This is a genomic window from Bradyrhizobium sp. WSM471 (genome assembly GCF_000244915.1).
In the GTDB taxonomy this organism is placed as follows: Bacteria; Pseudomonadota; Alphaproteobacteria; order Rhizobiales; family Xanthobacteraceae; genus Bradyrhizobium.
Genome location: NZ_CM001442.1, coordinates 4,188,040 through 4,242,377, shown reverse-complemented (window position 1 = coordinate 4,242,377; position 54,338 = coordinate 4,188,040). Strand labels below are relative to the sequence as shown.

Genomic DNA, 54,338 nt, shown 5'->3' with positions numbered 1-54,338 from the left:
GGTGTTCAGCGGCACCGCGCCGTACATCGAATACTCGGTCATGGGGAACGCTTCGACATAGATTGGCTGGGCGCCGGCCAGCACCATGCCGTAGTGGTGCGACTTGTGACAGTTACGATCGACGATCGCGATGTCGCCCGGCCCGAGCAGCGCCTGCACCGCCATCTTGTTCGAGGTCGAGGTGCCGTTGGTTACGAAGAACACGCGATCCGCGCCGAGCGCTCGCGCCGCCTTGTCCTGTGCTTTCTTGATGGTGCCGGTCGGCTCCAACAAGCTGTCGAGGCCGCCGGTGGTCGCGCTGCTCTCGGCCAGGAACAGGTTCAAACCGTAGAATTCGCCCATGTCACGGATCCAATCCGACTTGAACACAGACTTGCCCCGAGCGATCGGCAGCGCATGGAACGTTCCGATTGGGCGTTGTGCGTATTTCTTGAGATTGTCGAAGAACGGCGTGTCGAAGCGGTCCTGGATGCCTTCGAGGATCGAGAGATGGAGTTCGAGGAGCTCTTCGATGGAGTAGAATATCCGCCGAACCACGTTGGCTTCGGGGTCTCCGGCCATTTTCTCGACGTCACGGTTCGACATCAGATAGATATCAAGCTCGGGACGTACCCGCTTGATGATGTGCGCGAGCCGGAGCGCGGATGCATCGGCCTCGTCATTGAGGCCCGCGCCGGCTGTCATGGTCCGCAGGATCGGCGCGTCGTGACGCGAACGCAGCCCGAACCCTTCGTTGATGACGACGGCCGCGATGTCGGGATTGAGCATCGTCGCGCAGAAGGCATCCTCTAGGCTGCCGACGATCACCGGCTCATAAACGAACGAATCCACCGGCCGTCGCAGCTTGCGCCATTCGGCGCCGAGCGCAGACCACTTGTCGGAGGAGAGGCCGGTGACGATCAGCGTTTCGAAATAGGGCCGGCGGGCTGCATGTGAGCCGAAAGTGGAGGACGCAAGCTCGGGTGCATCGCCACTGCCGTCGTCCTTGGGATCCCAATCGCCGGCATGCTGGCGGAAGGATCTCGTCATCAGGGCCTGCATGATGCGCGTCGCAAGGCTCAGTGAACCCGCCGCATCCCCGGCCGACGCCGCTTCCCGCAATGCTGCCATCAGTTGCAGCCCGGGATAGCCGTGAAACTCTTCAATGACGGAGAGATCGGCCAACGCCGCGTCAAACTTCGCACGGTCACCGCCGCGCACCCATGCCTTCGCTGCCTCGACCAGATCGCGCCAATCATCCGCCCGTGCGCCGGGCCCGGAGATGAACTGATCGATGCGCTTCTCTGCTGGCTTGGCGTCCTTGGACATGTCTCTCTCCGGATCTTTGTGACGTCGTGGCCGGGATCGTGATGCCCGCTCACCTCGGTCTATTGATCCAAGTCAAGGGTCGAGCACCTTGAGGAGGCCCGGACTAATTTGCGGTACGACATCGTCCAAGGCGCTGTCCAAGGCGCTGTTGCGTGACCAATTGTGGACAAGGTGAGATCGCATCAGAGCCGACCGGCCAATAAGTCGACCGGATCCTACGGTTTGGGATCAGAAGATTGGCCGATCACGCTTTCCCCAAGTACGCTGTCGAGCGAACGAAGCCACGCCGCGCTGTCGGTCTTTTCCGCCAGCCCTTCAGCCCGCAACAGATCTCGCAATTGCGCGTGCGCGCCGACGATGCAGAATGCGACGTGCCGGTCAGCAAGTTCGTCATAGAGATCGTGCAACATGCGCGCGCCAGCCAGATCGATGTAGGGCGATGCCGAGAGATCGCAGACCACCAGCCTGATATCGACTGAGGCGCGCAACGCGTCCAACACCGATTGCAGGATCGTTTCAGCATTGATGTAGAGCAGCGAGGCTTCGGGTCGAAACGCGATGATGCCGGCCAATGGCTCGACGCCTTCATGTCTCGCATTGTCGGAGTAACGGCCGGTACCTTGCAGGCGGCCAAGGAAAGCGACGTTAGGGCGAGAGGCCCTCGCCAGCAGCAGGACGATCGACGCAATGGCCGCCAGCAGGACGCCCTGCAATATCCCGAGGAGCAACACGGCCAGCAGCGCAATAGCCGCGGCATAAAGGTCGATGCGGCTGACTTGCCACATCCGCAACAGCGCGCGGATGTCCACCAGCCTGTAGACAGCGGCAAACACGATCGCCGCAAGCACTGCCTTGGGCAGGTTTGTCAACAGCCCCGTGAAGAACAGCAGGCACAGCGCAAGCGTCACCGAGCAGATCACCAGCGCCAGCGGCGTGCGTGCTCCGGCATTGTCGTTGACCGCGGATTGCGACAGCCCGCCGGCCACGGGGTAACCGTGGCCGAATGCGGTGACGAGGTTGGCCGCGCCGAGCCCCAAAAACTCCTGCCGGACATCGAGGGCATAGCCATGCTTGGCAGCAAAGCTGCGCGCGGCGGAGACGCCTTCTATGTAGGCCAGCAGCACGCACCCCGCGGCCAAGGGGAAGAGCTCGTCGGGCTCCAACAGACCAAAGCTGGGTAATCCAAACGCCGGCAATCCCTCCGGAATTTTGCCGGTGACCGGCACCCCGAATGATGGGAGCCCAAGCACTGCCGCCAGGATGATCGAGAGTACCATGATCGTGAGCCCGACCGGCTTTCCCGGCAGCCGCCGTTCTCCCACCAGCAGGAACAAGAGCGCGATGGCTCCGATCGCCAGAACCAGCCAATTAATGCCGACGAGTTGGCCGGCGAGCTTAATGGCGCGATCAAAGAAATTGTGACCGCCTCCAGCGACGCCGAACAGGCTCGGCAACTGGCTCATCATGATGGTAAGTCCCGCGCCGGCCTTGAAGCCGACTAGGATACTGTCGCTCACCAGGCGGACGAGAACGCTGAGCTTGAACAACCATGCGATCAGGCAGAGCAGCGCCACTGCGCATGCGGCCAGGCTCGCGATCTCGGCGTATTTCGCCGCGTCTCCGCCGGCCAGCGCGCCGACCGTCGCCGCAATCATCAACGAGATCGCTGAGGTCGGACCGACCGCAAGCTGGCGGGACGACCCCAGCAGCGCGTAGCCGATGCCGCCGAGCATGTAGCCGTAGATGCCGATCTGGGGCGGCAGGCCCGCCAGCGTCGCATAGGCAAGTGACACGGGGATCGCATAAGCCGCGAGGGTGATTCCGGCGATCGCGTCCGAACGCAGCCAGCCACTGTGATATTGCGCCAGCCAAGTCGCGGGCGGAAACAGGAAGGTCCAGCGCGATCTGCGGTCAGATGAGGTCATGGGCTGGCCTCGTCGCCTGGACTTTCGCAACACAACAGCACGATCAGGAGCGCGATCACGGGAACGCCGAGCGTCAGATTCGGGATCTGCTTGGTCGCGAAGGCGCCAACGGCGGCGCCGAGCCCGAACGTGATGCACAACATAGCGAAAATCCCCGGGGGTCGCAGCGAGCCATTCCGGGAGGCCACAGCGAACATGCCTTCGATCGCCTGCCGCATGTTACCCGTGATCATGACCGAGCTGTAGGGCACGCCCTCAACCCTCGTGAAAGCGGCGCTCTGTACGGCGGCGACAAACGAAATGCCAAGTGTTCCAGCGAGATCCGGCAAGCGATTGTGCAGGACGGCGATAATGACCAGCAGGAGGATTTCCATCAACGTGCTGATGGCATTGGCGCGCTCTCGCGCCGCCCGGCGCAGCCATGACGCGACGACTATACCGACCGCGAATGCAACGGTCGGCGGGACGAAGTGAAGCGCTTTCGTCCAGTCGCCGATCGAGCCATAGACCCAAAGCAGCACGAGATTTGCCGTCTGGGCATTGGCCATCACGCCGTGGATGATCCACGTATAGGCGTCGAGATAGCCGCCCGCGAAGGCCAGCAACAGCGCGACTGGCACCGTTTCGTCGCGCCGTATCGACGAAGCAACGGCGGTATCCATCGTGCTCATGTCCCCACGTCAAATCCTGCGGCTCAACAGGGAGCGGCTTAACCCCGGCAGGGGTTGATCTGAATCAAGCATCGCCGGGTTTGACGAACCAGATTTAGCGCAAATCGCTGGAGGGCACGCGCAATGAGCACGATCAGATGGACTATCTCCGCCGCTCCGGAAATCTTTCTGCTGCTGTCGGTCGCGCTCGGCACCATTCTTGGCCGCGTCCGGATTCACGGTTTTTCGATCGGTACCACCGCGTGCACGCTCATCGTTGCCGTCCTCATCGGGCAGCTCGGCACCTTCACGTTTCCGTCCTTGCTCAGGGTCGTTCTGTTCAGCCTGTTCGTGTTCACGATCGGCTACCGGTCCGGGCCCGAATTCTTTGCCTCGCTGAGCATCCGGACCCTGGCTCAGGTCGCGCTCGCGCTCGTGCTTGGTGGTACCGGCCTCGTCATCGTTCTCATATTTGCCCATGTATTCGCGCTCGGTCCCGGCACCGCTTCGGGCCTTGCTGCGGGAGCCCTGACGCAGTCGTCGGTCATCGGCACCGCATCTGGCGCTCTATCCCAGCTCGGACTGACGAAAGAGGTGCTGCAGCAGCAAGACGCCAATATTGCCGCCGGCTACGCCGTCACCTACGTGCTCGGCTACATCCTCACGCTCCTGTACGTACCGTTTGTCGCGCCGAAATTGATGGGGATCGATCTGAAAGCGGAAGCTGCAAAGCTCGAGGCGGAGCTTTCGGGTGGCAACCCGCCACAAACTGAAAATCTTCACTATCGAAAATTCCAGGCCCGCGCGTACCGGGTGTCGGCAGCGGCGGGACGGACCGTCGGCGCCGTCGAAGACCAGATCGGCAGCCGCAGCGTGATCGAGCGGATCGTGCGCCAGGGCGCTGACGTCGAACCGCATCGCGACACCGTTCTTGAAGCGAACGACGACATCGTTATCGCAGGCCGCACCGCCGCCATCGTCGCTGCAAAGCCGATTGTTGGCACTGAAATCGACGCCGACGAGATCCTGAAGGCGCTTCCCGGCAACGTGGTCGAGGTCCTCGTCGACAATCGCAAACTCCATGGCCGCTCAGTCAAGGAGGTGGCTGAACGCGTTGGCGACGCTGCGCGCGGCGTGTTCCTGCGCACCTTGACGCGGATGGGACGCGAGGTCCCCCTGAGCGCCGATACCCGCGTCTATGTCGGTGACGTCATGACGCTGGTCGGCAGCACCCGCAACATCGAGCGCGCCGCCTCGCAGGTTGGACAGATCCTGAGCTCGGAAGACCGTACCGACATCGCATTCCTTGCCGCAGGTATTGCCATAGGTCTGCTCGCCGGTCTCGCGAGCGTTAAGATCGGGTCTGTGCCCCTGACCTTGGGAGGCGGCGGAGGCGCCCTGATCGCCGGGTTATTCTGCGGCTGGCTGCGGTCGCGGCGACCGACGATGGGCGCAATGCCGCCTGCGGCGCAGCAGACGCTGAGCGACCTCGGCCTTGGCGGCTTCATCGCTGCGATCGGGCTCGGCAATGGCCACGCGGCCTGGGTCGCGATCCAGTCACACGGCATGCTGCTGGTCGGCATGGGCCTGGTCGTCACACTGGTGCCGCTGATCGTGACGACCCTGTTTGCCCATCGCGTACTCCGCATGAACCCGGTCATCATTTGCGGCGCGCTGGCCGGCGCCATGACGGTCGACGCCGCCGTGACCGGCGCCTGTGATGTCGCAGAAAGCCAGACGCCGGTGCTCGGCGTCGCGGTGCCCTACGCTGTCGGAAACGTTGTGCTCACCGTGCTGGGACCGATCATCGTGGCCAGCACTTTCGCCGGTTGAAGGAGGCGCGCGTGAATCTCCGCCATGCTTCAACCGCGACCTACCTGGCGGCGGCCTTGGGCATCCTGGCCGGCCTTCTTGCGCCTGTACGCGCCGACGACAATGTTCGGATTCAGGAAGAGGTCTGGGCTCTGCCGCTACCGCTGCCGATGCTCGCCTATGTGGTGCGGCCCGTCGGCGGCGGCCCCTTCCCGCTGGCGATCACGAACCATGGCGTCTCGCTCAAGCCCGTCGATCGCAGCTTCTTCCCGCTGGTGGAGTTCCGTGACGCCGCCAAGTGGTTTGCCAAACGCGGCTACCTCGTGGTGGCGCCCGTGGGCACCGGCTTTGGAGCAGCCGCCATCGACGTTCCCGAGCACGGTGTCTACGGGCCGTTCTTCTCCAAGGTCGGTAACAGCACCAATCCGAACTTCCACGACGCCGGCCGTGCCGTTGCGAAAGCCGATCTCTGGCCCGCCTTGTCGAAGCGCATGCACGACGCCTTCACCGCTGCCGGCGGCTCGGCCGAATATCATCTGATGCCGCCCTTTGGCAACGACGGGCGTTTCTTCATCGACTCTCCCGACACGATCCCGATGTGGTCACCGCTCCTCGAAAAATTCCTCGACGCGCAGAAATAGCCGTGGAGGCCGGCGCCCGGAGGCAGAACATGGCAGACGCAACTTCAACGCCATCGCCGGGGCGGGCGCTCGTCTGCTTGTCGATGGTGTTCGCCGCGGCTCTTGCCGAACCAGCTTCGGCGCAGAATACAGCCGCGCCAAAGCCGGCCCCAGAGGCAAACTCCGCCGAAATCGCACCTCGCGGGCACCGGGAAGCCAAAGACATCACCTATGGCGAATGGAAAAAGCTCTGCGTCAAGCCTGAAGGGAGGCCCAGGCTATGCCGGACCTCAATCGCGGGCCGGTTTGCTACCGGCCAGAGGGCAGTCCGCGTCGACCTGATCGAGCGTGACGGCGACCGCACTGCCCGGCTCCAAGTGTTTGTTCCCGTCGGCATGTATCTGCAGCGGCCTGCCAAGCTGACGGTCGATGGGGCAAACGTCCAGTCATTGCCGTACACTTGGTGCCTGACCAATGCCTGCATTGCAGCCGACGCGGCGGATCCCAAGTTCATCAACGACATGGAAGCCGGCAAGGCTCTGGTGCTTGAGGTCACCGACTCCAACCTTCTGTCTCTCACGACTTCGCTGCCGCTGGCGCAGTTCGGCTCGATTCACAACGGCGCGCCCGCACAAACCCTGGAGCAGGACATCGAGGAGTGAGCACGCGGTACAGAATCAGCCATGCTCGGTGCAGGCGCGTTCGATGGAGTCGATGAGTGCGCTTGCTGCGAAGGGCTTGGCCAGATAGGCGGCGCACCCAGACTGAATCGCGGCAACCTGATTCGCCTGGCAGTCGTTGCCGGTAATGTAGATGACGGGGACCGTGGCACCCTCGCTGGCGAGCCTGCGGCGGAGTGAGATACCCGACTCTCCGTTCAGATTGATATCCAGAACGATGCAGCACGCCTCTTCGATGCACCCATGACGAAGCAACGCACCCGCGGAATCAAAAGCAACCGCGTCAAAGCCGTGCTTTCGAAGCAGCCGCTCCAAGCTTCGGCGCATTGATAAATCATCATCCACGACGTAAATCGGCTTACGTGCAAACAATGGCCCGTCTTTCTGATTGGAAACCTGTCACTTGCGTCGCAACAACGCTACGGGGCAAAGGTTCCTGCGCTAATCCGACGGCTAACGACGCCGGTATGTAGGCGGTCCAGGCCGAATTATGTCAATAACATTTCATACTGTCCCATCGTACAGGTCTGATCACCGACCTGACGAAGCCACGAAAACCGGCCTGCATCACATCTTTGCCGAATCCAGAAGGCCGAGCCGCTCTGCAGCGGAAACCAGTTCGGCAAACGATAGTACCTGCATCTTTGTCATCACTTGGTGGCGGTGCGCCTTCACCGTGCGTTCGGTCGTTCCAAGTTCATAGGCGATCTGCTTGTTGATTTTACCGCGTACGATCAGGTCGAACACCTGTCGTTCGCGCCGCGATAGAGACCTCAAGCGAGAACGTAGCGAATCGAGCTTGCTGTGTTGACTCCGCGCCGCCTCCTGTTGCGCCATTGCCCGCTCAATCGCATCGATCAATTGTTCCGACGACACCGGCTTGGTCAGAAAATCCTCCGCGCCGGCCTTGATCGCACGGACCGTCGTCGCGGTATCCGCATGTCCGGTCAGAAAGACGATGGGCAGCTGCGAATGGCATCGGATGAGCGAGGCTTGCAACTCCGGCCCGCTCAGGCCCGGAAGCTGTACATCGAGCAAGATACATCCCGGTTCGTCGGACCCTGGCGGATCATCCAGTAGCTGCTGGGCGGACGCGTAGGTCACAACTTCATACCCGGCCAGTTTAAGCCGACGCTGGATCGCCACCCGAAAGGATGCGTCGTCGTCCACGACATAAACGAAGCCGGGCAAGTTATATCCCTCGCAGGGTACTTCAAATGCAGAATGACCGGACGCGCCGTTCAGTACCTGAGCAAAGCAGCGCAATTGGGATGCCGCAACCGTGAACGCAGCGTCCGTTTTCGGCTTATTGCCGCACCATCTGACAGACACTCTGACGGGTTCTCATCCGGCGCACCATCGCCATGCCTGTACCTTGGTACAATGCACCTACAGACAATGGTTGAAAACCCCACTTATGGCCTAAACAACCTTCGCGGGAAGCGGATTTTCGGCGGCTCCTTATTCCCAGCGATGGAAATACCGCGTCACCATCAGTTCGGGAGTTGGCCATGTTCGTTCGCACCGCTGCCGACGCCTCCTCGCGACTTCATTCGCTCCGCGAGCTAGGGTTAAACACCGATTCAAACCCAATCATCAGTTTAAACGAATTTACCTACAAGAAAGGCTCGGAAGTCTACGGCGAAAAGGAGGCTGCGGAATACGTTTATCAGGTGAAGAGGGGCGCGGTGCGAAGCTACAAGCTGCTGTCCGACGGCCGGCGCCAAATCGGCGCATTTCACCTGGCCGGCGATATTTTCGGGCTCGAGAACGGCGGCGCGCACAGATTCACGACCGAAGCGATCGTCGACACCACGGTTCGCCTGGTCAGGCGCCAAAGTCTCGAGCTGGTTGCGCAGAGCGACCCCATGGTCGCCCGCAACCTGCTGAGCATGACCACCAGCAACCTTCAGCATGCGGAAGACCATATGCTGCTACTCGGCCGCAAGACGTCGCTGGAGCGGGTCGCAGCCTTCCTGATCGAGATGGACAAGCGGCTGACGGCCGCCGGAATCATGGCGCTGCCGATGTCGCGGCGTGATATCGCCGACTATCTCGGATTAACGCTGGAAACCGTCTCCCGCGCACTATCGCGATTGCATGAGCTCGGTATCCTCGGCTTCATCGGCAACACTCAGCGCCAGATCGTGCTGCTTGACAGGCTGAAACTCGCTAGCCTCGATCTCCAGAACTAGACCTGGGTGCCGCAATCGCGGCGAGATGCTCGACCGTCTTGCGCAAAACCTCAAACAGGACCGCAGTCGACCATCCGAACATCAGGATGCCGTTCATCGCTGTCATAGGTCCCGTCAACCGCCACCCCGGCGCGGGCGTGATGTCGCCATAGCCAAGCGTGGTGTAGTTCACGAAGGTGAAATACAGCAGATCGCTGCCCGGAGGCGCCGCGCCGACTATCGCATAGGCGAGCGCCCAAATGAGAACCTCGACAGTGTGCGCGACCATCAAAATGACAGCAGTGGTGACCATCACGGCCATCAGGTGCGACCGGGGCCGCGCCGTGTGCTTCAATCCGGCAGTACGAGCGATGTCGATGGCCGCAACGGTCACCAGCGCGTGAATCATGATGTTGATCACGCTGATCAAGGTACCGAGCAGGAATTGAACTGCCATCGCGCTCCGTCCGCTCGCTTATGCTGTTGGTTGGGTTGATCAGCGCTGTCATGCAACGGTGAGAACGATGCGGCGCCTTGATGCAGATCAAGAGTGTGCGGCAGCCTAGCCCCAGCATCCTCAGCCAGGGCCTTTGTCGCCTACCCGCTGACCGGAGCTGCATCTTGCGTACCCTCTCCGTCGAAGAAGCCATTTCCATGATCCCCTCGGGCGCCAGCGTCATGGTCGGCGGATTCATGGGCGTGGGGACACCGGAGCGCCTGCTTGACGAGCTTGTGCGGCAGAAGAAGACCGACCTGTCATTGATCTGCAACGACGCAGCCATGCCTGGGAGAGGCGTCGGCAAGCTGTTCGACGGCGCGCAGGTCTCGCGGTTGACCGCAACCCACATTGGGCTCAATCCAAAAGTGCAGCAGCAGATGCTGACGAATACGATCGCCGTCGATCTCGTCCCTCAGGGAACCTTGGTCGAGCGCATCCGCGCCGGCGGTTGCGGCCTGGGCGGCGTTCTGACGCCGACCGGCGTCGGCACGCTGGTTGCGGAAGGCAAACGTGAGATCGAAATCGACGGTAAATCGTTCCTGCTGGAGACGGCGCTGCGCGCACAGTTCGCGCTGGTGCACGCCTTCCTGGCCGACTACCTCGGAAATCTCGCCTACGCACTCACCTCGCGGAACTTCAATCCCGTCATGGCAATGGCCGCCGATACGGTGATCGTCACGGCCGAGAACATCGTGCCTGTCGGCGTGATCGCGCCGGATCACGTAATAACGCCAGCACCGCTGGTCGACTACCTCATTACGAACGGGTGACGTCATGGATCCGCAGACCCTGATCGCTCGGCGCGTGGCCAAGGAGCTCCGGAGCGGCGACCTCGTCAATCTCGGCATCGGCATCCCCACGCTCGTCGCAAACTACGTTCCAGCCGACCTGAAGGTGTTCTTCCAATCAGAAAACGGCCTGATCGGCACCGGGCCGATCCCCGAGCAAGGCTTGGCACATCCGGCGCTGACGGACGCCGGCGGACGTCCGATCAGCGCACTGCCCGGCGCGTCGACCTTCGACAGCGCAATGTCATTCGGATTGATTCGCGGCGGTCATGTCGATGTGACCGTGCTTGGAGGTCTCCAGGTCGATGCACACGGCCATCTCGCTAACTGGACGATTCCGGGCAAGATGGTGCCCGGCATGGGCGGCGCAATGGACCTCGTCAGCGGCGCCAAGCGCGTCATCGTCGCCATGCAGCACGCGGCAAAGGGCAAGTCCAAGATCGTCGCGAAATGTACTTTGCCGCTGACCGCGGTGCGGCCCGTGAGCCTGGTCGTCACCGACATGGCAGTGATCGGCTTTGCCGGGGGCAAGGCAACGCTGCTCGAGACCGCGCCCGGCATTACGATCGGCGAAGTCATGGCGGTCACGGACGCCGACCTCATCGTTCCCGACCACGTCCCGGAAATGATGATCTGACCGGGTGGTGCGCATGCGGATATTCGGCGATTTCAATGAGATTAGATCCGCCGTCGGCACCGAGATCGGTGCCAGCGACTGGATCGAAGTCACGCAGGATCGGATCAACAGATTTGCGGAAGCTACCTGCGATGAGCAATGGATCCACGTCGACTAGGAGCGCGCACGCAAAGAGATGCCCGGCGGCACCACCATCGCCCACGGGCTGCTGTCGCTGGCGCTTGCGCCGATGTTCATCCGCTCGGTGATGGGGCTGAAGGGGCTGCGTAACACCCTGAACTACGGCGCGGACAGGATCAGGTACCTTTCGCCGGTCCAGGCGGGATCGAAGCTGCGCGGCCGCGTCAGCGTTGCCGAGACGGAGGACGTGCCTCCCGACGGCCTGCGTGTGAATTATCATCTCGTTATCGAGATCGAGGGCGGCAAACGACCGGCCTGCGTCGCCGAACTGATCGCCCTGCACTATCGCTGAGCAACGCGCCGGTCTCTTCTCAATCGATAATGTGATAACCACCGTCGACGTAGAGAACGCTGCCCGTGATGAGCTTGGCGCCGTCGAGCGCCAGGAACGCAGTGGCGTTCCCGACATCGTCGATGCTGACGAGGCTGCGCGATGGTGCCTTCGATTGCGCCTTGTCCATCAGCTCGTCGAACTCCGGAATGCCCGAGGCGGCGCGCGTGGCGAGCGGTCCAGGCGAGATCGCATGCACGCGGATTCCTTTGGGTCCGAGCTCGGCCGCAATGTAGCGCACCGACGCTTCGAGCGCGGCCTTCGCCACGCCCATCACGTTGTAATTTTCAACCACCATCTGACTGCCGTAATAGGTCATGGTGAACATGGTGCCGCCGTTCTTCATCAGCGGCTCGGCCAGATGAGCCATGCGCATGAAGGACCAGCAGGAGACCTCCATCGTCTTCAGAAACCCGTCGCGGCCGACGTCCACCACACGTCCGTGCAAGGCTTCCTTCGGTGAGAAGGCGATCGAATGCAGCAGGAAATCTAGCTGTCCCCACTCCTTCTCGATCCGCGCGAACACCTCTTCGGTCTGCCCCTCTACCATGACATCGAGCGGCATGAAGATGGGAGCCCCAAGCGCCTGCGCGAGCGGCTCGACGTGCTTCTTCGCACGCTCGTTGAGGTAGGTGACGGCGATATCGGCGCCGAGGGCGCGAAAGGCCTTGGCGCAGCCCCATGCAATCGACTGGTCGTTGGCGATGCCTACGACGAGGCCCTTTTTTCCCTTCAGGGCAATCTTGGTATCAGGAAACACGGGAATCATGACGCCCTCTCCTGTCTGACGTTGGTGGTCGGCCGTTTCATCAGCAGCGATAGCGTATGTTGCGCGATCATCAATTCCTCGTCCGTCGGGACGACATACACCGGAATCAGGCTGTTTGAGCCCGATATCAGTCGCGAATGACGGGAATTTTCCGCCTGATCGAGGGTAACACCAAGCCATCTCAGTTGCTCGGCTATACGTGCACGGAGGGTGGCGGAGTTCTCGCCAATGCCAGCCGTGAAGACGAACGCATCAAGACCTTGCAGTGCTGCTGCGAGCATGCCTGCGTTGAGCCCGGTTCGGTAGACGAAATAGTCGATCGCCAATTTGGCGTTGACATTGTCGCTGGCCTCGAGCTCGCGCATGTCGTTGCTGATGCCGGACAGTCCCTTCAGGCCGCAGTCGCGGTAAAGAAAATTCTGAACGTTGGATGCCGACATCCCTTTCTCCGAGATCAGGTAGAGCACGACGCCCGGATCGATCTGACCAGGGCGCGTTCCCATTGGGAGCCCGTCGAGAGCGGTGAAGCCCATCGTGCTTTCGATGCTTTGCCCGCCGCTGAGCGCGCACATCGACGCGCCGCTCCCGAGATGAGCGACGATGACCCGTCCCTTCGCAATCTTCGGCGCGATCTTCGGCAAGGTCTTCGCGATGTATTCGTACGAGAGGCCGTGAAACCCGTAGCGACGCACGCCTTCGGCATGAAGCCCATACGGGATCGCATAATGGTCGGCGACCGCGCTATGCGTGCGGTGAAAGGCGGTGTCGAAACAGGCGACTTGCAGCAGCTCCGGAAAATTGGCCAGAATCGAGCGGATCGGCGCCAGATTGTGTGGCTGATGCAGCGGCGCCAGCGCGACAAACCGTTCCAGCCGGGTCACGACACCATGGTCGATCTGGATCGGACGGTCGTAGTCCGGCCCGCCGTGAACGACGCGGTGACCAACCGCGATAGGACGGATACAAAGCTCGTCCCGCAGCCACGCGCCGGCGATGTCCATTGCGGCCGGAACGTCCGGCACGGCATCGATCGGATAGGCGCGATCGGCGAGCGGATCACCCTCAGTGCCGCTCGCCCGCAAACGGGGACGGCTGCCGATGCCGTCGATCTGCCCCTTAAGCTGCTGCCGCAGCATTCCTTCGTTCTCGATAGAATAGATCCGGAACTTGACACTGGAGGAGCCGGCATTGACCACGAGGATGGTATCCATGGCGCTCACGCCGCGATCGTGGGAGCATGCTGGCGCCGTGCATGGGCATACAGGGCTGCAACCGCACAGGAGGCCATCCGTGCGCGCGGCGAATCCGCACGCGACGTCAGAACGACCGGCACCCGGGCTCCGAGCACGACGCCCGCGCCGTCAGCCTTGGCGAAATAAGCGAGATTCTTCGCCAGCATATTGCCGGATTCGAGGTCGGGAACCACCAGGATCTGCGCCCGGCCGGCGACTTCGGACTTAATCCCCTTGATCCGCGCCGCCTCTTCGTCGATTGCATTGTCAAACGCCAGCGGCCCATCAAGTATCCCGCCGGTGATCTGGCCCCGGTCCGCCATCTTGCAGAGTGCCGCGGCCTCGATCGTCGACGGAATCTTGGAAGTGACGATTTCGACCGCCGACAGAATCGCGACGCGTGGCGATTTCCCGAAGCCGGCTTGCACGTACAGATCGATTGCATTCTGGATGATGTCGCGTTTGGCATCGAGATCCGGGAAGATGTTGATGGCCGCATCCGTGACGAAGATGGTTTCGGCATAGGCCGGCACGTCCATGACGAAGACATGGCTGATGCGCCGGTCGGTGCGCAGTCCGCCGGCCTTGGCGGTGACGGCGCGCATCAGCTCGTCCGTGTGCAGGCTGCCCTTCATCAGCAGCTCCCCCTTGCCTGCGTGGATCAGCTCGACACCCCGAGCGGCCGATGCTTCGCTATGCGCGGTATCGACGATCTCGAACGCGCCAACGTCAAGACCGTGCCTGGCGGCCGTATCCCGGATCTTCTTGTCGGGCCCGACCAGGATCGGCCGAATGATGCCGGCCTGTGCGCTCTCGACGGCGCCGCGCAGCGATGTCTCGTCGCAGGGATGCACGACGACGGTCGGGGTCGGCGGCACCGCCCTCGCCGCGGCGATCAGGCGGTCGTACTTGCTCGCGGGCTGTGTCTGCGTGGCATCGGCTGACATGTGGCCGTCCTTCCAACGAGTATTACGACGCCTTCGCCTTGGGATCGAAAGGGGCGATATTCGACGCTCTCCCCGGCTGTTCACCAGCCTCAAGGCCAAACAATGCCGCGATCTGCTGCAGGCGAATTGCGCGCTCGCCCGTGATTTCCTCGCTGGCGGACAGCACCTCGCTGATCGCGGCGAAGACCTCGCGGCGTTGATCGACGTGGTCAGGCAACAGCTTCGGGATCGCGGCCAAGGCGGCCTCGCGATCGATCAGCAGCATGAAGAACTGTTCGCGCACCAGCGTCTTGAACTCGGGCAGAGTCAATCGCGCTCCGGCGTAGTCGCGGCGAACCAGACGCAACGCCTCGATGCTCCGCTCGTCGACCATTCCTCTCGCCGAACCGACATACAGCAGGGCACGAAGCGCCGCTTCGCGCAGCCCTCCTTTTTCCATCGAGGACCTGAGTTCAGCGGCCCGCTTATCGAGCAGGGCACGATGCTCGGCGGGCATCTCGCGCGGGCGCGAGGGTTCGGCTTTCGGATCTATACCAAGCGCGGTCTGGAGCGCAGGCGAGCCGTAGATATTGAGGAAGATCGCCTCACTCATTGCTTCCTGCGAATCGCGCCAGCTGTCGAACACATGAACGATCTGCTTGGAGAGCTGCTCCTGGAACGCCAGGAACGGATTATCCTTCGAAACTGGCTTGCGGTTCTCTTCCACTCCTTCCGCGACTGACTTCACCGCGCTCATCCACGGATTTTGACTGCTGAACGCCTCATACTGCGTCCGCAACGGATGAAGATTGCGCATCAAGTCCGCCGTCTGCGGCGCAACCATGCCCCTAATCCACGGCTGCACGAATTTGCGATAAGCCGCAAGATTGAGCTCGGAGACCCGCTTGGCCGCGGCGAAGCGCCGCTCGTCCTCGGGCGAATTGCCGCCCATGGCGCGGATGTCGTCGAGCGTCCGGGCCTCGCAGCGCATCACCCATTGTCCGGCTGCGAGATCGGCATGCGTGGTGTCGGCGCCCTTGGCTTCGAAGGTCGCCTCATAGAGTCCGGGCGGCAGCACATCGATCAGATCGATATTGCTGGAGAATTCGGCATGCTCCTTCTTGGCGACGCCCCCGGAGACGAAGATGCCGAGATGACCGACGCTTTCATGAACTGTGTAAACGATCGTCTGCCCATACGCCCTGATGTCGTCGACGTCGGTGTAGCAATCGAGGATCCAGTCCAACGCCTGCTGCGGCGGCGTGACGTTATCGCCCTTCGAGCAGAACACCACGATGGGCGACCTGATGTTGCGCAAGTCGACCTGCTCGCCGTCAGACATCTTGATGTTGCCGGAGGCAAGGTTGTTGCCGACAAAGAGCTCATCGACGATGAACTGGATCTCCTCGGCGTTAAGGTTGACGTGTCCACCCCACCAGCGTTCGAAGTCGAGGTAACGCTCGGCTTCGGTGTCGATTTTCGAATAGACGTTATACTGCTTTGTCCAGAGCGTGTTCGAAGGATTCTGGCCCTCGAAGTTCTGCACCAGCCAGGCGCCGTCGAACTTGCCGGCGCCGAGATCGCTGACAAGGGCCGTCAGCCAGCTTCCACCCAGCAAGCCGCCCGAATAGCGCATTGGATACTTGCCATGCACGCCCGCCCAGTAGGCGAGCGGTGCACCGGCAATGATCAGCGGCCCGAACAGTTCAGGCCGTAGAGATGCCAGAATCATGACTGCCCAGCCGGCCTGGCAATTACCGATCACGCAGGGCTTGCCGTCGGCGTCCGGATGGCGGCTGATGACCTCCTCGACGAACCTGGCTTCGGCGCGAGCGATGCGCTCGATCGTCTGTCCCGGCATTGGCTCCGGCAGGAAACCGACGAAGTAGCAGGGGTGCCCCGCCTTCATGGCGACGCCGATCTCGCTGTCGGCCTTGAATCCGCCGATGCCCGGCCCGTGTCCGGCGCGCGGATCGATCACGATGAACGGCCGCCGCGCAGGATCAATCTCCACGCCTGCTGGCGGGATGATGCGGACAAGCGCGTAGTTGACGGGTTCGTTCAGCTGACGGCCATCGATGATCAACTCGGCCGCGTATTGCAAGACGTGAGGAGCGGTCTGAGCGACGTGCTCTCGATACTGATCACCGCGCCGGCGCATCACATCAAGGAACAGAATGCTCCGTTGTCCTGCATCCACCATGTATTCGACCGCCGAGGCGACGAACCCGGACATCGGGCCACCGGGCAATACAGACATTTCCATCCACGTTCTCCGGCCTTATCGTCGTGTCGATCCATCCAAAGCCCGCTGTATTTGGCGGTCTTGATATAGGTCAACGCTTGGCCGCCAGTTGCACCGGCGCAGCACCTTCCGTCCGGATCCAGGCCACTGTGAGCTCCCAGACAACAGATAGAATGATTGGTCCGATGAAGAGACCGAGTATGCCGTGGAAGAGAGTACCCCCGATCACTCCGATCAGAATGACGAGCGCCGGCGTGGTCAGCCCGCGCCCCATGACAAGCGGCTTCAGGACGTTGTCGAGTACGGCGACGGCCACAAGGAACAACGTCAGCAGCAGTGCGATGGAGAATTCCTTGTCGGTCCAAATCCAGATGATGACTGGCAGGATCACGATCGTACCGCCGATCTGCACGATGGACAGCAACAGCACCACAAACGCCAGAAGCCCCGCGCTGGCAATACCGGCCAGCTTGAAGCCGATGCCGGCCAGCAAGGCTTGAATGACCGCGACACCGATTACACCTTGAGCCACCGCGCGGATGGTCGCGCCCGCCAAGTCCAGAAAATGCTCGCTCTGGTCCGGCACGATGCGTGACAGAAAGCCGCGCCCCGCAGCCACGAGCTGAGGTCCATAGGGAAACAGCACCCCAGCCACCGCTACCGACAGCAGAAACTTGACCGTTCCCACGCCGGCATTGCCGGCAAAGCCAAGCAGGGTGGCCGCAAATGGCTTTAGATAGGGCAGCACTGGGCGCAAGAGCGACCGGAGATTGGTCGTCGCCTGGTCCCAGAGATCGAACAGTTGAGGCCCGACGATGGGCCAGTCCTTGAGAGACTGCGGCGGGGATGGAACATGCAGTTCACCAGCCGTCATTTGGGCTGCGAGATCGGTGATGCCGTCGACCGCTCCGAGGCCCAGCCACGTCGCGGGCCCGATCACAACCGCGAGATTGATGAGCGTGAGGATCGTCGCTGCAAGCTTCGGTCGTCCTCCGAGAATGTCACTGAGGCGCCGAAACACCGGGTTCAGCGCAGCGGCGAGCACGACACTCCAGGCCAATATCGGCACGAATGGGCGGACCAGGAGGAGCGCCCAGATGAGCAACAGCCCCAGCAATCCCAGCCGGATCAAAAGCTGGATGATCTCGTCTCCGGAGAATATCTGGCGGAGTGTTTTCACGGACTCGCCTTCAGCTCATGCTGCGCATGCTGAAGCGAGTTAGCCAGTCCCCTCGCTCAGCTGGCTTGATCCAGATCAACGAGCGCGCGCTCTTCTAGGGCTGCGGTCCGGATAGGTTCAGCTCACGCTCGGCCCGAAACACGTTGCCGTACAGACTCGCGATCCACTGCCGGCCGCGCGAGGTCACATTGAGATAACGTATCGCCTGCTGGATCTGAGGAGCGACGTTGCCCCAATAGAATTGAGGATATTTGTAGACGATATCCGCCGGCGTCGCGTAGCCCAAGGTCTTGTTGAGACCGATCTCCTCGAACTCGTAGAACAGCGCGTTCGACTTCTTCAGATAGTTGGGATCGCCGAGCTGACCGATGAGATCGGCGGCCCGCAACAGCAATCCCTCCTCTTCGATGAGGCTGTCATTCGAAGACATCGCGTAAGGAAACCGGGTATATTCGATCGCCCGGGAAACCCGGTCGGCATCCAGCAGCTCAACGGAATCCAGCCGCTCCAGCACGAACAGTTTCGACCGATCGACATGGTATGGCGCGAGAGCTGCATCGGACGATCCTCGCGGCAGACGAACCGTTCTGCCGGTGACGTCCGCGATGAACAGATCATCCTCATCGCCCTGAACGACGCCGCGGACGTATCCGATGTCGTGGGTAAGGCACGCCAGAATGAAATTCGCATAGTCGTTTGCCGTCGTGGGCCGGAGCAGCGCGCGCCCCGTTAGGATATCGTGCCCGGCAAGGGTCACGAGCAACGTATGCTCGATGTTATGATAGAGAGCATCGCTGTTGCCGATGCACTCCATCGTGAGCTTGGCTGCAAACGGAAGCAGTTCGGTCAGGCCGGCATGGGAGGCGCCGAACCGGTCCTTGGTTTCCGTCGTCAGAAACGCGCCCAGAGCTTGCGACACCAGTTCCGGAACTGTGATCATCAGGTCTCTCCGCTATGGTATTGTCGACGATGCAGATCAAGCCGTTGCGATTAATGTTCGCGATATTCGCAGGTTCTTCAAGCCCGCCGCGCTCTGCGACCTAAGGACGATCCATCGGGTGCCGCACCTCGGGCAAGCGGACCCGTGATCGGCCGGAGCCGCTCACGGCCTCCAAGCTCGCTCGTTGATTCAAATCAAGGCCAAGCCGGTAACGACCGCAAACGTTTCATGTGCACGGTCGTGCCGCCGGCGTGACGGAATTCTTCTCTCGCCGGTCAGTCGAGATTTAAACCAGTGGAGGATATGATGAAGTTCATCAAAGGAGCATTTGCAGCAATTCTTAGTGTCGCGACCACCATGATTTTTGTGGCCGGAAGCGAAGCAGCGCCCTTGCCGACCAACGTCGGCGCTATGAGAGCCACGCTCGATAATGACGTGGTGAAGGTGCGCTACGGAGGCTGGGGTTATCGCGGCGGATGGGGCGGAGGCTACCGCGGAGCGGGATTGGGCTATCGTGGTTTGGGATATCGCGGCGTCGGATATGGCTACAGAGGTTACGGATATAGAGGCTACCGCGGCTGGGGCTCCGGTGCAGTGATCGCGGGCGCTGTGGTCGGCGGCGCGATCGCAAGTTCCGGCTACTATGGTGCATATCCCTCCTACGGCGGCGGATACTCCTCTTACGGCGGAGGATACGGCTATGAGTATTGTCCGCCCAATGCCTACAGCGCCTACGGTAGCTATGGCGGTTATGGCGGTTATGGCGGTTATGGCGGCTACTACGCGAGGCGGAGCTACTATTCCGGCTGGTAGATCTGCCTCGGATTCTCCTGAGCACGCGCTCTTGGTGCCCGGGCTCGTCTTCGCGAGCCCTGAAAGCGCCAACGCCGTCGCGTATACTGCCAATACGTGAACCACCCCACGCATTGCGTCGCAAGACCGGGCGTGGTCCTGGGAGTGCGTCCCGTCGCGCGCGCTGCCGCACGAGAAGCGGTGCGGCCCGGCACTCCGGCCAACCGCGGCGGTCCGGTCGATCGCGCCGGCAGACCCTGACTGGCTTGCGCGATGAGACCACAAAAATGAGGGCCGACATGACTGCCGGCCCCCTGAAGACGTCAGACTCTGGAGAGCTCAGTACCTCGCGACGACCGGGTTGGCCCCTCCGAAGCGGTAATTGAAGCGCACGGTGAGCATATCCACGTCCTGGGTGATCCGGTCGTTCACGAAAGCAGCAAGTCGCGGATCAGCGACCGTGAACGAATTATTCCGGTGCCCCATGAACAGATGGTCGTATTCGAGACCCACCGACCAGTTCGGGGTGAAGCCATACTCGAATCCGACACCGATGACACCACCCCAGCGGGTTGCGCTTTGCGCCGCGAGCTCGGCGCCGGTCGCAGTATCAAGCACGCTGAGACGATTGTCTGTTACCGCAGCGCCGCCCTTCACGTAGAACAGTGACGCATTCCAGGCGTAGCCGATTTGGCCGGTGAAGAGGCCGATGGCGCTCGTTTTGGCGCGCGTGGAGAGCGTCGGATCGAACAGGCTGACGCGCTGGTTGCTGAGATCCGCCCAATCGCCCTGAGCCTCCAGACCAAACACCCACTGGCTGGCCTGCCAGCGATAACCGAGCTGGCCACCGATAACGCCACCGGATCGATCGCGGCAGCCGGAGGCGACGGCGACGCCAGCCGCGTCAAGGAAATCGACGCAGTTGTGGTTCTGCGCCCAGCCACCGTTGCCGCCGATGTAGAACCCCGTCCAATTGTAGATCGGAATGATCGGTGCCGGTGGCGGCGCCTTCACGGCCATATCGGCAGCCATGGCGGGTCCCATGGCCAGCGCCACCAAACCAATTGTTGTCAGCAGAAGTCTTTTCATCATGCTCTCTCCTTGCCGGCCGCTTTTTAATTGCTCGAACGGCGGCTTGTTGCACTGCAATCGTCCCCCAACTTCCAGCTGAAACTCTACGGGCGAGGGCACAAACTCCACGTGCCAAAATGGCAACACTCAAGACATTTCGAACGCAACATCGGCATGATGCACCAAGACATGCGGGTTATTTCTCCGGGTCGCGCTTGGCATCGTGGCCGGCAATCTCGTCGCGTTGGTCTTGCTCTATCCAGGACGGAATGTCGCTCGAGGGAATCAGCCGTCGCGGCAAAAAGGGATTGAGCGTGCCAGCAAACACGATCAATCCTTCATTGAACTTCTCTCGCGCGAAAGCCCGCGCCTCGGCTTCGCTCTCGAACGTGCGTGTCTCCCGTGGACTTCGCCGCTTCGGCAAGGTCCCACGCTTCTGCACCTCGAATGTTACGTACCAGGTCTGCGGCATCCGCCAGCTTCCGGATCGCGATCAAGCAGACATCTGCCGGCGAACGATGATGGGTGAGATCATGTCGGCGTCCTAGTTGCGCCGCTCTTCACGGCGCTCCGTGCGCCCGGTACGCCTTTCCTGGCGGCGTTCAGTCCGGCCCGTGCGCCGTTCCTGACGCCGCTCGTGGCGGGCTCCCCGCCTCTCCTGGCGTCGCTCCATTCCGATCGTCTGAGCCGGCACTTCTGTTGCTAACAGCACCGTGCCGGATGCGGCCAATCCGAGTACAGCGGCCCATCCGAGCAATGAAAGAGCCCCGCGACGATCGATTCGTTCAAACCTTGACGTTTCACTCATGTCAGTTACTCCCGATCTTGAAGGACGTTTGATGGGCAATGCCTCGACGTTCACTCGTTGATAGGATCAATGGCGAGCGCCCCACTCCGAAGATGCGACCATCGGAGACGCTCACCAAACCTGGTTGCCAAACCAGCCGTACTGCGGCGGCCGCGCGACGAGCCGGATCTTCTTTTCGATGTGCCTCCTCGCACTTTTGTTTTGACGCTGCGGCTTCACATCAGCCTTTGTCGGCGGACGCGCTGGCGGTCGTTCGGCATCGGGTGCTACTAGCTGAGCAAAGGCCTCGCGAACACGAATCTGTGGGAGGTCGGCGCCCGGCAGGGCACCAAGCTCGGCCTTGGCGATGTCGGTTGCGACAATCGTCGGCAGGCTAGTGTCGAGAATGACCCGCTCGGGCAATTTCCGATCGGAATGGATGCGGATGGGGGCGGAGCGCGCAGCTCCACCGTGGATGGCAGGCCGATCCGGCACCAGGGCGTCCACAACGAAGAGCATCGCGAGCAACGTACCGCCGACATAGAACACATACCGCGAGATGGGCATTGTCGGCGCCATTGCCGCCGCAGATCTTCGTCTGGCAAGCAACGGGCCACGGCGGCAAGATTGGCGAAGAAATGCAACCTGCATGGGCGTGGCTGCCTAAATCGAGCGGCCGTTGCTTCCGCCGCGGCGCGCCCCTGGTGGACCACTTGCTGATGCATGGGCGGCGCTTCACTGGTAAGCGCACGCACGGCTGCAGCAGGCTAATGTTCACCGCGTTCAAATGCTGCGGCGCTTGAGCCAGATCAACAAATTGAATTTTCGCAGCACCGCCTCGCGCAATATCGCACGGCTCGGTCAGTGGCTGTGACATGACCCTTGGTACAATGACCGGATGGGCAATTGCGGAGATGTTGCACGCAACGCAGAATTCTCACCGCGTACATCGAGCTTCTGGCAGGGAGGGCCGATGATGAGTCAATTCGAGCTGAGTTCGCGCGCAGTACTTTGTCGGAAACTTGCAAGGCAGGATCCGGCAAACCAAACGGTCTGGATGGCCGAGGCAAGAAGCTGGTCACGCTTGGCGGCCGAGAGGCTTCATGATGAACACCGATCGAAAGGTGGCATCACCGCCCGCTTGTTCTTCGCGTTCACCAAATTGATCGAGGCGCAACACGAGCCCACGAACGAAACGGCAGAGATGATGAAGAGCAGATCAAGAGGCGTCATGCCGGCTCGGAGCTTGTCGCCGACTGCATGACGCATTCCAGCGAGAAGCGTTCGCACGATCGGACGTCAGAACTTCGTCATCCAGATTCACTTAACTTGCTTCGAACTTGACCCGGCAAAGTCGAAGACGAAGCGGATGCGATTTGTTTGCCCTTGATCTAAAGCTGCCCTGGTACTGCGTTGGTGTTGTGACGCTAGAGTTCATTTTTGGAGAAGGTCCATGAAATCAACGAGCGCAAGGAAGATTGCCGTTGCCGCCCTCGTATGCGGAACGACGTTGGCCATCGGCTGGAACGACCAAGACGGAATTTCGCTGGGGCTCGACAAGGCGCAAGCGGCGACGAGGTTGTACGTCACTCCCTATTATCGTGGACACTACTACACTAACGAGAGTCTGCCCTGGTACGCCGTGCGAGCCTATTACTCCGGCGGGCCATGGAGCTACGGCTATAGCGGCTGGACCGACTATGCGGCGCGCAACGGCATCGGGTGCGTCCCAGGCTCGCTGGTGAAGGGCGGTGATGGCATCATGTATGTGTGCCAATAGACTGATAATGGCGCGATGGGCGGCGCTCGTTAAGCCGCCTCTCGCGCTAATCTGCGCTCAGGAGATCGACGGCTGAGGGGGAGAATACCATGACCTATGTTCTGGTCGTCATCAGCTGGCTCGGCGTCGCGAATGGCGCCGTCATATCGACACAAGAGTTTTCAAGCGCAGAGCGTTGCGAAGCGGCCCGGACGGCGCTGATGGAATACGCGAAAGCGCGCAGCAGCGACGAGACGCTGAGACCGCTCTGCGTGCAGAAGTAAAGAGTCGAAGAAGCTCTCGCTCCGCCCATTCTGCAGGAAGCGCCTTCGCGTGTTGCTCGCGCTTACCAGCTGCATCGTTTTCTTGCGATTCCTTGACCTTGATCAATGGTCCGAGCAGCGAACCGTGGAGCGATCGAAATTCACTCTCACAGGACGGAGACCATCATGAAGCGTGGCTTGCTCACAAAATTATCACTCGCAGGTGCCGTGATCGCCCTCGGAGTGTCCGGCTCAATCGGCTGGTCGGCCGACGAAGGGCTTTCACTCTCGCTCGGCCGGGCAGAAGCACGGGTCGGACGCCCCTTGACACCCGTGTCGGTAGCCGGCGTTGCACGCCGCACCACCAGGCGTGCGGTCGTAGGCGGCGCGGCAGTCGGTGCGGCCGCGGTCGGCACGGCATGTGTCCGCGTTCTCGTCAATGGCAGCTACGTCTGCCGCTGATAGCGGGGGGTCACCGGCTCTCAGTACCGCATCCTGCGGGATGAACCCCTTGCAGGATGCTACGACCCTCCCTTGCCAGAGCGCCGGTGAGCTTGCCAGAACTCGCTGGAATTACTGCTGGTCGTGGGTGTGTGGAAACTGCCGAAAACAGGAGCCGCCGAGGATCAACCATTCGTCTTACGTTGCGTCCGGCCCAATATGCGCTCGGTCGACGTAAGTGGTTGATTCCAGACACTCAATTTTCGTTCGACGGCGCTGGGGAGCGCCATCATCCGGCCGTTGATGACACGGCGAAATCTGCCGCTCCGCATGAACCTCCCCGCCCTCGCCGCCGACCAATGTCCTGTTGGAACCGGATGCAGGCCCATGGCGCAGCATAAATCTCCCTCGGACGACCAGGCCGGGATCGCCTCGCCGGCGCCGCCGCCATGGATCCACCGCTCGGCAGCCTACGCGCCGGAACGGCGCGCCAGAATGCTGGAACACATGGCGCGCGCCAGATCGGGGCCTCGGGCCACGGCTGTGTCGGAGCCGTTGCATAGGGCCGGCACGACCGTCGTCAGTGACGCTTTCGGCTACGCCGTCCTGTTCGGCATCATCGCGCTGCTGTTTCAGTCGCGCGTCCCTCTCTATCTCGGCGCCTTCCTCTTCTTCAGCGATGGCGAGCGCATCGAACTCGCTCTTGGAAAGATCGGCATCCGTCTCGAGCCTGGCACGGTCGGGCCCGAAATCATCAAGGGCTTCGTATCCCTGTTCGGATGGTTCGCGCTGCTGGCATCGATGAAAGCGTCCGTCCCCGCGTGGCTCGCGGCATGGATGCTGCCGGACGCATCATGGTCCTTCCTCGCCGGAATCGCTCTTCTGCTCGCCATCGTCGAAGCATTTGCGACGCGTGCGATGCGGCATGCATTGCCGTGGTTCGGACTTGAGAGCAGACCGGACAGCCTGGCCTGCGCGACGATCAAGCTCGTCCTGGCCATCGGCGTGCTCGCCCTGCTGGCGCTGCTCGGATGACGCGATCGTGAGGTCACGTGCCTCATAATTGCGGCGCTATGCCGCCCGTCCGGATCCGCGCATTTACCAAGAATTTACCCCTGCTCGTGAGTGCCGGTATCATTTGCTTAGAATTTGCTTGTTACCGTGGAATTACGGAAACACTCCGAAACACGATTGGCGCCCATGTCCGTCGCAGAGTTCCTCAGACAGCGTGCCGTGCAAGTCACCGTGAGCGGCAGCTACTCGCTGCCGCGCTGGTACGATTGCGAGGGTAAGCTCCGAACCTTCGCCTGCCGCACCAGCCGCGTGTCGCCGTTCCGGATGATGGTCGACGTTCCCGTGGTCGGAAAGGTCGGCGAGCGCGTGACCTCCTACTTCCAGGATTTCGGCGAATTCCAATGCACCATCAGCGCGACGCTGAAATTGGGCTTCCTGATGGAGCTCGAGATGACGCGGGCCCGGCGCGCCTGGATGTCGGAAAAGCTGACTTGGCTCGAGAAGAAGCAGAAGGACGCCAGCGTCCAGGAGCTGCGGCGTGACGCCCGCTTCGTTCCGCAGGTCGCGCACACCTTCCTGACGCTCGCCGACGGCAGCACCCATGCTTGCTTCATCATCGACGTCTCCACGGCCGGTGTCGCGATATCCTGCGAATACGATCCGCCAGTGGGAACTCCGCTTGCGGTCGGCGCTTGCGTCGGGCGCGTGATCCGCAAATTCGAAAACGGCTTTGCGGTCAAATTCGCGGAAAAGCAGTCGCGGGACGACGTCGTCCGGCTGATCGTCCGCTCGCCTATGCTGCAATCGGCCTGATCCGCCGGCCGCGCCGCCCTATCGCAGCCCTATTTCGAGATAAGCTTTTGAAGGTCCGCGCCTCGTGCCGGGCATCATCTGCAGACCTGCGATCGGGGGACCGAATGGCAGTCGAGAAAATTACAGTCGATAAGATCACCTGGGACAAGGTCGGCCGGGTCACCGAACCCGGACGCTACATGTACACGTTCGGCTGGCTCACCATCACCGCCGGCGACCTCGATATCTGGAGGCAATACCCGCAGGCCGCGTTCACGCTGATGGCGCAGCATTCCGAGCCGGACGCGTCCATCGGCGACGAATTCCATCTCGGCGCCTTCGACGTCGCGCCCGACGCACCGCCGCCGTTCACCACGCATTGAGACAGTCAAAAGCGGATTTGGGATCGGCAGCCGTTGCAGATGGCGCAAGCCGCGGCAGACGCGTGCGGGAACGTATGGCATGGGCGTTGCTTTATCATTGCCATGACTCACATCCCTGCCGCCGACCAGGCCTTCCTGCTGTTGCTCATCGTGCTCTGCCTCGGCACGTGCCTTATCCGCGCCTTCTGGGAGGTGGAGCAAGTCCGGGCCCGCCGGACCGCGTCGCCCTCCCGCGCGACCGGGCGTGACTAGGCCGGTCCGCGAGGCCATGCGTTGCCCGGACGGGGCAATCCCGGCTCTGGACTTGCCGCGGCGACACGTGCATCGTGAATCGAAGAAACCTGCACATTGCCTTGATCTGACTTACCAATCGCGATCCGATGACAGGCGCGCGACCGTTGTCATGGATAACGAGGTGGTTCTGTCATGCGATTGATTGCGCTCCATATTCGACACCCCGGCGACCATCCTGATGAACGCAGGCTGTCACGCTTGTTAAGAGACCCGACAGCGAGCGCATGACACAAGGTCGCATCAGGGAATGTAGATAAGCGGATCAAGGGAACCTATTTTCGGCGCCGATGTACCTGATCGAAGCGTTACCCACCGTCATCGGAACGGCCGCCATCGCCCCGGCGCTGCTGATGCTGTGGCTTGTCATTGCCGCCGAGGAACGCCCGGGACCGCCGGCCCAGGTCTGGACCGCGTTCCTGCTCGGCGCGGCCAGCATTTCGCTGCTGGGCTTGGCCCGCGCCCCTTTCGCCAAGATGGTCGCGGCCCCGGATAACCCGTGGGCGGCGCTGGCCATGCATTCGATCTTCGGCGTCGCGCTGCCGGAGGAAGCGGTCAAGGTGATCGCCATCGTGCTGGTCGCCTCGACCAAGCGGCGGACCTTCGCCAATCCGATGGACAGCGTGGTCTATGGCGCCGCGGTCGGCCTCGGCTTCGCCGCCTACGAGAACCTCGCCTATCTCGTCCAGCATGCCGAGATGTGGCGTTCGCTGGCCGCCTTGCGCAGCGTGCTGACGGTGCCGTTCCACGGCGCGCTCGGCATCATCGCCGGCGCCTATCTAACCATCGCGCGCGCTGGCACGGCGCTGGGTGCGAACCGCCATCATCGCGACTGGGCCCGTCTCTCCAGCCGCCTGCTGATCTTCGCAGGCCCGCTCGCCTTGCATTCGGCCTTCGACTTCCCCCTGCTCACACTCCAGCGCATGCCGGATCTCGATCCGACGCTGCGGATGTGGTTGGGCGGCGCGAGCCTGCTGATCGGCTTCAGCTCGATCGCCTTCGCCATCCGACTGGTACGGCGCGTCGCGCGCCATCACGCCCCCCGGACCGACGTCGCGCGGGAGCGCCTCAGCCAGCTCCGCCGGATGTGGGCGCTGCTGCTTGCCGGTGGCGGCGTCGGCTTTCTCGGTCTTGCCTTCGTGTTGACCTCGATCCATCACTGGCTCATCAATCCCGAGCGCAATCTGACGCTGGCCCTGATCCCGATCGGCCTGGTCTCGATCCTGCTCGGCCTCGCACTTCTGATCGTCACGACCGCGATCTATGTTCTCGGCCGCAACCGCATCCGCACCAGCGGCGAAGGTTTTTCGTCGGCGCACGGCGGCGGCTGAACCGCGGGATGGCAAGCGCGGTGCGCACGTACTAGACTAGATCGAGCACACACCTCTCGATCCGGAGCCTGCCCATGACATCGCCTGAGGATCTTTCCCGGCTGCAATCCGCCATGAGCCGGACGGTCAAGGCACATTGGAAGGCCTTCCTGTTCGAAGGGATCCTGCTTGCGGTGCTCGGCGTTGCCGCGCTGATCCTGCCGCCGCTCGCAAGCCTTGCGATTGCGATCTTCCTCGGCTGGATGTTCCTGATCAGCGGCATCGGCGGATTGATCGCGACGTATTGGGCGCGCAGCACGCCGGGCTTCTGGTGGTCGCTGATCTCGGCCGCGCTCGCCGTGCTCGCAGGCATGCTGCTGCTGGCCCGGCCGATGCAGGCCGTGCTGACGCTGACCATCGTGCTCGGCGCCTATTTCCTCGCCGAGGGCGTCGCCACCATCATGTACGCGCTGGAGCATCGCCGCGAGCCGGGCGGCCGCTGGTCGTGGCTCCTGATCTCGGGCCTCGTCGACATCGCGATCTCGTTCATGGTGATCACGGGATTGCCGAGCTCGGCGGAATGGGCGATCGGCATCCTCGTCGGCATCAACCTGCTGTTCGGCGGCGCCACGCTGATCGGCATGGCGCTGGCGGCACGCAAAAGCAACAGTTGAGGCGCCGCTTGGCCGTCACCCTCCATTGGGGGGTGACAAGCCGCCGATCGCGCGCTATATGACTGGCCATGATCACCCTGGTCACCAGCTATTTTTGGTACTTTAGCTACGACAGCTCGCTGGCGGCAGGAGGATCGCGCTCAATCTGAAACATTGCAGCAAACGTCCGAACAAGCCGCCAGACCTGGCGGCTTTTTTATTGGCCGGCAGGGTCTCAACATGACAGGAGCCCGCCGTGCTGAGCACGACCGACGATCTTCGTATCCGCGAACTGAAAGAGCTGAGCACGCCCGAAGAGGTGATGCGGGAAGTCCCGCGCACGCTCACCGCGACGCGCGTGGTGATGGCCGCACGCAACGCCATCCATGCGATCCTCAATGGCCAGGACGACCGGCTTCTGGTCGTCGTCGGCCCCTGCTCGGTGCATGATCCCAAGGCTGCGCTCGACTACGCCGAGCGCCTCGCGAGCTTGCGCGAAGAGCTTGACGACCAACTCGAAATCGTGATGCGGGTCTATTTCGAGAAGCCGCGCACCACGGTCGGCTGGAAGGGCCTGATCAACGATCCTGATCTGGACGGCAGCTTCGACATCAACAAGGGCCTGCGGCTGGCGCGCAACGTGCTCTCGGCGGTGAATAATCTCGGCCTGCCCGCCGGCACCGAATTTCTCGACATGACGACGCCGCAATACATTGCGGACCTCGTGTCCTGGGCTGCGATCGGCGCGCGCACGACCGAAAGCCAGATTCATCGCGAGCTGGCCTCGGGGCTGTCCTGCCCGGTCGGGTTCAAGAACGGTACCGACGGCAACGTGCGCATCGCGGCGGACGCGGTGAAGTCGGCCTCGAATCCGCATCATTTCATGGCGGTGACCAAGCTCGGCCGCTCGGCGATCGCTTCAACCGCGGGCAACGAGGATTGTCACATCATCCTGCGCGGCGGCAGCACTCCGAATTACGATGCGGCAAGCGTCGCAGCGGCCTGCAACGATCTGGCGAAAGCGAGCGTCGCACCGCTCGTGATGGTCGATGCGAGCCACGCCAATTCGTGCAAGAAGCCGGAAAACCAGCCGCTCGTGACGGCCGACATCGCCGGGCAGATTTCCGGTGGCGAGAACCGCATCATGGGGGTGATGGTCGAGAGCAATCTCGTCGCCGGACGCCAGGACGTGGTGACGGGAAAGCCGCTCATCTATGGCCAGAGCATCACGGACGGATGCATCGACTGGGCGACCACGGCAACCGTGCTCAAGCAGCTCGCTGACGCGGTCGAGATCCGGCGCAACACCAAGCGCGCAGGGCTGCACGAGCGCTCCGCCTGACCGAACGATTGCGGGCGGGGTGAGGCTGTCGCACCCTGCCCGCTGCTCCGGCGCCTAGCAGCCGCGGCAGATGCTCTTGATCTTCTTGTCGAGCGCCTGATTTTCCTTGCTGAGGGGATCGTTCGGGTCGCTCAGGTTCTTCTCGTTCGGCACGTCGCCGACGCGCGGCTGGCGATGGCCCACGGGTGCAGGCGGCAAAGAACCCGCCGATTGCCCCGAGGACGTCGATCCCTTGCTTCCCGTCTGCGCGAAGCCGGCGCTGCCGAACACCGTCAGAAGCGACAGTGCCAAAATGATGCTTCTCATTTTACCTCTCCATTCCTCAAGCCAGCATCTCCATCACGACCATTCAGGTCTCGGGCGGATAGAGGTGAACGTCGCCACAATAATCGACGATACGATAGCGCGTTTCTTGATCTGCATCACGCGCATCGGGTGCGGTATTTTGCATCGGCAACACGTAATTCGGCCCCACCGGCGACTTGCCGGCGCCGCCGGGAATGTCGATGACGTAGTCGGGCTGACACAGTCCCGACACCCGTCCGCGCAGCTGCCGCATCAAATTCTGCCCCTCGGCGAGTGTCGTTCGCAGATGCGCCGTGCCGGGCGCGAGATCGCCGTGATGCAGATAATAGGGCTTGATCCGGCATTCGACGAAAGCTCTCATCAAATCCGACAGGGCGGTCGCGTTGTCATTGACGCCGCGCAAAAGCACGGACTGGCTCACCATGGGAATCCCGGCATCGACCAGCCGCGCGCAGGCGGCACGCGCCGGCCTCGTCAGTTCGCGCGCATGGTTGGCATGCAGCGCTACCCAGGTGGTGGCGCCTTCGGCCTTCAGGGCAGCGACCATCTCGTCGCTGATGCGCGCGGGCTCGGCCACCGGCACGCGAGTGTGAAGGCGAATGATCTTCACGTGATCGATGCCGGCCAGATCGGCCATGATCTCGCTCATCCGCCGCGGCGACAGCATCAGGGGATCGCCCCCGGTCAGGATCACCTCCCAGATATCACCGTGCGAGCGGATGTAGTCAATCGCCGCGCGATAGGCGCCATCCGAGAGCGCGTTCTCCTTGCCGGGGCCGACCATCTCGCGGCGGAAGCAGAAGCGGCAATAGACCGCGCAGACGTGGACGAGCTTGAACAGCACGCGGTCGGGATAGCGATGCACGATCCCGGGAACCGGCGAGTGTGGATGATCGCCGATCGGATCTGCGTTCTCGCCCGGCTGCATCTCCAGCTCCGCGGCAGTCGGAACGAATTGCCGCGCGATGGGATCGTCGGGATCGGACCTGTCGATCAGATCGACCAGCGCCGGCGTGATCGCAACCGCATAGCGTGCCGCAACGCGATCGAGCGCCGGCAGCGCTGTGGCAGGCGCCAGCTGTTCGGCCACAAGTTCGGCCGGCTCGCGCAATGTCCGTGCAAGATTGCTCTTCGTCATGTCTCGCTCAACGTTTCATTTGCGGGCGGCGTCCAGACTACCTGATCAATTCGCGATGCGCCGCTCGCCAGCATTACCAGCCGGTCGAAGCCGAGCGCGACCCCGCTCGCCTCCGGCATCGCCGCGACCGCGGCCAGAAAGTCCTCGTCCAGCGGATAGGCTTCGCCGTAGCGGCGCTGCTTCTCCGCCATGGATTGCGTGAAGCGCTTGCGCTGCTCCTCGGCGTCGGTCAGTTCGCCAAAGCCGTTGGCGAGTTCGACACCGCAGGCATAGACCTCGAACCGCTCGGCAACGCGGGGATCGCCCGCCTTCACGCGCGCCAGTGCCGCCTCTGGAGATGGGTATTCGAACAGAATGGTCAAACGCCCCTGCCCCAGATGCGGCTCGACATGCTCGACCAGAACCTTGCTGAAGATGTCGGACCAGGTGTCGTCCTCGGCCACGCGGACCTTGCCGGCAGCCGCCCGGGCGAGCGCGGCGCGGTCGCCCTCGCCCCCGGAAATGGTCGCAAGCAGATCAATCCCCGCCAACTGCTCGAAGGCGCCGGCTACCGTCACAAGCTCAGGCTCGGCGAAGGGATCGGCGGTCCTGCCGCGGAAGGCGAAGGCGCCGATACCGGTCGCCTGGGCCGCGCGGGCGATGAGGACGACGCAGTCGGCCATGATGGCGTCATAGGGGGCGCCTGCCCGGTACCATTCCAGCATGGTGAATTCGGGCAAATGCAGGTCGCCGCGCTCGCGGTCACGGAACACCCGGGCGAACTCGAAAATCCGGGTCTCCCCGGCCGCCAACAGCTTCTTGCAGGCGAATTCCGGCGACGTCCGCAAATATCGACTCACACGGCTGCCGTCGGGTCGCATGATCTCCGTCCGGGGGGCGTGCAGGTGGGTCTCATTGCCGGGGGAGACCTGGAGAACGGAGGTTTCGACCTCGACGAAGCCCTGCTCGGCGAAAAATCCCCGTAGAGCCCCGGTGATGGCTCCCCTGGCCTGCAGGAAGGGCCGGCGGTCGAGATGCCGCGAGGGGGACCAGAACGGCGACATCGGCTTGTCCCCAGCCATTAACCGGCCGTCCCGCAGGCCAGCAAAATGCTGGCATCCAACGGCAAAACCAGTATGTTGCGGCCCGAAACGGGTGCCGCGGTCTGATTTGGGGCCCCAGGTCCCCCATCAATTTGACCACGTCCTGGCCCGAGCCGGGCCAAGCAAGCAGGAAATAAAGCTTTGAGAGTCATCGCCAGTTCTATTCGCAAGGGCAACGTGATCGAGCAAGACGGCAAGCTATATGTCGTCGTGACCGCCGAGAACATCCATCCCGGCAAGGGCACCCCGGTCAGCCAGATCGAAATGCGCCGAATCTCGGACGGGGTAAAGATCTCCGAGCGCTACAAGACCACCGACCAGGTCGAGAAAGCCACGATCGAAGAGCGCAACTACACCTTCCTGTATGAAGATGGTGACGGCTATCACTTCATGAACCCGGAGACCTATGACCAGGTCCAGGTGTCCAAGGACGTGATCGGCGATGCGGCGGCCTATCTCCAGGAGAGCATGACGGTCAAGCTGTCGCTGCACGGCTCCAATCCGGTATCGATCGCCCTGCCGCAGCGCGTGACGCTGGAAGTGGTCGAGACCGAGCCCGTGACCAAGGGCCAGACCGCCTCCTCGTCCTACAAGCCCGCTGTGCTCTCGAACGGCGTTCGCACCACGGTGCCGCCGCACATCGCCGTCGGCACCCGAATCGTCGTGATGACCGAAGACGGCTCCTACTCCGAGCGCGCCAAGGACTGACGGGACCAAAGCGAGCGCAACAGGTGCCGCCGGGGGGGGCGAGACAGTGGTTGGGAAAGGTTTCCGCTTCGTCTCGCAACTTCTGGCGTCGCTTTCGCTCCTCATTGCCTCTCCGCTCGCTGCGGATGAGTTCCGCAGCCCCTCACTCACGGCGCTGCGCGTCGATTGGCGCGCGGCGCTCGACCAGCTCCGCACCGAAATCAATGCCCATCCCCGGGCCGCGGACGATTTCATCTTCGCGCCCCGTCGTTCGGTGCCGCGCTACGATCCGCGCACGATGCCGGCGCTGGTGCAGCTCAACGCGATCTCCTCGCAATTCTTCACCGGCATCGCCAACAGCTCCGTGCCCGTGCTGCTGCCGTTCGACGCAGCCGCTTATTTCGAAGCACGGCGCAATGGCGCGCCGGCGACCGTCGCGCTGTCGCGCTACCAGGCTGACTTCAATTCCGTCGACCTGTTCGATGCCGGCCCCGCCGGCTACAGCGCGACCTTCTCGTTCGAGCCTGGCGCGGGAGACGGCATGCCGAGCCGGGTGTTCGCAAGGCCGGTCGAGGTGCAGATCACGGGTTCGGCGCTCGTCTATGACATTGCCGATCCATCCGGCGGCAAGGGCGAGCCGGTCAAATCGCTCGCGGCGCTCTACCCGGACCTGCGCAAATTCATCCGGGAAGGCTATGTGCGCTACGCTTTCACCCGTTTCGGCGTCGCCTATGTGGTGTCGATCCAATGCCTCGACAGCGTCGCCAAGCCGCGGCGGCTTGCCTGCAAGGAGGCCTATCCGGTCGCCGAACGCTTCGTGAGGGCGCTGCGCGTGGCCGGCGGGCAACGCATGCGGCCGCTGACAGACGTTGCTTCCAACATTCTCGATCGTCCCGCGGTACGTTCCCCGGACTTCAGCTACCGGCCGAGCGGCGACATCATCCCGAACACCGGCTATCGCAAGCAGGGCGGCCATCCCGACGTGATGGCCTACGCACAGATCCGGTTTCCTCTCGAGAAGGCGCCCGCGTTCATACACTCGCAATCCTATGCCAAGCGCGACAAGATGGAGAGCACGACCGCTTACCCCTGGCGCGACAATTTCTGCGAATCCCGCAGTTTCGAGGTCTGGCAATGCGGCGGCGGTTATGGCCATCAGGGCGAGGACATCCGCGCGGCCGAGTGCCCACCGCCCGGTGAAGGCCGCCAAGCCTGTGATCCCAAGCAGCGCGCCGTCGTCGCCGTGCGCGATGCCAGGGTCATACGCGCTTCCAAGGACCAGGCCGTGACGCTGCAAATCAACAGCCGGACCGAGCACATCCGTTTCCGCTACATGCATATGAACCCGCAGGCGCTAAACGCCGATGGCCTGCTCAATGGCCGCATCGTATCGGAGGGCGAGAGGATCGGCATGGTCTCGAATTATCTCGACCATCCCGCCGGCACCTCGATGCACCTGCATTTCGACGTGCAAGTGTTTACCCGCGACGGCTGGATCTGGGTCAGTCCGTACGTCACGCTGGTCTCGGCGTACGAGCGCCTCATCCGCGCCCGCGGCCGCGAGGTCGGCCCGGAGATCGCCGGCACGCCGCAGCCCGTGGCGCATGCGCTGCCGGAGGACGTGCTCAAGCCGGACTTTCGCGAGGGATCGGGCGGCGAGGAGAATTGACGCTGCTCGTCCTCATGCCGGGCGGTCGAAGGAACAGGGTTGATGAGTGCCGGACTGATTGGTCTTCTCGATGATATCGCGGCGATTGCAAAGGTGGCGGCAGCCTCGCTCGACGATGTCGCGGGCCAGACGGCCAAGGCGGGAGTAAAGGCGGCTGGCGTGGTCATCGATGATGCAGCCGTCACGCCGAACTACGTGATCGGCTTTGCTTCGAAACGCGAACTGCCGATCGTGGGTAAGATTGCGGTTGGGTCACTCCGCAACAAATTGCTGATCCTGCTGCCCATCGCCCTGTTGCTTGGTTATTTCCTTCCCGCCGCGGTTACGCCGCTGCTCATGCTGGGCGGAGCCTTCCTGTGCTATGAGGGCACCGAGAAGGTGCTCGAGGCCGTGATGCCGCATCATGCGCACGACCACGAAACTCAACGCCAGCCAGCGGCGTCGAATGCGCGGTCACTTGAGGACGAGAAGGTCGCAAGCGCCATCAAGACGGATTTCATCCTATCGGCGGAGATCATGGCGATCACGCTGGCAGCCGTCCCGGCAGGCAGCATCTGGACCCAGGCACTCGTGCTGGCGCTCGTCGCCATTTTCATCACGGTTGGTGTCTACGGCGTGGTCGCCCTGATCGTGAAGGCGGACGATGTCGGCTTGGCCCTTGCGCGATATGACGGCGCCTCGGTCATTGGCGGCGCAATCCGCTTGCTTGGACGTGCGCTCGTCCGCGGCATGCCTGCCTTCCTGGCGGTGCTGAGCACCATCGGCACCGCCGCCATGATCTGGGTCGGCGGCGGCATCATCCTGCACGGCATCGAACAATATGGCCCACCAGTAGTCGGCCATACGGTCCATGCCGCGACCGAAGCTGCCGCGCGCCTCCTTCCCTCCATCGCCGGCATCGTCGAATGGTCAGTCGAGGCAGCCATCTCAGGCGTCATGGGGCTCCTTGTCGGCGCAGTTGCGATACCCGCCGTCGCATACGGTCTTTCACCGCTATGGAAACGTGTGAAGCGATCACAGCCTACGTGAACAACGGCGACTTCGGATTGCGAGCGCCAGCTACTCCAGCAACGTCGTCAGCTGCGCGCCCTCGTCCGCCACGAACACGGCGATCAATTCAGCCGGCTCCGTGGTGCTGGCATTGGCCGAGACCAGATGCGTCGAGCCGGGCGGCTCGAAGAAGGACTGGCCGACGCCGAACGTCTCGACCGGACCGCCGCCGAGCTGGGAGCGGATCTCGCCCTTGGTGATGTAGGCGGTGACGGATCCCGCGTGACGATGCGACCGCGAGAACCCGCCGGGGCCGTAGAACACGCGCACGATGGTGACGCGCTTGCCAGGTACGTTCGGCAGCGCGTAGGAGCCGATCGGCTCGACCTTGTCGAGCGGCGAGCTTTCGGCGGCGGTGGCGCAGACCGGCGAGAGTGTGCCGGAAATGGCGTCCATCGTCACCAGCAGCGCCTTGCCGATCGCAAGCGCGCAGGCGAGCCCGCCGACGACGGCGATCGCCATCGAGCGCGATGGCACCGGGCGCGGTAGGGTGGGCAAACACATTGCTGTCATCATGTTCTCCCTTCGTTGCAATCAGGATGCCGCCGCATTCGCTGCGACCGGCCGCTTCGCCGGTGTCCAGCGAAACGCCGCACCAAAACGGTTCCAGACGTTGATCGAGGCGATCGCCGAGGTCAGGTACGTCAGCTCGCTCTCGGAGAATTCACGGCTCGCCTCGGCGTACACGTTCTCGCCGACGCCGTTGGGCAGGCAGGTCAGCGCCTCGGTCCAGGCCAGCGCGGCACGTTCGCGCGCGGAAAAGATCGGCGCCTCGCGCCAGACCACGACCAAATTGAGCTTGTCGACGGGCACGCCGATCCGCTCCGAAAGCAGGATGTGATGCTGCAGGCAGAAGGCGCAGCCGTTGATCTGCGATGCGCGCAGCTTGACCAGTTCGAGAAGCTGCTTGTCGAGGCCAGCCTTGGCCGCCACCTGGCCGAGCGCCAGCACCAGCTCATACGCATCCGGCGCGATCTTCTTGAAGTCCTCGTATTCGCTGCGGGCGTGTGACATTGCCGTTCACCTCGTGGTATTGTAAGAGCGCTGAGACATTATAAGAGCCCTTACATCATGCGCAAGCCGGCCGACATCACGAGATCGCAACCGCGGCGGAACACCCCCACGGCTGCCCCGGCGGTTCGGGTACCAGCACCAGGGAAAGGCAAGCGCGGCGAACAAGGCTATCTCGGCTATCTGCTGCGCCAGGCCCACGCCGCAGTCCGTCTGACGATGGAGCGGTCGCTGGCCGATCTCGGTGTCACCTCACCGCAATTCGCGGTGCTGACCATGCTCAACGCCTATCCGGGCCTTTCCGGCGCCGACGTCGCCCGCCTCACCTTTCTGACGCCCCAGACCGTCGGCGTCATCATCCGCAATCTCGAACGTGACGGTGCGATTGCGATGACGCCCCATCCCGTCCACGGCCGCATCCAGCAATGGACGCTGACGCCGCGCGGCGCGACGCTTTTGAAAGCGTGCCGGGAACGGGTGATTGCGTTGGAAAAGCGCCTGGCCGCCGGGCTCGATGCCAGGGCCGAAACAAGCATTCGCCGCTGGCTCGCAGGCATCGCGGCCGATTTGCAAGAGGACTAGGCGAAGCGCGTTCGCCGCTGGTGGGACCTAGTCACCTCCTCCGTCGCCGCAGCCGCCACCGTCCGAATCCGAGAAGTCACTGACTGCGCCGTCGCCTTGAATACCGCGCCCAAAGTTCTCCGCGAGGATCATCAGGATCACGACGAACAACCCGGCGCCGAACGGCCAGGGATTGGCGCAGATGATGTCGAACAGCTCCTGCATTCACGGATTGTGCGCAGACGGAAGCAAACCGACCGTAAAGTGACAGGCTCAAAATTGGGGATATCCGACCCGTTGCGGGCGCGCCCTACCCGCCCTTCAACACTTTCTTAACTTCGCCATCAGGCCAAGCCTCGCCCGCTGCGATCACCCGCACGCGGCTTTGATCGGCGTCATTGACCAGCTCATGCGAACTCACCTGGTCGCCGCTTCGCTCCAGGTGCAGATCGGTTTCGGGCTTCCAGCTCAGCGTGGTCGCGAGATCGCCGGGAAAGATCTGCCATTGCGAGCCGTCGTCGAGCTCGACGACATGGCTTTCCGCATGCGCGCGTATCTTCATTCCACCCCGAATTCTCGATGAATGGACTGCGTGCGACGGCGGGCCCCGGCGATCGGCCGGGGCCCCACTTCATCAGTCGTTGTCGTGATGAATCACGGTCTTGCTGCGATTGCCGAATTCATCTTCCTTCTTGATCACCGTGGTGCGGTCGGCGGGCTCGCGCTCCCTGATGACCGTGGTGCGGTCGCGATCGCGGTCCCGCTCACGATATTCGTGAGACTGTCCGACCGTCACGCCGGCACCGACCGGGCCGACATGAACGCCGACTTCGTCGGCAAACGCGGGCGCGGCGATGGCGGTGACCATGGCGGCGGCAAACAGATATTTCCTCATCTTCTCCTCCTCCAAATTGGTGCTGGGGGAATGCGGGAGTGCGACAGTTTGTTCCGGGGAACGCGGGGCCTTCGTCTCTTCCTCCAGTTCCAGGAACCGGGTCACAGCCGCCATGTTTCCCGCTAGAATGGGTCCATGAAACACGCTGATTCCATGGCCTCTCGCAGCCGCCGCGCTCTGCTTCGATCCACGCTGGGCGCAGCCGCACTCATCGCAATCCCAACGCGGATCCTGGCCGCGCCTCCAGGCTTCGAGGAATGGCGCGAGGGCTTTCGCGCGCGTGCAATGGCCAAGGGCATCTCGGCTGCGACCTGGCAGCGCGCGATGGCGCGGGTCGAGCCCGACATGAGCGTGTTCAAGCAGATGCGCAACCAGCCCGAATTCCATGAGCAGGTCTGGCAATACATCAACCGCCGCGTCTCTGACTGGCGCATCATCAACGGCAAGATCGCGCTGAAGAACAACGAGGCGCTGCTTGCACGCATCGAGCGCGATTTCGGCGTCGAGCGCGGTACGCTGCTGGCGCTGTGGGGCGTCGAGTCCGCCTATGGCGATCCGCTGGTGCAGCAGAACCACATGACGCCGGTGTTTCCCTCTCTCGCCGCCCTCGCCTGGAACGAGCCGCGCCGAAAAGCCTATTGGGAGACCGAGCTGATCAACGCGCTACGCATCGTCGACAAGGGCTGGAGCACGCCGGAGCAGATGCAGGGATCCTGGGCCGGCGCGATGGGGCATTCGCAATGGATGCCGGAAGTCTGGCTCAATGTCGGCATCGACTATGACGGCGACGGCAAGGTCTCGCCGTTCGGCAAGCCCGACGATGCGCTGGGCTCGACCGCAAAATATCTCGTCAACCGGGGCAAATGGCACCGCGGCGAGCATTGGGGCTACGAGGTGCGCGCGCCCGGTGAGATGAGCGGCACCCGGACCTATGCGGCTTGGCAGGCGGCCGGCGTCACCCGCGCCGACGGCCAACCGTTCCCGCAAGTCTCCGCATCCGCGCAGATGTGGACCCCGGTTGCTGGCGGACCGACGTTCCTGTTGGGACCGAATTTCAACGCGGTGAAGAGCTACAATCCCTCGATGAACTATGCGCTGGCGATCTGCCATCTCGGCGACCGCTGCCTCGGCGCCCCGCCCTTCATCCAGCCGTTCCCCGGCTCCGAGCGCGCGCTGACGCTCGCCGAGGTGCAGGAGATGCAGACACGCCTGACCAAGGCCGGTTTCGACACTGGCGGCACCGACGGCCGTGTCGGCAACGACACCATGAAGGCAATCAAGGATTTTCAGCAGCGCGCGGGCATCACGCCCGCGGACGGCTATGGCGGGTTGAAGGTGCTGGCAAAGCTGCGGCAGGGGTCGTAGGCAGGCTCAGTGCCTATATTGCGGCTCTTCCGCATCGAGCTGCCGCCGGATTGCAGCAAGATGCAGCCGCGCGGATTCGGAATCGCCCTCGCGCATCTGCCTGTAGGTCTCGGCCGCAATCGCAGGATCGACCGGCAGCACCTGTCGCCCCGTCGACATTGCCAGCACCTGCACCTCGGCGGCGCGTTCGAGATAGTAGAGATCGTCCCAGGCTTCCGCGATGGTTGGGGCCAGCACCATCACGCCGTGATGCTTCATGAAGATGATATCGGCATCCCCAACGGCGGATGCGATGCGCGCGCCTTCGCGGTTGTCGAGTGCGAGGCCGTTGTAGTTGCGGTCCACAGCCGTGCGACCGTAGAATTTCAGCGCGGTCTGGCCGGCCCAGATCAGCGGATCGCCCTCGGTCATCGACAGCGCCGTGGCGTAGGGCATGTGGGTGTGGAAGGCGACCTTGGCGCGCGGCAGGCGCTTGTGCATCTCGGCATGGATATAGAACGCGGTCGCCTCGGGCACGCCCTCGCCGTCGAGCACGTTGCCGTGGAAGTCGCAGATCAGAAGTTTTGACGCGGTCAGCTCGCGGAAGGCGTAGCCGTAGGGATTGACCAGGAAGAGGTCGTCATGGCCAGGCACCACCGCGGAGAAGTGGTTGCAGATGCCCTCCTCAAAGCCGTTGCGCGCAGCCATGCGGAAGCAGGCGGCAAGATCCTCGCGCGCGCTGCGGATCGCATCGCTCGCGAGATCCGGACGGTTCGAGCGAAATGTTGCGGGCGTGGATGACGAAGAGTGAAGGCTGTGCGCCATGGCGGGAGGACACCTCTGTCGGTCGGAGGACGCCCGCGTTGTACAGGGACGACGCTTGCACGTCAGCCCCTGCGGGCGCCACCCTGCCCTTCGCGCCCCGCGCGGCGGCTTATTGCCGCCGTGGCACGCCACCGGCGTTTATGCCGCCGTCGATGACGAGCTCGCTGCCGGTGACGTAGCGTGAGGCATCTGAGGCCAGATACAGCACGCCGGAGGCAATCTCCGCAGCCTGTCCGGCCCGACCCAGCGGTGCGACAAGCCGGGCGCGCTCTTCGGGATCGATCGGTGCGTTCTGGCCGGCGCCTGTCGCGCCGGTCGGGATCTTGCCCCAGATCGGCGTGTCGATGATGCCGGGATGGACGGAGTTGACGCGGATGCCGTCGCCGGCGGCAGCGCACTCCATCGCGATCGACTTTGCGAACAGCCGCACGCCTCCCTTGGTCGCCGAATAGGCCGACAGCCCGGGTGCGCCGCGCAAGCCCGCAAGCGAGGACATCATGACGATCGAGCCGCCGCCGGTCTTGCGCATCAAGGGCAGGCAATGCTTCACCGAGAGGAAGACGCCGTCGAGGTTGATCGCGTTCTGCCTGCGCCAGTCGCTGAGCGTCATGTCGACGATCGAGGGCACGGCGATGCCGATGCCGGCATTGGAGACGAGAATATCGAGCTGGCCAAAGCGCTTCGTGATCTCGGCTGTGATCTCGATCCAGCGCTCTTCGCTAGTGACGTCCTGCTCCAGGAAAATCGCCTTGCCGCCGGCCTTGGTGATGCGATTGGCGAGCTCGGGGCCGCGCAGCTCGTCGATGTCGGTGGCAATGACGATGGCGCCCTCGCGCGCGAACAACTCGACGACGGCCTCGCCGATGCCGGAGGCCCCGCCCGTCACCAGCGCGACCTTTCCCTCAACCTGCCCTGCCATGTTCACTCCCTTTTTTGCTATTCGTTTTTTGTTGTTTGCCGGGCCTATCTAATCATGGATGGTCCCTGGTCGGGTAGCGCGACGTCGATGACGCGGAATTGCACACGCTCGGCGCCCTGATAGCGATCGACCGACAATGATCCCGCGACATGCAATTGCTGGCCGCGATTGGCAACGAGCGCGTTGCCGAGCTTCTGTCCGATCGAACGGAACGCGATGCCGTTGACGATGGCACCGTCGCCCGACTTGAAGCGCAGCCTCAAATGTGCCTGCCCCACCTCGTCGGCATAGACGAGCTGGTGCGCCGGCAGCGCCAACACGACTTCCGGATTGCCGCTGCCGAAGGGACCAGCGCGGTTGAGCGTCGTTGCAAGCTCGGTGGTCACCGCGCGCGCGGAGACCGCGCCGTCGATGTAGAGCTCGTTGACGTGGCGCGCCTCGGCAACGTCGCGCGCCAACGCATGCTCGAGATAGGCGCGAAATTCGGCGAGCTTTTCCTTCCGCAGCGTGACGCCCGCAGCCATCGCGTGGCCGCCGCCCTTGAGCAGAATGCCGTCGGTGACCGCCTGACGCACTGCCTTGCCGAGATCGACGCCGGCAATCGAGCGGCCGGAGCCGGTGCCGATGCCGCCGGGCTCCAGCGCGATCGCGAAGGCGGGCCTCGAGAACTTCTCCTTCAACCGGGATGCAACGAGACCGACCACCCCCGGATGCCAGCCTTCGGAGGCCGTCACGATCACGCCGATCTTGTCCTCGAGTCCGATCGAGGCCAGCGCCTCGGCTTCGGCCTGCGCTTCGGCGGCCTGCTCGATGATCCGGCGCTCGCTGTTGAGGCGGTCGAGTTCGGCTGCGATCCGCGCGGCCTCGACGCTGTCACCCTCCAAAAGCAGCCGCACGCCGAGGTCGGCGCGGCCGATGCGGCCGCCGGCATTGATGCGCGGTCCCAGCATGAAGCCGAGATGCCAGGCCTCCGGCGGGCCGTTGAGCCGCGCCACATCCATCAGCGCGGTGTGGCCGACATGGTCGCGGCGCCGCATCGCGATCAGGCCCTTGGCGACGAAAGCGCGGTTGAGACCGATCAGCGGCGCGACATCGGCAACCGTGCCGAGCGCAACGTGATGCAGCATGCCGAGCAGGTCCGGCTCGGGCATCTCCGCATTCCAGAAACCGCGCTGGCGTAGTTCACGATTGACCGCGACCAGCGTCACCAGCACGAGGCCCACGGCGGCGAGATGGCCGAGACCGGAGAGATCGTCGAGCCGGTTCGGATTGACCAAGGCGTCGACCTCCGGCAATTCCGTGCCGGCCTGATGATGGTCGATCACGACGACCGACATGCCGAGACGTTTTGCTTCGGCGAGCGGCTCGATGCTGGTGGTGCCGCAATCGACGGTGACGAGCAGCGTGGCGCCCTTTTCGGCCAGCGCACGCACGGCTTCCGTGTTGGGCCCGTAGCCCTCGAAGATGCGGTCGGGAATGTGGATCAGCGGATCAAGCCCGCAATGGCGCAGATGCCAGGTCAGCAGCGCCGCCGAGGTCGCGCCGTCGACATCGTAGTCGCCGAAGATCGCGACCTTCTCGCCGTTCCCTGCGGCATCCGCGATCCGCTTCGCGGCGGCCTCCATCTCCGTCACCGTGAACGGGTCCGGCAGAAGCTTGCGTATGGTTGGATCGAGGAAATCTGCGACGGCGTCGCTGTCGACACCGCGGCCTGCCAGCACCCGCGCCAGCAGCTCGGGCAGTTGGTGGCGCTGCACGATGGCAAGCGCCTTCGCCGCCCCGCGCGCATCCAGCCGATCGCGCCAGAGCTTGTCGGTGAGCGAGCGCGCCACCCCCAGGAACGCCTGGGGCGCTTCGACAGGCAAGGCGGTGGCGGGCGGCGTCATGAACATCGGTCGGTTTGAGGAACCTGGAAGCCGGAGGTATTGCATCCTCCGGCCGATGGCACGATTGGCTCGCAATCCCCCGGGATTTGCAATGTCTGCGCCGCACAAAGCGGTGGATTGCCGCTTTGCTACGCGCACTGACTATCATTTGAGCATTCCGCAAAACAGCAAATTAAGCAGGCGTTAGGCGGAATCTTCGAAAAAGAAATGTATTCGATCTGTAGTGGTTGTTCCGGGTTCGTTGCAGATCAGACCTCATTGCCAAGGGAAGCCCCCGATGTCTGCTGCGCTGGGTCTCAAAGCCAAGCCGATCGCAAATGAACCCGCTGATGATGAGTCCGACATCTCCGCGCTGATCAATCGCCTCACCGCGGAGGTCAACCAGATCGCGGTCGACAAGACCAAGGCGATCCAGCAGATCACCAACCAGATGAAGATGCTGGCGCTGAACGCGCTGATCGAAAGCTCCCGCGCCGGCGCGCAGGGCGCGGGCTTCGCGGTGGTGGCGCAGGAGGTCCGCGGCGTCGGCCAGCAGGTCGAGGCCATCGCCCGCGAGCTCGAAAGCCAGCTGACGAAACGGACCGGCGATCTCGTCTCCTCGATCGACCGGATGAGCCAGCGCTCGCGCGGCGAGCGCATGGTCGATCTCTCGCTCAACGCCATCGAGTTGATCGACCGCAATCTCTATGAACGGACCTGCGACGTGCGCTGGTGGGCGACCGATTCCGCGTTGGTCGATTGCGCGGCCTCGCCCGACGGCGCGGCCGTGTCCCATGCCTCGCAGCGTCTCGGCGTGATCCTGGGAGCCTACACCGTCTATCTTGACCTCTGGCTCTGCGACCTCGACGGCAACGTCATCGCCAACGGCCGCGCCGACCGCTTTCGCACCGTCGGCCAGAACGTCGCCCACACCAAATGGTTTCGCGAGGCCAATACCCTGCGCTCGGGCGACGACTATGTCGCCGGCGACGTCGAAAATCAGCCGCTGCTCGGCAATGCCCAGGTCGCGACCTATTGCGCCAGCGTCCGCGCCGGCGGCCATGCCAACGGCGCGCCAATCGGCGTGCTCGCCATCCATTTCGACTGGGAGGCACAGGCCCGCGCCATCGTGCAAGGCGTGCGCGTCGGCGACAGCGACAAGGCGCGCGTGCTGCTGGTCGATTCCAATCTTCGCATCATCGCCGCCTCGGACGGCCAGGGCATCCTCAGCGAGCGCATCTCGCTCTCGCTGGACGGCCAGCGCTCCGGCTTCTATCAGGACCGCTCGGGCACGCTGGTCGCGTTCCATGCCACGCCGGGCTACGAAACCTATCGCGGGCTCGGCTGGTATGGCGTGATCGTCTGCGGGGCCTGAAGCTGGAGGCGGCCTGCCTATCCAACTCAAAACCGTGAAAACAACCCCATGCACAGTAGCCATCTGGTTGTTTTCATGACGGTTTTTTTCGCCGTTTCACGCCGGCAAAACACCGGCATGCATGCGATCATGGCGTCGGTCGCGGTCCGGGCCCAGAGCGCTAGGCTCTGGCGATGTCGTCTTCGACTGGCTGCAGCATCGTAATTCCAAGCGTTTGCGACGGACGCTCCCCGAACATTGCAAAGTAATATTGCGAAAACCGGCCGAGTTCGTAAAAGCCCTGCTGCATGGCGACGGCTGTCACGGTGGTCGAGCCGGGTGCGCTCTGGTGCAGGATGGAGTGAACAGCGCAGAGACGCTTGTGCCTGAGGAAGCTGGCCGGACCGAGGCCGAATACCTCCTGAAAGGCGCGGTGCAGGGTACGCCGCGATACGCCGAGCACCGCGCAAATTTCCGAAACATGCACCGGACGCGTGCCGGCGTCGTCGAGAAACTCCTCGACCTTGCGGACCAGCCGTCGCGCGGAAGGCAGCCAGCCGTTGCCATCGGGTGGCAGCGACGACGCGACGTTGGCAGCCATGCATTCTGCGATCGATCGCTTCCAGAACTCGGCAGTTGATGGCGTCAACCCATGTTTGTTGTCGCGCAGGTGCGACATGATCCGGACCAGGCGGCGCGAGGCGATCGCGCCGGTCTCGATGTGCGCGCGGAAATGACCGCGGCTGCGCCATGTGTCGGGGTCGCTCAGCCGTGCTTCTCCGCCGAACAGCGTCGCGACCTCGTTGAGGTCGAACCGCATGGCGGCGTAGGCGGAGCCGCCGTGAAAAACACCGTCATGTTCGAGCCGCGGCGGAATGACGAGCACATCGTTGAGCTGCATGTCGAACGACCAGTGGGCGACGCGCTCTTCGGCCGCAAGCAGCATCCCGATGATCAGTCTGTCGTCGCTGGAAACCCGCTGCGTGCGCATGCCGACGTTGAAAGCACCAATGCTGAGCGAGAAGTCGCCGATGCCGACATGGGATAACGTTCCGCGCAACCGACCGCGGCCGAGTTGCATCACATCGACATGCGAGCCGTGGACGGCCTGCTGAAGACCTTCGAAACCATCCAGCTTGCGCGAATCAACCAGAAGGAATTGCCCCATGGCTGTACCGTGTTACTGAAGCGCGACAATTCTGCGGCAGGCGATAGCGAAGCACCACCACAACGCGAGGTGGGTGCGACAAGCTGGGTTCGCGTTTTGAGGCAAATCATCGTCGAGTTTGTTGCAAGATTTGCCGCTGAAGTGCCTCTGCGTTGGGGATTTGCGTCATGGGGAATTAGGTCTCACCAACTACCCACGCAGACTGGCACAATCTGCACATCACAGCCGTCCAATCTTCGGATACCGTTTACAACCTTAGCGATATTCAGCGGACGCGCTCTGCGGATGGCAGAGCGGACGCGGCATGGATTTGCCGCGTGCTCGAAAACGTGCGTGCAAAGGAAAGAGATGTTGACGCAATGCAGCGTCCTCCTCTCCCCCGAGCGCCAAAAAAGAGGGGACCAGACAATGCGTCTAATGGGCAGGGCAAAGAGCTATCGTCGAAATCTGCCAGAGTTAGCGCAGTAGATCAGGTGGAATGCGCGTAGCGGAGCTTCCACCATGTTGCGAGCGGATCTGGATCACTGCGAGTGGTTGCCGGATGATTTGAAGACCGGCGAGATGGTCTTCATTCCCGGCGGAACCTTTCGCATGGGATCCGACCATCATTATCCCGAGGAAGCGCCGAGCCATCGCGTCGCTGTCGACGGCTTCTGGATGGACCGCACGCCGGTGACGAACCGGCAGTTCAAGCAGTTCGTCGACGCAACCGGCCATGTCACCGAGGCGCAGGTCGTTCCCGATCCGAAGGACTATCCAGGCGCGCTGGCGGAGATGCTCTACGCGGGATCACTGGTGTTCTCACCGCTGCCGCACATCACCGATCTCACCGATTGGAGCCAGTGGTGGACTTTCCTGCGCGGCGCCAACTGGCGTCATCCCTATGGTCCCGGCAGCAACATCAAGGACCTCGACGACCATCCCGTCGTCCATGTCTCCTTTAGCGATGCGGCAGCCTATGCGCGCTGGGCCGGCAAGGACTTGCCGACGGAGGCGGAATGGGAATCTGCGGCGCGCGGCGGCCTCGAGGCGGAGGAATACGCCTGGGGCGATGCGCTGATGCCGGGCGGCAAGCACATGGCCAATATCTGGCAGGGCAACTTCCCCGTCCAGAACCTCGGCGAGGATGGGTACGAGCGTACCTCGCCGGTCATGGCCTTCCCGCCGAACGGCTACGGCCTCTACGACATGATCGGCAATGTCTGGGAGTGGACCGTCGACTGGTGGTCGTCAAAACACGCCGCCGACGCCGCAAAGCCCTGCTGCATCCCCAAAAATCCCCGCGGCGGCGGTGAGCACGCAAGTTACGACCCGCGCCTCCCCGACATCCAGATTCCGCGCAAGGTCCTCAAGGGCGGCTCGCACCTCTGCGCGCCGAACTATTGCCGCCGATATCGCCCGGCCGCGCGGCACGCGGAGCCGGTCGATACCTCGACCAGTCATGTCGGGTTCCGCTGCGTGGTGCGAATGTCGTCTATAACCGAACGCCAACAAGGACGTGCAATCTAGCGAGCGCCGCTGGTGGAGGCCGGCGTCAGCGTGCGCTCCGCGCGTCGGACTACTTCGATGCACAACTTCATCTATCGGCGATCACCTTGCGGAGGTAGCAATGCACTCGGGCGGGCTCCGACAGCACGGGCAGCACGCGCCCGCGCAACCATCCTCCGGTCTTCACACGAGATAGCCGGACACGCCGTCCCACAGCAGCTTCAATGCGGTGATAACCAGCAATCCGTAACAGGCCCGATAGATCTGCCGCTGGTCCAGCTTGCCGTGCAGCCGCCAGCCCAGCCAGACGCCACTGGGAATGGCGAGCAGGCATATCGCCATCACGATCCAGACGTTGCCAGCCGGTCGCACCAGCAGAAGCCAGGGCACTGCCTTGGTCGCATTGCCGACGGTAAAGAACAGGCTCGTCGTTCCCGCATAGATCTCCTTGCTGAGGCCAAGCGGCAGCAGATACATCGCCAGCGGCGGTCCACCGGAATGCGCGACCATCGTGGTGACGCCGGAGGCGAGACCCGCCGCAACCGCCTTTGGCGTCGAGCGTGGCTGAATGGTGACCTTGGGGTCGCTCAAGAGCCACACGCCGACAAAGATCAAGGTGACGACGGCCATCACGATCGCAACCGCGCGATGGTCGAGTACGCGGAACAGGACATAGCCGAGACCGATGCCAATCACGAGCCCCGGCAACAGCAGCACGAGATCCGGCTTCGACCAGGTTGAAGCCTTCCAGTAGCGCAGCGCGAACAGATCCATGGCGATGAACAGGGGCGCGAGCAGGCCGCCTGCGGTCACCGGGTCCATCACGAACGACAACAGCGGAATGCCGACGATGGAAAAGCCGCCGCCGAAGGCGCCCTTCATGAAACAGATCAGGAAGACGCCGGCAAAGGCGATCAGGATTGTGGTGACCGTGAGATCCATGTGTCCGTCTCCAACCGTCGTGCCCGCTTTTCCCTTCCGCGAGCATATTGCTCCGACACATATCTCAGTGCAATAGAAACATTGTTCTCGGTACAATATCGACGCCTGAAGCTATTCCAAACGCGGGCATCAGTCGCACAGAGAGGATGAGCCGAACGCAACCTTCACTGCACGGCAAGCGAGCCGCTGCGGAACGGCCGTGCGCTCCTCGTTACCGACAGGATCGGCAGCGAGCGTCGAGCCCAGCACCTCGACGGTTGCGGTCGCTCCGGCCACAAGCTCGCGCCGCTCAACACGATCGAGCGAGATTCGGACCGGAACGCGCTGGGCCAGCCGAACCCAGTTGAAGGTCGGATTGACGCTGGCGAGCAGGTTTGCGCCGGAGCTGCGATCGCGATCCTCGATGCCCGCCGCAACGCCTTCCACGCGGCCGCGCAACGCACGCTCGCTGCCGAGCAACCGCACGCTGACGGCATCGCCGAGATGAATGCGTGGAAGCTTGGTCTCCTCGAAATAGCCCTCGACGCGGAGCGTGTCTGAATCGAGCAGCGCCATCACGCCCTTGCCCGCCGTCAGATAGGTGCCCGGCCGCAACTCCATGTTGGTGACGACTCCATTGACGGAGGCCCGCACCTCGCTGCGCTCGAGATTGAGCTTTGCCAGGCTGAGGTTCGCGACGGCCTCGTCATAGCCCGCCTGGGCCGAGCCCTGGGTCGCGACGACCTGATCGATCCTCTGCTTGGAGACCGTCACATCGGGCGTCAGCGCACTGTAGCGCTTCAAATCGGCGTTGGCTTCGTCCAGCGCAGCGCGCTTGCCGAGCAGCACCGCCTCGGCCTGATTCAGCGCGATGTCGTAGCGCGCCCGGTCGATCCGGAACAGCACCGCCCCGCGCTGGACTTGCTGGTTGTCTCTGACGAGCACCTCGGTGACGAAGCCCGAGACGTCGGGAGCGACCGGGACGACGTCGGCCCTGACGTGGCCATCCCGCGTCCAAGGCTCCCGCATGTAATAGTCCCACAGCTTGTAGCCGGCCCAGAGCGCGACAAGGGCCATGACAGCGGTTAACGAGAAGCGACGTAGCGAATTGAGAGCGGCTTTCATGACACGAAATCCTTGGAAACGAGGATCAGACCGGCGACCAGAGAGACATAGAGCGAAAACTCGAACAGCGCGCCGTGCCAGACGTGGCGATAGAGGCCGGCCCGCGCCATCACCTTGCTCACGATGCGCGCGAGCACATAGGCGACGACACACCACAGCAGCAGGCTTGGAACAATCACGCCAAAGAGATCGAGCTGGTATTTCATGCGGCAATACTCCTCTGCTCCGGCTCATGTGGTTGATACGGAACCGCTCCGGGGAATAGCCCGACGCGAATCCCCGCGAGGCTGTGTAGTGCTTCATCGCGCCCCTGGCCCGCCGGCTCCTGCAAAGTTGCTGCGATCGTGTTGTCGAGCCGTATGAGCAGCTCGTCCGAAAGGCGGCCCTCCGTATGAACGCGGCAAACGGAAGCCAGCCGCGCAAGGAATGCGTCGATTGCCGGGCGCGCCTGCCCGACGTTTATTTTCCGCAGATGGATGACGTTGAGGGCGGTTCGCATTTGACGGAGATTGGCGACATCACTCCTCGCTTGAGCAGGCACCACGGCGATGCGCGTAGCAAGAAGCGCCAGCCGGTGCTGCATAAGGCTGGCAACGGCGACGCCATCCTGCGGTCCCCTGCCCTCGGCGACGGCCGCCAGCGTCGTCCAGTTGCTGCGCAGCAGCCGGGAGGCGATCCACTCGGCGCCGAACAAGCGAACGATGCCGGACACGATACCGGTCAACGCCACGCCGACCATCAGCGCCACGCTGGAATTGGCGAATGAGGAAAAGTCCGCGCTGTAGGACGAATCCAGTGCCAGTTGAACCGAGGTGTAAATCGTCAGCAGCGCGCCGATACGAGCAGTCGCGGGCCGCGCGGCAATCCAGCCGAACAACACGAATGTCGGCAGCAGCATCACGATGACCATTTCGAGCGTCGTAGCCCGGGGCAACAGGCCGAAGCTGTAGATCCCGTTGACGGCGATGACGGCGAGGAACAACGGATAGAGCTTGCGAAACGCAGGGAGGGGATTGTCCACGCCGGCGAACAGGGAGCCGAGGACCGCAGCGAATATCGGGGCGGACGCGCCGTCGGTCCAGCCAGAGGCAATCCAGAATGCACAGCAGACGAGGATCGAAGATGTCGTTGCGGCAGCGGTCCACAGGGCCAGCCCGTGGTCGCGATGAAGCTCGGCGACGCCGACCGCATCAGGCATGAAGGCAAGCCGAACCGCCTCCGGATCGCGGCCCTCAGCAACTGCCTCGCGCAGACGCCGGCAGTCCTGCACGATGTCGACGAGGTTGCGCATCCGGCTCACAAATCCGGCGATGACGATCTCGATCCAGGCGGCGTTCGCGCCGAGCTGCGGCCGGGCTTCGTCGAGCGCGGCCCGCAGGCCGTCGGCCTTCTCTTCGTCCTCGCCGCCATCGGCGAGCCAGCGCGCGACCCTCCTGCTGATGTCGTCAACGTTCCCTTTCGTCAAATCGCGAGCACCGAGCACAACCCGCTGATCCTCGATGGATGCCAGCAGTGGAATCAGCGCCAGCATGTGTTGGCGCAGGCGCTGGAGGCCACGCGCGATGCCTGCGGACCTGCTGGTCTCGTAGGCGAGATGCCAGGAGAGCTGGTCGATCTCGGAGGCCGCTGCAGCCAGCCGCATGCGGTGGTCATTGCGCTCTTCATTGCTGCCACGACCGGTCAGCACATCCACGCCGAGCCGGCGCGCTTCGCCGAGCCAGGCATCCACCTGCACCTTGATGACGGCGGAGGCACTCTGCGGCAGCACCAGTGTCGACGCGATGCTCGCACAGACGATGCCGAGCATAATTTCCTGTACGCGAGAAGACACGATGTCGAAGGTAGCCTCAGGCATCGACAGCACAGGCAGGCCAAGGAGCGCCACGGTGTAACCGGCCAGCATGAACATGTAGCTGCGCGGGGTGCCGTCGATCAGTGAAAGGTACAGACAAAGGCCGACCCATAGCGCGACGGCGAGGCTGAGAAGTTCGGGTGCATTCACGAGATTCGGGATCAGTGCGATCGTTGCGGTCGCGCCGATCAGCGTGCCAAGCATGCGGTAAGCCGCCTTCGACGACGTCGCCCCGGCCAGCTGGTTCGACGTGATGTAAACCGAGGCCATCGCCCAGTAAGGGCGCGGCATCCCCAACCAGAGCGCGATCGAAAATGCCAGCATGGCCGTCGAGAACGTTCTTATTGAAAAGACGAGCGCGGCATGCCGGGCCCAAAATGATGAACGTTGGCTCATGGAGATTCTCCGGTGCAGTCCGATACGTTCACAGTTGGGAGGGAAATTGCATCAGTACAATATACACATTGTACTCGGTGCAATTCGATCGGGCCTTTTGACTAAACAGCGATCCTGTCGAGATGGCTCGAAAGATCGTTCCGACGCTCGATCGCCTGGACGGAGTTCTCGAACGCCTTTTGCAGAACGCTTCTGCCGATGGTGCCGAGCACAAAGCCGAGGACCCAGCCCTTGATGTTCTTGCCTTCGCGCACGACGACAAGGTCGATGTCGGTCATTCCGTCGCGCCGGCGTCGGAAAGCATAAATGTGTCCTGACGCGCCTCCCCACACATTGGAGTCGGTCGTCGTCAGGACGACGCGGTGGGGATTGGACCAGTCATAGTGCAAGCGTTCCCAGATGCCGCGCGAGCCTTCCGTGACGTCTGCATGCTTCAGGCCGAGATGATGCAGTTCGAGATCTTCGTCGGCACTGTTGCCGAAAAGCGTGGAGCGGCCGGGCCCGAAATCGGTCAGCGCGGCAAGGTACTGCTTGGGGGTCAAGGTGGTGGTTCGATGAAGACGGATGGTGGACATCGCTGGCTCCGGAATTCAGTTCGAGGCCGCGCCAGGCTCGCGGATGGACAGGCTGTCGCCAGTCCGGCCAATCTCCAACGCGCCGGCCTCGCTCGCAGCGGAGACAACGAGGCGCTGGCCGGGCATGAGCACCGACACAAAGCGGATCGGCGCTCCGGCCTGTCCGCGCGCAACGGTCGTGACGACGTGGAATCCATCGGGTTCGACGGTGTAATAGGCGACGCCGGACAGATCGCCGATCTTGATGCTCTGCCCTGCGATCGGCTTCAGGTCGCTGGCGTGAGCGGCCCCCCATGAAGTCGTGGTGATGGCGGCTGCGAGAAACATGCTTCGGATCGACATGCGACCCTCCGTTGGCTTGGGCGGCGGGCGGGACGCCCGTCTGCTCCCTTGCCGCAAGACATGGTCAGGCTATGATCATCGATCAAACAGATGGGATCGATAATGGGCATCGATACTGTCAATCTTGGTCATATCGACCTGAATCTGCTCGTACATCTCGGGGCACTTCTCACCGAGCGAAGCGTCACACGGGCGGCGGCCCGCGTCGGCATTGGCCAGTCCGCGATGAGCCACAACCTCGCACGCCTGCGGGAGTTGTTCTCCGACGAGCTGCTGACGCGGGGGCCCGAAGGGATGCGCCTCACCCCTCGCGCGGTCACCCTGCTCGAACCGGTGCAGTCGATGCTGGCGCAGGTCGAGGCGCTCGTGTCGCGCGAGCAGACATTCGACCCGGCGACGGCGGTGCGGACGTTCACGTTCGGATTGCCGGACAGCATGGAAATTCTGTTCATGCCGGCGCTACTCGCGCGCATGCGCGACGTCGCCCCCGGCATTCACCTGCGTCTCTACAATTTCGACGCGTCTCGCTTGCTCGACGATCTCGATGCCGACGAAATGGATCTCGCGATCGGCTACGACGCGTTCCAGCAGGGACAGCTTCACCACAAGCGCCGCAAGCTGTTCACCGAGAGCTATGTCTGCATGTTCAACGCCGGGCTGACCGGCATCACGCCTCCGATCTCGCTCGATGACTACGTGCGGCTTCCCCATGTGCTGACCAGCCTGAGGCCCGCGCGCAACGCCCGCGGCATTGTAGACGAAGCGCTGGAGAAGCTCGGATTGCGTCGTTCCGTCGCGCTGACCACGCCGCGCTTTCTCACGGCGCCCTCGCTGGTGGCGCACGCCCCCGTCATCGTCACGATCCAGGCGCGACTGGCCCGTCGCTTCGCCGCCGACTTCGGACTCAGCCTGAGCCCGCTGCCGATCGAGCTGCGCGAGGTCACGGTCTCCCTGCTATGGCACACGTCGTACGATCACGATCCGGCGCACAGCTGGCTGCGGGAACAGGTGGCGCAGCTGGCTACGGAGCTGTAAGCCGCCGCGCCGCGCGTATCGCGCAGATCAGGCCGCGCGCCGCCCGGCCATCTCTGCCGCGAGCAGCACGGCGGCGCGGCTGGCGCCGATTGATGCGATGCCCTGGCCGGCGATGTCGTAGGCGGTGCCGTGCGCGGGCGTGCAGATCGGGAATGGAAAGCCGCCGAGCAACGTTACGCCGCGATCAAAGCCCATCAGCTTCATCGCGATCTGGCCCTGGTCGTGATACATCGTCAGCACCGCATCGAAGGCGCCCCCCTTGGCGCGCAGGAACACGGTGTCGGCGGGAAACGGTCCTTCGACGACGATGCCCTCGCGCTGGCCGGCTGCGACTACCGGCGCAATAACATCGATCTCCTCGCGGCCGAAATTGCCGCCGTCTCCGGCATGCGGATTGAGACCGGCGACCGCGATGCGCGGCCGGGCGAAGCCGGCATTGCGCATGCAGGCATCAGTCAACTTGAGCGCGCGATGGATACGTTCGCCGGACAGGCGCGCGGCGACGTCCTTGAGCGAGATATGAGACGTCACCCGGGCGTTCCAGAGCCGGTCCAGCACGTTGAACTCGCTTGCGGGGGTTTTGAGACCGACCACTTCGGCGGAGAACGCGATCTCGTCGTCATACTCGGCGCGAGCCAGCCGCATCGCCTGCTTGTTGAACGGCGTAAAGCAGACGGCGTCGACCCGGCTGTCACGGCCGAGTTCGAGCGCGTGCTTGTAGTTGGCAAGCGCGAACTGGCCCCCGGCAAGGCTCGCGATCCCCTGCCTGATGTCGCCGGGATCGAGGTGGCCGAGATCGACGAACAGCGTCTCGCCCTTCGCCGCGCGCAAGTCCACCCCCTGCTCCACTGTTGTCAGCTCCGGCTTGACGCCGGCAACGCGCGCGCCCTCGTCGAAGATGCGGCGGTCGCCGATCACGACAATCCGGCTGACGGC

General features: G+C 63.1%; 59 protein-coding genes and 1 pseudogene (2 of these 60 only partly in view). 26 read left to right on the top strand and 34 right to left on the bottom strand.

Features of this window, described 5'->3' with window-relative positions; translation table 11 throughout:
* The 3 genes from BRA471DRAFT_RS18785 to BRA471DRAFT_RS18775 all read right to left on the bottom strand — a co-directional run.
* On the bottom strand, window positions 1-1,308 hold the 5' portion of the coding sequence (locus tag BRA471DRAFT_RS18785; RefSeq protein ID WP_007610036.1) for a decarboxylase. Its footprint begins 1,446 nt before the window's first position; only the first 1,308 of its 2,754 coding nucleotides appear in the window; it begins with the start codon at window positions 1,306-1,308; its stop codon lies off the left edge, out of view.
* Window positions 1,309-1,523: 215 nt separating this feature from the next.
* Window positions 1,524-3,233 (bottom strand): SulP family inorganic anion transporter, encoded by a 1,710-nt coding sequence (locus tag BRA471DRAFT_RS18780; protein ID WP_007610034.1) that lies wholly within the window; start codon window positions 3,231-3,233, stop codon window positions 1,524-1,526.
* Window positions 3,230-3,904 (bottom strand): YoaK family protein, encoded by a 675-nt coding sequence (locus BRA471DRAFT_RS18775; RefSeq protein WP_035974086.1) that lies wholly within the window; start codon window positions 3,902-3,904, stop codon window positions 3,230-3,232. Before BRA471DRAFT_RS18775 ends, BRA471DRAFT_RS18780 begins: the two co-directional genes overlap by 4 nt.
* A 123-nt stretch (window positions 3,905-4,027) precedes the next feature.
* On the opposite strand from BRA471DRAFT_RS18775, the gene aspT reads away from it, so the two are divergent.
* Genes aspT through BRA471DRAFT_RS18760 form a run of 3 tightly spaced genes read left to right on the top strand, consistent with a single transcriptional unit; the run spans window position 4,028 to window position 6,977 of the window.
* On the top strand, window positions 4,028-5,716 hold the full coding sequence (aspT, locus tag BRA471DRAFT_RS18770; protein WP_007610012.1) for an aspartate-alanine antiporter: 1,689 nt from the start codon (window positions 4,028-4,030) through the stop codon (window positions 5,714-5,716).
* Between the two features lie 11 nt (window positions 5,717-5,727).
* Window positions 5,728-6,336 (top strand): S9 family peptidase, encoded by a 609-nt coding sequence (locus tag BRA471DRAFT_RS18765; protein ID WP_007610010.1) that lies wholly within the window; start codon window positions 5,728-5,730, stop codon window positions 6,334-6,336.
* Window positions 6,337-6,365: 29 nt separating this feature from the next.
* On the top strand, window positions 6,366-6,977 hold the full coding sequence (locus BRA471DRAFT_RS18760) for an invasion associated locus B family protein (protein ID WP_007610008.1): 612 nt from the start codon (window positions 6,366-6,368) through the stop codon (window positions 6,975-6,977).
* Between the two features lie 15 nt (window positions 6,978-6,992).
* Here the strand turns inward: BRA471DRAFT_RS18760 and BRA471DRAFT_RS18755 are convergent, their stop codons facing one another.
* The gene (locus tag BRA471DRAFT_RS18755; protein WP_007610006.1) at window positions 6,993-7,367 is read right to left on the bottom strand and encodes a response regulator; all 375 of its coding nucleotides are present in this window, start codon (window positions 7,365-7,367) and stop codon (window positions 6,993-6,995) included.
* Between the two features lie 195 nt (window positions 7,368-7,562).
* Window positions 7,563-8,186 (bottom strand): response regulator transcription factor, encoded by a 624-nt coding sequence (locus BRA471DRAFT_RS18750; protein ID WP_007610003.1) that lies wholly within the window; start codon window positions 8,184-8,186, stop codon window positions 7,563-7,565.
* A 320-nt stretch (window positions 8,187-8,506) separates the two neighbouring features.
* Here BRA471DRAFT_RS18750 and BRA471DRAFT_RS18745 point away from each other — a divergent pair, with 320 nt between their 5' ends.
* Complete coding sequence (locus BRA471DRAFT_RS18745; protein WP_007610001.1) at window positions 8,507-9,190, top strand: helix-turn-helix domain-containing protein; 684 nt, start codon at window positions 8,507-8,509, stop codon at window positions 9,188-9,190.
* On the opposite strand, the gene BRA471DRAFT_RS18740 is transcribed toward BRA471DRAFT_RS18745, so the two are convergent.
* A complete protein-coding gene (locus BRA471DRAFT_RS18740) occupies window positions 9,168-9,626 on the bottom strand; it encodes a potassium channel family protein (protein ID WP_007609999.1) in 459 nt (152 codons plus the stop codon). The two genes, BRA471DRAFT_RS18745 and BRA471DRAFT_RS18740, sit on opposite strands and share 23 nt — an antisense overlap.
* 164 nt (window positions 9,627-9,790) lie before the next feature.
* Here BRA471DRAFT_RS18740 and BRA471DRAFT_RS18735 point away from each other — a divergent pair, with 164 nt between their 5' ends.
* From BRA471DRAFT_RS18735 to BRA471DRAFT_RS18725, 3 genes and pseudogenes are all read left to right on the top strand, one after another.
* On the top strand, window positions 9,791-10,438 hold the full coding sequence (locus tag BRA471DRAFT_RS18735; RefSeq protein WP_007609996.1) for a CoA transferase subunit A: 648 nt from the start codon (window positions 9,791-9,793) through the stop codon (window positions 10,436-10,438).
* 4 nt (window positions 10,439-10,442) lie between these two features.
* Window positions 10,443-11,093 carry a 3-oxoacid CoA-transferase subunit B gene (locus BRA471DRAFT_RS18730; protein WP_007609995.1) on the top strand — a complete coding sequence of 217 codons (651 nt, stop codon included), beginning with the start codon at window positions 10,443-10,445 and terminating at the stop codon, window positions 11,091-11,093.
* A gap of 13 nt (window positions 11,094-11,106) precedes the next feature.
* Window positions 11,107-11,565: pseudogene (locus BRA471DRAFT_RS18725) on the top strand (MaoC family dehydratase).
* 19 nt (window positions 11,566-11,584) lie between these two features.
* Here the strand turns inward: BRA471DRAFT_RS18725 and fabI are convergent.
* From fabI to BRA471DRAFT_RS18695, 6 genes are all read right to left on the bottom strand, one after another.
* Window positions 11,585-12,373: an enoyl-ACP reductase FabI gene (fabI, locus tag BRA471DRAFT_RS18720; protein ID WP_007609992.1), complete on the bottom strand. Its 789-nt coding sequence runs from the start codon at window positions 12,371-12,373 to the stop codon at window positions 11,585-11,587.
* Window positions 12,370-13,584 carry an acetate/propionate family kinase gene (locus tag BRA471DRAFT_RS18715; RefSeq protein ID WP_007609990.1) on the bottom strand — a complete coding sequence of 405 codons (1,215 nt, stop codon included), beginning with the start codon at window positions 13,582-13,584 and terminating at the stop codon, window positions 12,370-12,372. Before BRA471DRAFT_RS18715 ends, fabI begins: the two co-directional genes overlap by 4 nt.
* Before the next feature lie 5 nt (window positions 13,585-13,589).
* Window positions 13,590-14,552, bottom strand: coding sequence for a phosphate acetyltransferase (locus BRA471DRAFT_RS18710; RefSeq protein ID WP_007609988.1), 963 nt, complete (start codon window positions 14,550-14,552; stop codon window positions 13,590-13,592).
* 22 nt (window positions 14,553-14,574) lie between these two features.
* Window positions 14,575-16,797: a DUF3141 domain-containing protein gene (locus BRA471DRAFT_RS18705; RefSeq protein WP_007609986.1), complete on the bottom strand. Its 2,223-nt coding sequence runs from the start codon at window positions 16,795-16,797 to the stop codon at window positions 14,575-14,577.
* 70 nt (window positions 16,798-16,867) lie between these two features.
* Window positions 16,868-17,956 (bottom strand): AI-2E family transporter, encoded by a 1,089-nt coding sequence (locus BRA471DRAFT_RS18700; RefSeq protein WP_007609982.1) that lies wholly within the window; start codon window positions 17,954-17,956, stop codon window positions 16,868-16,870.
* 94 nt (window positions 17,957-18,050) lie between these two features.
* Window positions 18,051-18,896: a hypothetical protein gene (locus BRA471DRAFT_RS18695; protein ID WP_007609981.1), complete on the bottom strand. Its 846-nt coding sequence runs from the start codon at window positions 18,894-18,896 to the stop codon at window positions 18,051-18,053.
* A 303-nt stretch (window positions 18,897-19,199) separates the two neighbouring features.
* On the opposite strand from BRA471DRAFT_RS18695, the gene BRA471DRAFT_RS18690 reads away from it, so the two are divergent.
* Complete coding sequence (locus BRA471DRAFT_RS18690) at window positions 19,200-19,709, top strand: hypothetical protein (protein ID WP_245266038.1); 510 nt, start codon at window positions 19,200-19,202, stop codon at window positions 19,707-19,709.
* A gap of 318 nt (window positions 19,710-20,027) precedes the next feature.
* On the opposite strand, the gene BRA471DRAFT_RS18685 is transcribed toward BRA471DRAFT_RS18690, so the two are convergent.
* The 3 genes from BRA471DRAFT_RS18685 to BRA471DRAFT_RS18675 form a co-directional block, all read right to left on the bottom strand.
* Window positions 20,028-20,780, bottom strand: coding sequence for an outer membrane protein (locus tag BRA471DRAFT_RS18685; RefSeq protein ID WP_007609979.1), 753 nt, complete (start codon window positions 20,778-20,780; stop codon window positions 20,028-20,030).
* Window positions 20,781-20,955: 175 nt separating this feature from the next.
* Window positions 20,956-21,231 carry a hypothetical protein gene (locus BRA471DRAFT_RS39780; protein WP_007609978.1) on the bottom strand — a complete coding sequence of 92 codons (276 nt, stop codon included), beginning with the start codon at window positions 21,229-21,231 and terminating at the stop codon, window positions 20,956-20,958.
* Window positions 21,232-21,678: 447 nt separating this feature from the next.
* Window positions 21,679-22,113 (bottom strand): hypothetical protein, encoded by a 435-nt coding sequence (locus tag BRA471DRAFT_RS18675; protein WP_035974997.1) that lies wholly within the window; start codon window positions 22,111-22,113, stop codon window positions 21,679-21,681.
* Window positions 22,114-22,519: 406 nt separating this feature from the next.
* Here BRA471DRAFT_RS18675 and BRA471DRAFT_RS18670 point away from each other — a divergent pair, with 406 nt between their 5' ends.
* From BRA471DRAFT_RS18670 to BRA471DRAFT_RS18630, 10 genes are all read left to right on the top strand, one after another.
* Entirely contained in the window at window positions 22,520-22,810 is a 291-nt protein-coding gene (locus tag BRA471DRAFT_RS18670) for a hypothetical protein (RefSeq protein WP_231170939.1), read from the top strand.
* A 189-nt stretch (window positions 22,811-22,999) separates the two neighbouring features.
* Window positions 23,000-23,326, top strand: coding sequence for a hypothetical protein (locus BRA471DRAFT_RS18665; protein WP_007609974.1), 327 nt, complete (start codon window positions 23,000-23,002; stop codon window positions 23,324-23,326).
* A gap of 89 nt (window positions 23,327-23,415) precedes the next feature.
* A complete protein-coding gene (locus tag BRA471DRAFT_RS38925; protein ID WP_007609968.1) occupies window positions 23,416-23,589 on the top strand; it encodes a hypothetical protein in 174 nt (57 codons plus the stop codon).
* 165 nt (window positions 23,590-23,754) lie between these two features.
* Entirely contained in the window at window positions 23,755-24,030 is a 276-nt protein-coding gene (locus BRA471DRAFT_RS36935; protein WP_007609967.1) for a hypothetical protein, read from the top strand.
* Window positions 24,031-24,396: 366 nt separating this feature from the next.
* Window positions 24,397-25,044 (top strand): hypothetical protein, encoded by a 648-nt coding sequence (locus BRA471DRAFT_RS18660; protein ID WP_007609966.1) that lies wholly within the window; start codon window positions 24,397-24,399, stop codon window positions 25,042-25,044.
* A gap of 165 nt (window positions 25,045-25,209) precedes the next feature.
* A complete protein-coding gene (locus tag BRA471DRAFT_RS18655; RefSeq protein WP_007609965.1) occupies window positions 25,210-25,836 on the top strand; it encodes a pilus assembly protein PilZ in 627 nt (208 codons plus the stop codon).
* A gap of 104 nt (window positions 25,837-25,940) precedes the next feature.
* Window positions 25,941-26,198 (top strand): hypothetical protein, encoded by a 258-nt coding sequence (locus BRA471DRAFT_RS18650; RefSeq protein WP_007609964.1) that lies wholly within the window; start codon window positions 25,941-25,943, stop codon window positions 26,196-26,198.
* A gap of 581 nt (window positions 26,199-26,779) precedes the next feature.
* Complete coding sequence (locus BRA471DRAFT_RS18640; protein ID WP_007609961.1) at window positions 26,780-27,820, top strand: PrsW family glutamic-type intramembrane protease; 1,041 nt, start codon at window positions 26,780-26,782, stop codon at window positions 27,818-27,820.
* Window positions 27,821-27,894: 74 nt separating this feature from the next.
* A complete protein-coding gene (locus BRA471DRAFT_RS18635; RefSeq protein ID WP_007609955.1) occupies window positions 27,895-28,473 on the top strand; it encodes an HdeD family acid-resistance protein in 579 nt (192 codons plus the stop codon).
* Window positions 28,474-28,708: 235 nt separating this feature from the next.
* A complete protein-coding gene (locus tag BRA471DRAFT_RS18630; RefSeq protein WP_007609953.1) occupies window positions 28,709-29,794 on the top strand; it encodes a 3-deoxy-7-phosphoheptulonate synthase in 1,086 nt (361 codons plus the stop codon).
* A 54-nt stretch (window positions 29,795-29,848) separates the two neighbouring features.
* Here BRA471DRAFT_RS18630 and BRA471DRAFT_RS18625 read toward each other — a convergent pair whose 3' ends face one another.
* From BRA471DRAFT_RS18625 to epmA, 3 genes are read right to left on the bottom strand one after another with little or no spacing between them, the layout of a single operon-like run.
* A complete protein-coding gene (locus tag BRA471DRAFT_RS18625; protein ID WP_007609951.1) occupies window positions 29,849-30,100 on the bottom strand; it encodes a hypothetical protein in 252 nt (83 codons plus the stop codon).
* Between the two features lie 43 nt (window positions 30,101-30,143).
* Window positions 30,144-31,238 (bottom strand): lysine-2,3-aminomutase-like protein, encoded by a 1,095-nt coding sequence (locus BRA471DRAFT_RS18620; RefSeq protein ID WP_007609947.1) that lies wholly within the window; start codon window positions 31,236-31,238, stop codon window positions 30,144-30,146.
* Window positions 31,235-32,299 (bottom strand): EF-P lysine aminoacylase EpmA, encoded by a 1,065-nt coding sequence (gene epmA / locus BRA471DRAFT_RS18615; RefSeq protein ID WP_007609946.1) that lies wholly within the window; start codon window positions 32,297-32,299, stop codon window positions 31,235-31,237. Before epmA ends, BRA471DRAFT_RS18620 begins: the two co-directional genes overlap by 4 nt.
* A 162-nt stretch (window positions 32,300-32,461) precedes the next feature.
* Between epmA and efp the strand changes: the two genes are divergently transcribed.
* The 3 genes from efp to BRA471DRAFT_RS18600 are packed head-to-tail and all read left to right on the top strand — an operon-like array spanning window position 32,462 to window position 35,705.
* The gene (efp, locus tag BRA471DRAFT_RS18610; protein WP_007609944.1) at window positions 32,462-33,028 is read left to right on the top strand and encodes an elongation factor P; all 567 of its coding nucleotides are present in this window, start codon (window positions 32,462-32,464) and stop codon (window positions 33,026-33,028) included.
* Between the two features lie 46 nt (window positions 33,029-33,074).
* The gene (locus BRA471DRAFT_RS18605) at window positions 33,075-34,676 is read left to right on the top strand and encodes a peptidoglycan DD-metalloendopeptidase family protein (protein WP_007609942.1); all 1,602 of its coding nucleotides are present in this window, start codon (window positions 33,075-33,077) and stop codon (window positions 34,674-34,676) included.
* Window positions 34,677-34,718: 42 nt separating this feature from the next.
* Window positions 34,719-35,705 carry a DUF808 domain-containing protein gene (locus BRA471DRAFT_RS18600; protein ID WP_007609940.1) on the top strand — a complete coding sequence of 329 codons (987 nt, stop codon included), beginning with the start codon at window positions 34,719-34,721 and terminating at the stop codon, window positions 35,703-35,705.
* Between the two features lie 30 nt (window positions 35,706-35,735).
* Here BRA471DRAFT_RS18600 and BRA471DRAFT_RS18595 read toward each other — a convergent pair whose 3' ends face one another.
* Both BRA471DRAFT_RS18595 and BRA471DRAFT_RS18590 read right to left on the bottom strand, forming a co-directional pair.
* Window positions 35,736-36,239, bottom strand: coding sequence for a cupin domain-containing protein (locus BRA471DRAFT_RS18595; RefSeq protein ID WP_007609939.1), 504 nt, complete (start codon window positions 36,237-36,239; stop codon window positions 35,736-35,738).
* Window positions 36,240-36,260: 21 nt separating this feature from the next.
* A complete protein-coding gene (locus tag BRA471DRAFT_RS18590; RefSeq protein ID WP_007609938.1) occupies window positions 36,261-36,740 on the bottom strand; it encodes a carboxymuconolactone decarboxylase family protein in 480 nt (159 codons plus the stop codon).
* A gap of 57 nt (window positions 36,741-36,797) precedes the next feature.
* Here BRA471DRAFT_RS18590 and BRA471DRAFT_RS18585 point away from each other — a divergent pair, with 57 nt between their 5' ends.
* On the top strand, window positions 36,798-37,319 hold the full coding sequence (locus tag BRA471DRAFT_RS18585) for a MarR family winged helix-turn-helix transcriptional regulator (protein WP_007609937.1): 522 nt from the start codon (window positions 36,798-36,800) through the stop codon (window positions 37,317-37,319).
* A gap of 27 nt (window positions 37,320-37,346) precedes the next feature.
* On the opposite strand, the gene BRA471DRAFT_RS38920 is transcribed toward BRA471DRAFT_RS18585, so the two are convergent.
* The 3 genes from BRA471DRAFT_RS38920 to BRA471DRAFT_RS18575 form a co-directional block, all read right to left on the bottom strand.
* Window positions 37,347-37,523: a hypothetical protein gene (locus BRA471DRAFT_RS38920; protein ID WP_007609936.1), complete on the bottom strand. Its 177-nt coding sequence runs from the start codon at window positions 37,521-37,523 to the stop codon at window positions 37,347-37,349.
* An 85-nt stretch (window positions 37,524-37,608) separates the two neighbouring features.
* Complete coding sequence (locus tag BRA471DRAFT_RS18580; protein WP_007609935.1) at window positions 37,609-37,860, bottom strand: hypothetical protein; 252 nt, start codon at window positions 37,858-37,860, stop codon at window positions 37,609-37,611.
* A 72-nt stretch (window positions 37,861-37,932) separates the two neighbouring features.
* Window positions 37,933-38,193 (bottom strand): hypothetical protein, encoded by a 261-nt coding sequence (locus BRA471DRAFT_RS18575; protein WP_035974993.1) that lies wholly within the window; start codon window positions 38,191-38,193, stop codon window positions 37,933-37,935.
* A gap of 135 nt (window positions 38,194-38,328) precedes the next feature.
* Between BRA471DRAFT_RS18575 and BRA471DRAFT_RS18570 the strand changes: the two genes are divergently transcribed.
* Window positions 38,329-39,558, top strand: coding sequence for a lytic murein transglycosylase (locus BRA471DRAFT_RS18570; RefSeq protein ID WP_035974082.1), 1,230 nt, complete (start codon window positions 38,329-38,331; stop codon window positions 39,556-39,558).
* 6 nt (window positions 39,559-39,564) lie between these two features.
* Here the strand turns inward: BRA471DRAFT_RS18570 and BRA471DRAFT_RS18565 are convergent, their stop codons facing one another.
* The 3 genes from BRA471DRAFT_RS18565 to recJ form a co-directional block, all read right to left on the bottom strand.
* Window positions 39,565-40,362, bottom strand: a complete 798-nt coding sequence (locus tag BRA471DRAFT_RS18565) for an aldolase (protein WP_007609931.1) — start codon at window positions 40,360-40,362, stop codon at window positions 39,565-39,567.
* A 109-nt stretch (window positions 40,363-40,471) separates the two neighbouring features.
* Window positions 40,472-41,281 carry an SDR family NAD(P)-dependent oxidoreductase gene (locus BRA471DRAFT_RS18560; RefSeq protein WP_007609930.1) on the bottom strand — a complete coding sequence of 270 codons (810 nt, stop codon included), beginning with the start codon at window positions 41,279-41,281 and terminating at the stop codon, window positions 40,472-40,474.
* A gap of 44 nt (window positions 41,282-41,325) precedes the next feature.
* Entirely contained in the window at window positions 41,326-43,167 is a 1,842-nt protein-coding gene (gene recJ / locus BRA471DRAFT_RS18555) for a single-stranded-DNA-specific exonuclease RecJ (protein ID WP_035974991.1), read from the bottom strand.
* Between the two features lie 277 nt (window positions 43,168-43,444).
* On the opposite strand from recJ, the gene BRA471DRAFT_RS18550 reads away from it, so the two are divergent.
* The gene (locus tag BRA471DRAFT_RS18550) at window positions 43,445-44,521 is read left to right on the top strand and encodes a methyl-accepting chemotaxis protein (RefSeq protein ID WP_007609928.1); all 1,077 of its coding nucleotides are present in this window, start codon (window positions 43,445-43,447) and stop codon (window positions 44,519-44,521) included.
* Window positions 44,522-44,681: 160 nt separating this feature from the next.
* Here BRA471DRAFT_RS18550 and BRA471DRAFT_RS18545 read toward each other — a convergent pair whose 3' ends face one another.
* On the bottom strand, window positions 44,682-45,668 hold the full coding sequence (locus BRA471DRAFT_RS18545; RefSeq protein ID WP_007609927.1) for a helix-turn-helix domain-containing protein: 987 nt from the start codon (window positions 45,666-45,668) through the stop codon (window positions 44,682-44,684).
* Window positions 45,669-46,169: 501 nt separating this feature from the next.
* Here BRA471DRAFT_RS18545 and BRA471DRAFT_RS18540 point away from each other — a divergent pair.
* Window positions 46,170-47,177, top strand: a complete 1,008-nt coding sequence (locus tag BRA471DRAFT_RS18540) for a formylglycine-generating enzyme family protein (RefSeq protein ID WP_007609917.1) — start codon at window positions 46,170-46,172, stop codon at window positions 47,175-47,177.
* A gap of 162 nt (window positions 47,178-47,339) precedes the next feature.
* Here BRA471DRAFT_RS18540 and BRA471DRAFT_RS18535 read toward each other — a convergent pair whose 3' ends face one another.
* The 6 genes from BRA471DRAFT_RS18535 to BRA471DRAFT_RS18510 all read right to left on the bottom strand — a co-directional run bounded on the left by BRA471DRAFT_RS18535 (window position 47,340) and on the right by BRA471DRAFT_RS18510 (window position 52,367).
* Window positions 47,340-48,098: a sulfite exporter TauE/SafE family protein gene (locus tag BRA471DRAFT_RS18535; RefSeq protein ID WP_007609915.1), complete on the bottom strand. Its 759-nt coding sequence runs from the start codon at window positions 48,096-48,098 to the stop codon at window positions 47,340-47,342.
* Window positions 48,099-48,227: 129 nt separating this feature from the next.
* A complete protein-coding gene (locus BRA471DRAFT_RS18530) occupies window positions 48,228-49,202 on the bottom strand; it encodes an HlyD family secretion protein (protein ID WP_007609913.1) in 975 nt (324 codons plus the stop codon).
* Entirely contained in the window at window positions 49,199-49,408 is a 210-nt protein-coding gene (locus BRA471DRAFT_RS18525; protein WP_007609911.1) for a DUF1656 domain-containing protein, read from the bottom strand. Before BRA471DRAFT_RS18525 ends, BRA471DRAFT_RS18530 begins: the two co-directional genes overlap by 4 nt.
* A complete protein-coding gene (locus tag BRA471DRAFT_RS18520) occupies window positions 49,405-51,450 on the bottom strand; it encodes an FUSC family protein (RefSeq protein ID WP_007609909.1) in 2,046 nt (681 codons plus the stop codon). Before BRA471DRAFT_RS18520 ends, BRA471DRAFT_RS18525 begins: the two co-directional genes overlap by 4 nt.
* A gap of 101 nt (window positions 51,451-51,551) precedes the next feature.
* Complete coding sequence (locus BRA471DRAFT_RS18515) at window positions 51,552-52,025, bottom strand: hypothetical protein (RefSeq protein ID WP_007609907.1); 474 nt, start codon at window positions 52,023-52,025, stop codon at window positions 51,552-51,554.
* A gap of 15 nt (window positions 52,026-52,040) precedes the next feature.
* Window positions 52,041-52,367 carry a hypothetical protein gene (locus BRA471DRAFT_RS18510; protein ID WP_007609905.1) on the bottom strand — a complete coding sequence of 109 codons (327 nt, stop codon included), beginning with the start codon at window positions 52,365-52,367 and terminating at the stop codon, window positions 52,041-52,043.
* 102 nt (window positions 52,368-52,469) lie between these two features.
* On the opposite strand from BRA471DRAFT_RS18510, the gene BRA471DRAFT_RS18505 reads away from it, so the two are divergent.
* On the top strand, window positions 52,470-53,402 hold the full coding sequence (locus BRA471DRAFT_RS18505; RefSeq protein ID WP_007609896.1) for a LysR family transcriptional regulator: 933 nt from the start codon (window positions 52,470-52,472) through the stop codon (window positions 53,400-53,402).
* 27 nt (window positions 53,403-53,429) lie between these two features.
* Here the strand turns inward: BRA471DRAFT_RS18505 and BRA471DRAFT_RS18500 are convergent, their stop codons facing one another.
* Window positions 53,430-54,338 carry the 3' portion of a 4-hydroxythreonine-4-phosphate dehydrogenase PdxA gene (locus BRA471DRAFT_RS18500; RefSeq protein ID WP_007609895.1) on the bottom strand. The gene runs 96 nt beyond the window's last position, so 909 of the gene's 1,005 nt are visible here — the last part of the coding sequence; its start codon lies off the right edge, out of view; it ends in the stop codon at window positions 53,430-53,432.

Coding starts and splice junctions, on each gene's coding strand:
- BRA471DRAFT_RS18505 (WP_007609896.1), top strand. CDS start 52,470: ATGGGCATCGATACTGTCAATCTTGGTCATATCGACCTGAATCTGCTC.
- BRA471DRAFT_RS18650 (WP_007609964.1), top strand. CDS start 25,941: ATGGCAGTCGAGAAAATTACAGTCGATAAGATCACCTGGGACAAGGTC.
- BRA471DRAFT_RS18705 (WP_007609986.1), bottom strand. CDS start 16,797: ATGGAAATGTCTGTATTGCCCGGTGGCCCGATGTCCGGGTTCGTCGCC.
- BRA471DRAFT_RS18780 (WP_007610034.1), bottom strand. CDS start 3,233: ATGACCTCATCTGACCGCAGATCGCGCTGGACCTTCCTGTTTCCGCCC.
- BRA471DRAFT_RS18695 (WP_007609981.1), bottom strand. CDS start 18,896: ATGATCACAGTTCCGGAACTGGTGTCGCAAGCTCTGGGCGCGTTTCTG.
- BRA471DRAFT_RS18660 (WP_007609966.1), top strand. CDS start 24,397: ATGGCGCAGCATAAATCTCCCTCGGACGACCAGGCCGGGATCGCCTCG.
- BRA471DRAFT_RS18685 (WP_007609979.1), bottom strand. CDS start 20,780: ATGATGAAAAGACTTCTGCTGACAACAATTGGTTTGGTGGCGCTGGCC.
- BRA471DRAFT_RS38920 (WP_007609936.1), bottom strand. CDS start 37,523: ATGCAGGAGCTGTTCGACATCATCTGCGCCAATCCCTGGCCGTTCGGC.
- BRA471DRAFT_RS18655 (WP_007609965.1), top strand. CDS start 25,210: ATGTCCGTCGCAGAGTTCCTCAGACAGCGTGCCGTGCAAGTCACCGTG.
- BRA471DRAFT_RS18535 (WP_007609915.1), bottom strand. CDS start 48,098: ATGGATCTCACGGTCACCACAATCCTGATCGCCTTTGCCGGCGTCTTC.
- BRA471DRAFT_RS18730 (WP_007609995.1), top strand. CDS start 10,443: ATGGATCCGCAGACCCTGATCGCTCGGCGCGTGGCCAAGGAGCTCCGG.
- fabI (WP_007609992.1), bottom strand. CDS start 12,373: ATGATTCCCGTGTTTCCTGATACCAAGATTGCCCTGAAGGGAAAAAAG.
- BRA471DRAFT_RS18665 (WP_007609974.1), top strand. CDS start 23,000: ATGAAATCAACGAGCGCAAGGAAGATTGCCGTTGCCGCCCTCGTATGC.
- recJ (WP_035974991.1), bottom strand. CDS start 43,167: ATGACGCCGCCCGCCACCGCCTTGCCTGTCGAAGCGCCCCAGGCGTTC.
- BRA471DRAFT_RS18550 (WP_007609928.1), top strand. CDS start 43,445: ATGTCTGCTGCGCTGGGTCTCAAAGCCAAGCCGATCGCAAATGAACCC.
- BRA471DRAFT_RS18775 (WP_035974086.1), bottom strand. CDS start 3,904: ATGAGCACGATGGATACCGCCGTTGCTTCGTCGATACGGCGCGACGAA.
- BRA471DRAFT_RS18575 (WP_035974993.1), bottom strand. CDS start 38,193: ATGAGGAAATATCTGTTTGCCGCCGCCATGGTCACCGCCATCGCCGCG.
- BRA471DRAFT_RS18565 (WP_007609931.1), bottom strand. CDS start 40,362: ATGGCGCACAGCCTTCACTCTTCGTCATCCACGCCCGCAACATTTCGC.
- BRA471DRAFT_RS18620 (WP_007609947.1), bottom strand. CDS start 31,238: ATGACGAAGAGCAATCTTGCACGGACATTGCGCGAGCCGGCCGAACTT.
- BRA471DRAFT_RS18540 (WP_007609917.1), top strand. CDS start 46,170: ATGTTGCGAGCGGATCTGGATCACTGCGAGTGGTTGCCGGATGATTTG.
- BRA471DRAFT_RS18525 (WP_007609911.1), bottom strand. CDS start 49,408: ATGAAATACCAGCTCGATCTCTTTGGCGTGATTGTTCCAAGCCTGCTG.
- BRA471DRAFT_RS18640 (WP_007609961.1), top strand. CDS start 26,780: ATGTACCTGATCGAAGCGTTACCCACCGTCATCGGAACGGCCGCCATC.
- BRA471DRAFT_RS36935 (WP_007609967.1), top strand. CDS start 23,755: ATGAAGCGTGGCTTGCTCACAAAATTATCACTCGCAGGTGCCGTGATC.
- BRA471DRAFT_RS18545 (WP_007609927.1), bottom strand. CDS start 45,668: ATGGGGCAATTCCTTCTGGTTGATTCGCGCAAGCTGGATGGTTTCGAA.
- BRA471DRAFT_RS18675 (WP_035974997.1), bottom strand. CDS start 22,113: ATGCCCATCTCGCGGTATGTGTTCTATGTCGGCGGTACGTTGCTCGCG.
- BRA471DRAFT_RS18635 (WP_007609955.1), top strand. CDS start 27,895: ATGACATCGCCTGAGGATCTTTCCCGGCTGCAATCCGCCATGAGCCGG.
- BRA471DRAFT_RS18510 (WP_007609905.1), bottom strand. CDS start 52,367: ATGTCGATCCGAAGCATGTTTCTCGCAGCCGCCATCACCACGACTTCA.
- BRA471DRAFT_RS18690 (WP_245266038.1), top strand. CDS start 19,200: ATGATGAAGTTCATCAAAGGAGCATTTGCAGCAATTCTTAGTGTCGCG.
- BRA471DRAFT_RS18580 (WP_007609935.1), bottom strand. CDS start 37,860: ATGAAGATACGCGCGCATGCGGAAAGCCATGTCGTCGAGCTCGACGAC.
- BRA471DRAFT_RS18570 (WP_035974082.1), top strand. CDS start 38,329: ATGAAACACGCTGATTCCATGGCCTCTCGCAGCCGCCGCGCTCTGCTT.
- BRA471DRAFT_RS18745 (WP_007610001.1), top strand. CDS start 8,507: ATGTTCGTTCGCACCGCTGCCGACGCCTCCTCGCGACTTCATTCGCTC.
- BRA471DRAFT_RS18585 (WP_007609937.1), top strand. CDS start 36,798: ATGCGCAAGCCGGCCGACATCACGAGATCGCAACCGCGGCGGAACACC.
- BRA471DRAFT_RS18530 (WP_007609913.1), bottom strand. CDS start 49,202: ATGAAAGCCGCTCTCAATTCGCTACGTCGCTTCTCGTTAACCGCTGTC.
- BRA471DRAFT_RS18715 (WP_007609990.1), bottom strand. CDS start 13,584: ATGGATACCATCCTCGTGGTCAATGCCGGCTCCTCCAGTGTCAAGTTC.
- BRA471DRAFT_RS18710 (WP_007609988.1), bottom strand. CDS start 14,552: ATGTCAGCCGATGCCACGCAGACACAGCCCGCGAGCAAGTACGACCGC.
- BRA471DRAFT_RS18740 (WP_007609999.1), bottom strand. CDS start 9,626: ATGGCAGTTCAATTCCTGCTCGGTACCTTGATCAGCGTGATCAACATC.
- BRA471DRAFT_RS18520 (WP_007609909.1), bottom strand. CDS start 51,450: ATGAGCCAACGTTCATCATTTTGGGCCCGGCATGCCGCGCTCGTCTTT.
- epmA (WP_007609946.1), bottom strand. CDS start 32,299: ATGGCTGGGGACAAGCCGATGTCGCCGTTCTGGTCCCCCTCGCGGCAT.
- BRA471DRAFT_RS39780 (WP_007609978.1), bottom strand. CDS start 21,231: ATGCCGCAGACCTGGTACGTAACATTCGAGGTGCAGAAGCGTGGGACC.
- BRA471DRAFT_RS18590 (WP_007609938.1), bottom strand. CDS start 36,740: ATGTCACACGCCCGCAGCGAATACGAGGACTTCAAGAAGATCGCGCCG.
- BRA471DRAFT_RS18670 (WP_231170939.1), top strand. CDS start 22,520: ATGATGAGTCAATTCGAGCTGAGTTCGCGCGCAGTACTTTGTCGGAAA.
- BRA471DRAFT_RS18625 (WP_007609951.1), bottom strand. CDS start 30,100: ATGAGAAGCATCATTTTGGCACTGTCGCTTCTGACGGTGTTCGGCAGC.
- BRA471DRAFT_RS18595 (WP_007609939.1), bottom strand. CDS start 36,239: ATGACAGCAATGTGTTTGCCCACCCTACCGCGCCCGGTGCCATCGCGC.
- BRA471DRAFT_RS18560 (WP_007609930.1), bottom strand. CDS start 41,281: ATGGCAGGGCAGGTTGAGGGAAAGGTCGCGCTGGTGACGGGCGGGGCC.
- BRA471DRAFT_RS18760 (WP_007610008.1), top strand. CDS start 6,366: ATGGCAGACGCAACTTCAACGCCATCGCCGGGGCGGGCGCTCGTCTGC.
- BRA471DRAFT_RS18515 (WP_007609907.1), bottom strand. CDS start 52,025: ATGTCCACCATCCGTCTTCATCGAACCACCACCTTGACCCCCAAGCAG.
- BRA471DRAFT_RS18600 (WP_007609940.1), top strand. CDS start 34,719: ATGAGTGCCGGACTGATTGGTCTTCTCGATGATATCGCGGCGATTGCA.
- BRA471DRAFT_RS38925 (WP_007609968.1), top strand. CDS start 23,416: ATGACCTATGTTCTGGTCGTCATCAGCTGGCTCGGCGTCGCGAATGGC.
- aspT (WP_007610012.1), top strand. CDS start 4,028: ATGAGCACGATCAGATGGACTATCTCCGCCGCTCCGGAAATCTTTCTG.